Consider the following 54,751-nt stretch of genomic DNA (forward strand, 5'->3'; position numbering starts at 1 on the left):
ATGCCATGGCTTACGTCGCCGGCGGCGGTCTCAACCTGCGCTGGTTCCGCGATGCGGTCTGTCATGCCGAGAAGGCCGGTTGGGAAAGGGAGGGGCGCAATCCCTATGACGAGCTTGGGCGCCTTGCCGAGGCCGCGCCGCCCGGCGCGGACAAGCTGATTTTCCTGCCGCATCTCGGCGGGCGCAACACACCCAACAACACCGACATGCGGGGAGCCTTCATCGGCCTGACCTGGCGCCACGAGAAATCCCACATGGTTCGGGCGATCATGGAGAGCATCGGGTATGAATATCTCCTCTATCTGCGCTCGGTGAAGACACTCGCTCCCGATCTCGTCCCAACCCGTATTACGGGCATCGGCGGCGGAGCCCGCAGCCAGACTTTCCGCCAAATCAAGGCGGACATATTGGGACTCGACTATGGCCAGCTCGACCGCGACGAGTTCGGCACGCTCGGCAGTGCCATCGTTGCCGGAAAAGCGGTGGGCCTGTTCGAGGACATCGCGGCAACGGCGCGCAGCTTCGTGAAGACGGTGGGCGAGCCTGTGGAGGCCGACGGCGCGAACACGGCCTTCTATCGCGATTATGCCGCCTATTACGCGGACATGCTGGAGGAGTCGGCAGGTTTCTTCGCCAGGCTCTCGGCCCTGGGCAGACCCCTTTCCGCATGAGCCGGAAGCGAAATGCCGGCGGCCGGGAAGAAGGACCGAAAAACGGCCGGGGAGGGAGGTCGCCTGCGGTTCGCTCGCGAGCGTGTCGAACTCAAATGTCTTCGTTCAGGAAGGACTGGAGGCGGGGCACAATGAAATCAAGGAAGACGCGCACACGCTGAGGAAGGCGGGCGCCACCGAGAAAGACAGCGTGAATCTCTTCCTCATCGCCCGCAACCGTGTCGGCAAGCACCTCGACGAGGTTGCCCGAAGCGAGATCGGCTCGTGCGTGGTAATTGCCCAGCCGCGCAAGTCCGACGCCGGCAAGTGCCATGCGCCGAACGGTTTCGCCATTATTGGCGAGCAAGGAGCCGTTGACGGCACGATCGACGATGCGTCCGCTCTCCTTGAGCGGCCAAACCGGCGCGGCCCGGCGGAAATTGAAGCCGAGGCAATTGTGCCGCGCCAGATCCTCGGCGGTTCTCGGCGTTCCATTCCGCTCGAGATAGGCCGGGGAGGCGACGATCTTGCGGCGGGCGACACCGATGCGGCGGGCCATCATGCCAGAGTCAGGAAGCCGCCCGACACGAAACGCGACATCGGTGCGGTCGAGATAGAGATCGACGATCTCGTCGGAGAGGGAGAGGTCGACCACGATATTCGGATAGGCCTGCCAGAAGGCGGGCAGTTGCGGTTCGACGGCAAGCACGCCGAAGGCGACCGAGGTATTCACGCGCACGGTGCCGCCCGTGCTCGACGCCCCTTGAGACAGCTCGCGCTCGACCTCGTCGAGTTCGCCGAGCAGCGCCAGGCTGCGTTCATAGTATATCTGCCCTTCCGCGGTAAGCGAGAGCCGCCGGGTCGAGCGCTCGAGCAGCCGCACGCCGAGCCGGGCCTCGATCCGTGCCACGAGCTTGCTGACGGTTGAGGGCGTCATGCGCAGGAGCCGCGCCGCTTCCGAGAAATTGCCTGCCTCGACGACGCGCAGGAACACCTGCATCTCACCGGCGCGATTATCCATGCGGCGACCCCGTCTATGATTTCGTTTCACAGATAATGTGGCACGTCGACGGATTATCAAGCCGTCTGCTGTGCCTATCTCATTGCCATGTCAAAGAATTCAGCTCTCGATCTGGTGCGCAAGCCAGGTTGCCTCACGCTCGGCATTGAGTTGCCGCTCGATAACGACTGGTCATCAGCCGGCGAAGCTCGGCGAGTGGCGGCGGGACGTCCGCGCGGCGTTCCCGATCTTTCCGCCCAGACGCATCTCGTCCGCCGGGCCGATGCGCTCGGCTTCGCGGCTGTATGGATGCGCGATGTGCCGGTGTTCGATGCCGTCAACATGGGCGATGCGGGTTCGGTCTACGATGTCTTCACGCTGCTTGGTTATTTCGCCGGCGTGACGCGCAACGTGGCGCTCGGCACGGCAGCCGTGGTGCTGCCGATTCGCCACCCGCTCATGACGGCGAAAGCAGCGGCGTCGGTGGATGCGCTTTCGGGAGGACGGCTGATCCTGGGTGTCGCCTCCGGCGACCGGCCGGTGGAATATCCGTTGCTCGGCCTCGATTTCGAGGCGCGCGGCGAACTTTTCCGAGAAGCGGTCAGCTATCTCAGGGCGGCCTGGCAGCCCGGCGGGCTGCCGGTGAACGGTGAGCGCATATCCAACCTCGACCTCCTGCCGCGTCCAGCCCAGCAGACCATTCCCCTGGTGGTGGCCGGGCAGGCGCGCCAGGACGATGAGTGGCTCGCCGCCACTATGGACGGGCGCTTCGTCTATCCCGGCAGCATCGAGAAGATGGCGGCGCAGGCTGCACGCTGGCGCCAGGCCACGTCCGGTCATGGCGCCTTCATCAGCGCCTTCCATCTCGACCTTCTGGAGGATGCCGATGCCCCGGCGGAGCCGATCCGTTTCGGTGCGCGCGTGGGCCGGAAGGGCTTCATCGCGCATCTCGATGCGCTGGCCACCGCCGGCGTCGATCACCTCGCCATCAATCTGCGGCAGTCGGCGCGTTCGCCGGCCGAGATCATCGAAGAACTGGCGTCGGATGTCATGCCGGCGCTCGTCAGCAAATCCGAGGCGCAAGCCGCCTGAACAACAAGGATTGACATCATGGATATCGTGAAGGCGCATGGAGCGCAGATCCCGGCGCTCGGCTTCGGCGTGTTCCGCATGTCGGACGCCGAGGTCGAGGCGGTCGTGCCCGCTGCGCTCGAGGCGGGCTTCCGTCATTTCGACACCGCGCAAATCTACGGCAATGAGGCGGCTTTGGGTCATGCGCTCGCTGCCGCGGGCGCGCGCCGGGAAGATCTGTTCCTCACCACCAAGGTATGGGTCGACAATTACAGCCAGGACAAGTTCGCCGCTTCGGTGGACGAGAGCCTCGACAAGCTGAAGGTCGATCAGGTCGATCTGCTTTTGCTGCACTGGCCGGGCGACAAGGTGGCGATCGCAGACCAGGTGGCGATGCTGAACGCGGTCCAGGCCGCCGGCAAGACGCGCTTCATTGGCGTCAGCAACCAGAACGTCGCTCAGATGAAGGAATCGATCGCGCTGAGCAAGGCGCCGATCGTTACCAATCAGGTCGAAGCCCATCCCTATCTCGACCAGACGGCCGTTGCGGTTGCGGCCAAGGCGGCTGGCGTCGCCATCACCGCCTATTTCGGCATGGCCGACGGTGCGGTGCCGCGAGATCCAGTGCTGCAGACGATCGGTTCCCGCTACGGCAAGAGTGCCGCGCAGGTCGGGCTGCGCTGGCTGATCCAGCAAGGCCACATCGCGCTGTCCAAGACCGCCAGGCCGGAGCGAGTCGCCGAGAATTTTGCGGTCTTCGATTTTGCGCTGAGCGACGCGGACATGGCGGCGATTGCCAAACTCGCGCGGCCAGATGGCCGGCTGGTAAGCCCGCCCGGCCTGGCTCCGGCCTGGGACTGAGGAGGACTGTGCGATGAACGGATCTGTCTCCCATGCTCGGCCCGGTGACGATGCCGGGCGGTTCAACTGGCCGCTGCTGGCGCTGGCCGTCGGCGCCTTCGGTATCGGCACCACAGAGTTCACCCCGATGGGGCTGCTTCCCGTCATCGCGCAGGGAGTGGACGTGTCCATCCCCTCAGCCGGCCTCCTGATCAGCGCCTACGCCATCGGTGTCATGGTCGGCGCACCCGTGATGACGCTTCTGTTCAGCCGCTTCGGCAAGCGCACGGCGCTGATGCTGCTGATGGCGATCTTCACGGTCGGCAATCTGCTCTCGGCTCTGGCGCCAGGCTACACGACGCTGCTGCTGGCCCGCCTCGTCACCAGCCTCAGCCATGGCGCCTTCTTCGGCCTCGGCTCCATCGTGGCGGCAAGCGTGGTGCCGAGGGAGAAGCAGGCGAGTGCGGTCGCCACCATGTTCATGGGGCTCACCATCGCGAATATCGGCGGCGTTCCCGCGGCCACCTGGATCGGTCAGCAGATCGGCTGGCGGATGGCCTTCGCAGGCACGGCCGTTCTCGGCGTCATCGCGATCGCCTCGCTCTGGCTGGCGTTGCCGAGAGGAGAAACGGGCAAGGTCCCTGATCTGCGGCGCGAACTCGGCGTGCTGACGCACCCGACAGTGCTGCTCGCCATGGCGACGACGGTAATGGGCGCCGGCGCGATGTTTACGCTCTACACCTATGTTGCCCCGGTTCTCGCGGACCTGACGGGGGCCTCCGACACCTTCGTGACGATAGGCCTGGTGCTGATCGGTGTCGGCTTCACCATCGGCAACGGTCTTGGCGGCCGGCTTGCCGACTGGTCGCTCGACGGCGCGACGAAGATCTTTCTGGCAGCATTGGCCGTGATCATGATGGCGCTGCCCCTGGTCCTCGCCAGTCATGTCGGTGCGGCGATCGGCCTGCTCCTGTGGGGCGCTGCGACCTTCGCCATCGTGCCGCCCGTCCAGATGCGCGTGATGCAGGCGGCAGCGCAGGCGCCCGGCCTCGCATCGTCGATCAATGTGGGCGCCTTCAATCTCGGCAACGCGCTGGGCGCCGCCGTCGGCGGCGGCGTCATCAGCCTCGGCCTCGGCTACGCCGCTGTTCCGGTGGCGGGCGGTGTGCTGGCTGCCGCGGGCCTGCTGCTCGTCATGCTCGGCCGGACACGCGCCTCGCTGCAGTCGTGTGAAGCCTGACATCCCAGGGAAAACACATATGAGCACCAGATCATTCCGTATGGGCGGACAATGCGTCGAGGTCGACGACGGCGACCTCGTTGCGACCAATGCCTACACACTGGACGGGCGCTCACTGACCGGCGAAATCACCAAGGGCGCGCTCACGGGCAGCACCGCGACGGTCGCGGGCGGCTCGTTCGCCTTGTTCACGACGCCGGGCCTGCCCGCTTCATCCAGACATCGTTGCAGCGCAGGCCTCGGCGAGGCGGCAGCGCTGGGTCGCGACCGCCTAACCAGTGGTTTGGGGGCTTTACAAGGGGAGCTTGCCCCAGGATCGCCTTATCTGCAGGTGTAGCCGCCATCGATTGGAAGCGAGACGCCGGTGATCATCGATGCCGCATCGCTCAGCAGGAACACGATGGGAGCGGCAATCTCGTCCTCCGTTGCCCAGCGGCCCAGCGGCATGTTCTTCAGAAAAGGCTCGGCGACGTGGGGCTGGCTCCAATGTCCGGATGATATCGGCGTCATGACCACGGTTGGGTTCACACTGTTGACGCGAATATTGTATTTGCCGAGCTCGAGGGCCGAGACCCGCGTGATATTGTCGAGCGCGGCCTTGGACGACCCATAGGAGATGTGACCGTCGAGAGCCACCAGGGCCGCTTGGCTGGAGACATTGACGATCGCGCCGCCTTTGCCAAGCCGGACCATCGACTGGGTGGCATATTTGGTGACGATCAGAGCCCCGCGGGCGTTGATGCTGATCACCTTGTCGAAAATGGCGATGTCGGTGTCCATCGGGGTGGCGATCTCCCCGCCAAAGCCACCGCAATTGACGACCCCCCATAGATCGAGCCCTTCCAGCGCGCCGCGGATCTCCTCTTCCGATGCAAGATCGAACGCCAGGGTGCGGCAGCCTGTTTCCTTGGCGATCGCATCCAGCGCAGTTTGCGAACGGCCGCTCGCGATGACCTTGGCATTGGCCTTGACGAGATGGCGCACGGTGGCCCCTCCGATCCCGCCGCTACCGCCCGTGACCAGAATGGTGCGCCCGTTAAAGTCCGTCATTCACATGTCTCCTTCTGCAGATCTTTCTCGTGTCGAGTGCCTTCGCGCTGCGTCGATGGCGGCGCGAAACAGCTTGGTCAGTGCGCGTGCGAAACGCGCAGGCCGGCTGCGTTGAACACGTGGCAGGACGCTATGGGGAAGGACACGGCGATCCTGTCGCCCGCATGGGCGCGACGGCCCGCATTGTCGCGGATGACCAAGGCTTCGTCATTGCAACGCAGGTGAATGAACGTGTCGCTGCCCAGCATTTCGACCATATGGGCTTGGCCGACATAGTCGGTGGGGCCTCCCTCGAGGGAGTAGGACACATGCTCCGGCCTGATTCCCAAGGTTACCCGGTCGCCGGGCTTCAAGCCTGCGGTCGAGGGGGCGACCACATGGGCCCCGATCTCCAGCGCAATCGATGTCTGTCCGTCGGCAAGGGCTTCGACTCTGCCTTTCAGCAGGTTCATGGCGGGCGAGCCGATGAAACCGGCAACGAAGAGATTGGCCGGCCGCTCATAGAGTTCCAGCGGCGGGCCGACCTGTTCGACGCGGCCGGCATTCATCACCACGATGCGGTCGGCCAGCGTCATGGCTTCGACCTGGTCATGGGTGACGTAGATCATGGTCGATGCGAGTTCGGCCTTGAGGCGGGCGATTTCGAGCCGCATGCCGACACGCAAAGCCGCATCGAGGTTGGACAGGGGTTCATCCAGAAGGAAGAGCTTGGGCTTGCGGGTAATAGCGCGCCCTATTGCCACGCGCTGGCGCTGGCCGCCGGACAGTTCGCGCGGCCTGCGGCGAAGATAGGCGGACAGGCGCAGTTTGTCCGCTACCTTCCCGACCCGCTCCGCGATCTCGCTACGCGGTGTGCGGGCAATTTCCAGCCCGAAGCCGATGTTGCGCCTGACATCCATGTGCGGGTAGAGCGCATAGGATTGGAAGACCATCGCCACGCCGCGCTCCGTCGGCTCGGCCGTACTCATATCGGCGCCATCGATGAGGATCCGGCCCGATGAAATCGGCTCGAGGCCGGCGATGATCCGCAGCAGCGTGGACTTCCCGCAACCCGAAGGACCGACGAGCACGCAAAATTCCCCGTCGGGGATGGTCAGCGAGAGCTCCGGTATGACCGAATAACTTCCGAACCGCTTTGTAATGTTGTCGATCGATAGCGTGGCCATGTCTCAGCCTTTCACCGCACCAGCCAGCAGGCCCCGAACGAAGGCTCTCTGCACCAGCACGTAGAGGAAGATCAGGGGGAGCGCGATCAAGGTGAGGATCGCGAACAAGGCGCCCGGATTGGCCATGTAGAGTCCTGAATACTGCATCGGAACAATGGTGAGCGTTTTCATCTCGGCCTTGGTCAAGACGATCAGCGCCAGGAAGAACTCGTTCCAGGTCACGATGAACTGCCAGATCGTCACGAAGACCAGGGCGGGGCGCACCAATGGCAATGCGACGTGCCAATAGGTCTGCCAGGGGGTGCACCCATCGACGCGTGCTGATTCGAAGAGCTCCTGCGGCGAGTCCTCCATGAAGGCCTTGAGGATCACCATGGCAAAGGGCACGCCAAGCGCGGCATAGGGCATGATCAAGCCGATATAGGTGTTGATCCAGCCGAAATTCTTCAGAAGGATTGCAAGCGGCAGCACCAGCGAGGCGAGCGGCACCATCAGCGTGGTCAAAAGGGCCGTATAGATGAAAAGAGTCCCCCTCAGGCGCAGCACGGCACAGGCGAAGGCAAAGAGCGAGGAAACCGCCACGACGATCGCCACGGTCGCGACTGTGACGATAAGGCTGTTCAGGAAGATCCTGCTGAGAGGATTGTCCCGGATCACGGTCACGAAATTGTCGAAGGTGACGGGCCAGGTGACGAGAGATGCGTCGAAGGCCTGGGCCGGGGTCCGCAAACCGATCGAGAGCATGTAGATCTGCGGAACCATCCAGAGCGCAAGCACGATGAACAGCACGAGGTGGATGGTGAGGGAGCGGATCTGGCTTCGCGTGAGGCTGGTCACGGTCGATCCTTCGATGCAGGCGTGAGGCGGGTGCCGAGGAGGACGATCTGGACCAGCGAAAGCGCCAAGGCGAGGAGCAGGACGATAACCGAGAGAGCCGCCCCGCCTCCGCTGTCGTTGAGGACGAAGCTCTGCTTGAAAATGTAGGTACCGAATACTTCGCTGGCATGGTTGGGGCCGCCGCCTGTCATCAGATGGACGATCGGGAAGGTTTGCAGCGTGCCGATGATGCCGAGCAACAACAGCGACTTGGTCGCCGGAGCCAGCATCGGTATCACGACATTCACGGCAAGGCGCCAGCCGGTGGCGCCGTCGATACGGGCCGCATCGAGGACTTCGCTCGGCATGTTCGCGATGCCCGCGATGTACATCAGCATCGAAAAGCCGGTCCACTGCCAGATATTCACGATGATGAGGGCGTATATCGCCGTCTTGGCGTCACCAATGGGCGAAGTCGACATCACGATGCCGACATGCTTCAGATATTCCTGGGCAATGCCGTAATAGGGCGCGTAGATCTGGACCCAGACCAGGCTGACGACGGAAACCGAGGTCACCACGGGCAGGAAGAACATCGTGCGGAAAAAGCCGCGCAAACGATGTGTATGCCGTTCGATGAAATAGGCGAGCAAGCCGCCGATCAGCATCTGTACCGGGATGGTGATCAAGGCCCAAAGCGCCATGTTGCGGACCACGACCCAAAATGTCGGGTCGCGGAATACGGCGATGTAGTTTGCCGACAGGCTCAGCGAAGCTACGCCGGTTGCGTCCTTGACATAAATGCTTTGGCCCAGAACCCAGAGGATCGGATAGGCGATGAAGACCACGAACAACGCCACCGCCGGGATCACGAAACTGTAGAGGCGCAATAGTCGCGCCGAAGCCGAAGGCTTTGTCGTCGCGATCATATATCCCGCCATCCCGGTTCTCACTGCCATGTCTTCCTCTCCGGGGAGGACCGGGAGCGCCGCACCCAGCCCCAGGCTTTTCGTTTGCAGGGTTACTTGCCGAGAGCCTTGTCGGTCGCAGCCTGCACGGAGGCCAATGCCGCCTCTGGCTGGACGCTGCCATCCGCGACGCCCGCAAGGGCGTTATCCAACGCCTCGGCAACGGCAGGCGAGGCAAAACGCTGGTTCTCGGCCTTCGGTAGATCGGCCATGAACCGGGCCGACATTTGCTTGACGTGATCGGTGATGTCGCCCTTGGGTTCATGCCCCTCGAAGGCCGGAAGATCGTTGAGGTCGTTCAACGCCTCCTGCAGGCCGACCCCATTGGTCAGCTCGGAGAGGAAGGTCCAGGCCTCCGGGTTCTTCGCGCCGTTCTTCGTCAGGCCATAGCCGATGTCGATGCCGCCGATCGGCGGGCTCGCGGCTCCGCCGTCCTTGACAGGGGGAAGATAGAAAAAGTCGAAGCCATCCATGTTCTGGACATATTCGGAAAGCGGCGGTGGAAATTTGCTTTCCTGCATCCACCACGAGCCCAGCGCCATCATCCCGACGCGGCCCTGTGCGAACAGCTGGGCACCCGTGGGATAGGCATGCGCGCCAAGGGCGCCCTGCTGGAAGATCCCATCGTCGAACAGGCCTTTCCAGGCCTTCATCGCCGAGACCAGTTCAGGGGCCGCCCAGGGGACCTGGCCGGCCTGAGCCTTGTCGACGATGCCCGGTGAAAATTGATTGGCGAGCATCAGGAACACGTTCTCGTTTTGCCAGCCGTCGGCGGCGCCCTGGAACATCGGGATGTAGCCGCCATCGGTGAGGGCCTTGGAAGCTGCCTTCAGGTCGGCATATGTCTTGGGAACGGAGATCTGGAGTTTTTCGAAGATTTTTCTGTTGTACCAAATGCAAAGAACCTGAGATTCCTGCGGAACGATATAGTTGTTGTTGTCTCCGGCCGGGTTGCCCATCTGCATTTGCTTGCGATTGACGACAAACACCTTGTCCTTCCAGTCCTTGCCCCATGTCTTCGCGGCGAGCTCGTCGATCGGGACCAGGCTGTCTCGGTATTGTTGCGTCAGCGAACCCGGCTGCAGGCCGATGACGTCAGGCAGGCTGTTCGAGGCCGCTGCTGCCTTCAGTGCCGTTATGTATTCTGGCGAATAATTATAGTAGGTGTAGGTTACCTTGACGCCCGGATGCGCCTTCTCGAAGGCATCGATGGACTTTTGCATGGTGCTCTGGATGAACCAGGACCACACCGTGACTTCCTTTTGCTGCGCAAATGCCGACATGGTCGACAAGGCAAACACAAGCATGCTTGTACCAAGAAATGCTCTGCGTCGCATAACGTTCCCTCCTCCTGGATTTTTTTATGTTTGGACGTGCGCACGTTGCCGAAACTGCGCGTAGATCTCCCTCGCTATATGCGTGTTGAAACAAGGCCGCGACGACGTCGTGGTCGAGAGACCGGCATACTGCCGACGATGTTTCGCCAAGACGGCGGCCCATGGAGCCCGTCGAAGCCGACGTCGCCTGCGCTCGCACTGAGTTCGCGGGCTTCGTCGCAGGGAAGAACGATTTCTGAGCGCCCGTAGCAGCCGGGGGCGGTGTTTGCCGGTTTCTGATCGCGTCTGGCTGACACCGGGTGGTCCTCGTTAAGGCCGCTGCTTTGGCTCCCTCGTCATAAAAGCAAAATTCCAAATTCTGTCAATCTCTATCTAATTAGCGCAGCTAAATTGAGGGAGTTGCCACGCCCAAGCTTTCGACGCGCCGCCGCATCTTCTTTTTTTGGGCATTGATGCCGAAATTGAATAAGTTGAAAGGCGATCTTGTCCCTTCAGGGCCGGCTCGGCTTGGATGCCGTCTCCGGTGTCCAATCCTTGTTTCTGACCGTTTCTGCAAAATTTTGAGCAAAAGAGAAGAAAATGTGAGCGGCTGATGATACAGAATCCATCATTCCTGGCGGAAGGGTGGCGTGGTTGCCGCCGCCACGGTTGATTGGTTGATCGATAATGGTAGAAATTGAAGGAACAAGCGCCATCATCCTGTCTTGCCCGGTCATGGATTGCGGGGGGACGATCTGGTAGTGGCAGCTGGCAGTGCGCAGACCCGCGCGCTTGGCGGAAAGCTGCGGCGGTAACCAAGGTAGAACCATGGAAACAACGACCAAACGGGTAGACATGGTTCCTGCAAAGCGCAGGGCGATCATTCTGGAGCATCTGCGCGCGAATGGCGCAGCCAGCGTCCAGGAACTGGCGGATGCGACAGGCGGGTCTCAATCCACTGCGCGGCGCGACCTCGAATATCTGATGGAGAAGGGTTATCTGGAGAGAACCCATGGCGGCGCTCATCTGGTTCAGCCCGCGCGGGCGACCTTCGAGCGCGAGAATTCGCTCAACGCCCAGCTGCAACGCGCCGAGAAGCTGGCAATCGGGCGGGAGGCCGCGTCTCGATTAAGTGCTGGGCACAGCGTCATTTTGGACAGTTCCTCGACAGTGATGGAGGCTGTGCGGGCTGCGGCCGAGCGGGACCTTCCTCTTACAATCGTGACGAATAGCCTCGAAATCGCGGATTTCGCCGCGGATATCAGGTCCTGGCGGACAATCATGCCTGGTGGAAGCATTCGCGCCGGCTATAGGCATCTTGCTGGAGAACCCGGCGAGAGCTTTATTCGCACGCTGCACGCCGATCTTTGTCTCATGGGGGCATCGGCCGTTACCGGCACCCTCTTGACCGAGGCGTCACTGGAAGTGGCCTCGCTGAAGCGCGCCATGATCGCATCGGCGGGACGCAAGATCCTGCTGGTGGACAGCTCCAAATTCAGGTCGCCGAGCTTCTGCACCCTCTGCGAAGTTTCGGAGATCGACGAGATCATCACCGACGACGCGGCGGCCGACGAAGCCCTGGCGCCTCTGCGTGCAGCCGAGAGACCTGTGACGCTGGTACCGGTGCAACGCTCGGAAGGCAGGCCCTTTCGTCACACCGGTGGGCGGGGGAGCGAAGCGGTTGGGTCGCAAACCCTTCGGTAGAGAGCGTCTGGGAGAAGCTTCCTTCTATTTTCCGGAAAATCGCGTCGCGTTCAGGGGAGGATGGTCCCTTACCTGCGGTTTGAACCCGAGCGGTGGAAAGCCGCCACATAGTCCGTGTCTGCCCTGCAAGCTCTATGACGCGCCGGTATCGGATCCCGAATGCGAAATCTGGCCTCGTCACGCGACGGGCCAGATCTCCTGGAGCTTTTCGCCAGCCAGAATTCGCCGACGAGCCTCGGCCTCGTTTCGCCCCAGTGCGTCGGCAGCGTCGGCCACCTCGCGTAGACGTTCCCTGGGGATGGCCACGACCCCGTCGATGTCGCCGAAGATCACGTCGCCGGGCCTGACGGTGACGCGTCCGATCCTCACGGGGACCTGGGACTGTTTCGGCTCCTTCTTTCCGGTGACACCGACGGGGCTGGCCGCCGTGCCGAACAGGGGGTAGCCGAGTGCTCTCACCTGGGCGAGATCGCGGACCGTGCCGTTGACGATCGTGGCGGCGGCGCCGTGAGCCTTGGCTCCCGAACTCATCAGTTCCCCTGAGCAGGAGCCCCCGGCGCAGGACGCCTCGCAGACCAGGATGCCCCCTTCCGGAACATTGTCGATGGCCTTGTGATAAACGTCCTGCGGCTCGCCCTTGCGGTCGGAGGGCTCGAACTGCACCGTCACCGCGGGACCGCACACCACTTCGCCCGCCTGCAGACTGCCAAGCAGGGAAATGCCTTCGAGGTGGCCCCACAGGCCTAGATGTTCCATCGAATCGTGCACGTCGCCGGAGTACCACTTGCGCAGGCGGGCGATCGAATCCCAGTCGGTGTCAGAATAGTCGAAGTCAGGCATCGTTTTCTTCTTTGCGGTTGGCGTTTTCTATGGCGACGCGGAGATAAGCGGCGCTGTTGTCGATCTGGGCGCGCAGCAGCGCCGTGGCGCCGGCTTCGTCGCGGTTGCAGATCATGGTGTAGATGTCTTCGTGTTCCGCATAGGCCGCCTCCAGCGACTTGGTCGGCACACGGCTGGAAACCGCGATGGCATCCGTGATGAGGCCGTAGAGATTATCGTAGAACAGCGACAGGATCTTGTTTCCGGCCGAATGGACGAGAGCGAGGTGAAAGGCCGCGTCCTGCACCGTGAAGCCGGTGAAATCGCCTGCATCACGGGCGCGGCGCATGCCGTCGAGTGCCGCCGTCACTTCCTCGTTCACGGGAGTTTCCCGGGCCGTCAGGATGCCCAGCACCTCCGTCTCGATCATGCGGCGCGCGACCATCAACTGCAGGAGATAGTCGGGATCGCTGGACAGGAGCTGGCGGACGGTGACGGCCAGCGTTCCCATGAATTCGCCGACGTCGGCCCGCACCACGCTGGTGCGTCCGCCATGCCGGCGCCGCACCAGGCCCTTGGTCTCGAGGATCTGCATCGCTTCGCGCACCGAACGCGTCGATACGCCGAATTCGCGGGCGATGTCGCCTTCCGAGGGAAGATGTTCGCCGATCGGCAGTTCGCCGGAGAGGATCTGCGCCTCGAAGGCAGCGGCGACCGAAGAGTGCAGCTTGTCGCGACTTTTATTGTTGTTCGTGGACATCCAGGCCTTCTTCATTGGGCGAGATATCGCTCGCACGTCAAGCGGGGAGCGATCCGGCGCTCATCCGTCTGCGGCCTCAGGCAACAGCGGCTGCGGCGATCGAGAAGCGCAGGCTTCGTCGCCTGGTCGAAATTGATTCTGCGTCCTGCAAACCTGCCTCCCTGTCCGGCTGCGCTACATGCCGGTGCGCCGCCTTGCCGCGGGCGGCTTTCTGGAAGCCGCGCGCTTAAGTTGATTGACAATAACTCATGACATAAGTCATATGTCAAGAGTGGGCGGCCCAAGCAGCCGCCCCGAAAACAACCGCGCCGGGTCTGCGATCCCGGACGCCGGAGAGCGAGCAGCCAGCATTTGGACCAAACAGTCCGGAAAGCGCGCCGCGAAGAGAGGGAGGAAGGATCGATGATTGGACGGCTCTTGCGCCGCGCCGTGGCCACGCTTGGATTGGCGTGCCTGCTCACGGCTCCGGCTGCATTTTCCCACGCACAGACCACGGCCGATCTCGTGAAGAAAGGCAAGGTCACCATCGGTGTGCTGACGGGCATCCCGCCCTACGACACCGTCGATTCCTCGGGAAATACCGACGGGTTCCTGGTGGACCTTGCCCGCGAGGTCGCCAAGAATCTCGGGACCACGCTCGAAATCGTTCCCGTCAACAACGCTTCCCGCGCTGCCGCACTGGAATCGGGGCGGGTCGACCTGCTGATCGCCCATATGACGGCCACCCCCGAACGGGCCAAGACATTCCTGATGACCAATCCCTATGGTGCCTACGAAATGCGTTTCGTGGCGGCCAAGGACATGCCCCTCAAGTCACTCGACGATCTCAAGGGCAAACGTATCTCCGTGCCCAAGGGCAGTACGCAGGATGCCGCCGTCAGCGGTTACAACATCGAGGGCGCGGAGGTGGTGCGCTTCGACGACGACGCGCTCGCCATGCAGGCCCTGATCTCCGGCCAGGTCGACGCGACCGCTGCGGTGGCGACCGTCGCCAACGACGTGATCGCCAAGCGAAACCTCACCAATCTCGAGGTCAAGGCGGAGGTGCCGATCTTCACGCTCTACTGGTCCATGGCCGTGCGCAAGGATGCCGGCGAACTGCATCAGTGGCTGAACAACTTCATCTACTACGAAGAGATCACCGGCCGTCTCAACGGGCTGCACAAGAAATGGGTCGGCGTCCCCATCCCCGGCGGCAAGTTGCCGACCTTCTGACCTTCTCCGGGATGCATCCAGGCGTGCCGGGGGATTGACCCGGCACCGCCAGGGAGAGCCTGCAATGGCCTATGAGATGAATTTCGCGCCGGTGTTCACCCGGGCGCCCGATCTCGTGCACGGAACGATCAACACGATCGTCCTGTCGGCGGAATCGATCGCCATCGGGCTTGCCATTGGACTTGGCGTTGCGCTGACGCGGGTGAATGGGCCGCGGTGGGGCGCTGCCGCCGCAGCCACCTATGTCGAAGCCTTCCGCAACACGCCGTTGCTGGTCCAGCTCTTCCTGCTGTTCTTCGGCATGCCCTATGTCGGCTTTCGCCTCAGTGCCGATCATGCCGCCATCGTGGCGATCTCGCTCAATCTCGGCGCCTATTCGGCGGAAATCTTCCGCGCCGGCCTTCTCGCAATCCCCCGCACGCAGATCGAGGCCGGCTTCGCCCTTGGCCTCTCGCGCCTGCAGGTGATGCGCTACATCATCATCATACCGGCCCTTCGAGTGATCTACCCGGCTCTCACCGGCCAGCTCACTCTCACGCTGCTTGGCACGTCGATCGCCTCCTCGATATCCGCGACAGAACTCACGCTCGCCGGCTCGAAGATCGAATCCCAATCCTTCCGCAGCCTCGAGACCTTCCTGGTGGTCGCGGCGATCTACATCTGCATCACCTTCTGCTTTCGCCTGGTCTACTGGCTGATCGGCTTGTGGCTCTTCCGGCGTCGCGATCCGCAGACGGGCCTCGCCGGCGCGGTGCTCAAGCTCGAGACGAGGGAGGGCGGCGCATGATCCAGACCTTCGGATGGCCCAGCGTCGTCTTCCTCCTCCATGGCCTGACATGGACGGCCGGCCTGTCGGTCCTGACCTTTGTATGTGGCGGCGTCTTCGGCCTCGTCTTTGCTCTCGGCCGCGCACTCGGGCCGCGGTGGCTCAAGGCGATCGTCGCCGCCTATATCCAGCTCGTACAGGCAACCCCGCTCCTGATCGTGGTATTCCTCGTCTTTTACGGGCTGAGCTTCCTCGGTCTCTATTTTCCGCCCTTCGCGGCGGCGGCCATCTCGCTTACCATGTATGCCACGGCCTATCTGGCAGATATCTGGCGCGGCTGCATCGAGGCCATTCCACGCACCCAGTGGGAGGCAGCCGACTCGCTGGCGCTGACGCCGGTGCAGAAGCTTCGCTACGTCATCCTGCCCCAGGCGATGCGCATCGCGCTCGGGCCGACGGCCGGCTTCATGGTGCAGATCGTCAAGAACACCTCGGTGACGGCCCTGATCGGCTTCGTGGAACTGACCCGGGCAGGCCAGCTCCTCAACAACATGACCTTCCAGCCCTTCCACGTCTTCCTGACCGTGGCGGTCATGTATTTCGCCGTCTGCTACCCGCTGTCCTGGTGGAGCGAAGCCTTGAAGGAGAGGAAGCATGCTGGCGCTACGCATTGAGAATCTTCGCAAGTCCTATGGCGCCCTGACCGTCCTGAAAGGCATCGACCTTACCGTGGCCAATGGCGACGTGGTCGCCGTCATTGGCCGCTCCGGCTCCGGCAAGAGCACGATGCTGCGGTGCATCAACGGGCTCGAACAGTTCCAGGAGGGCGCCATCGAGGTCGCCGGCCACAAGGTCGATCGCTCCGGCGCCAATCTGCGCGCGCTGCGGCGGGAGGTCGGCATGGTCTTCCAGAGCTACAACCTCTTTCCGCATCTCAATGTCGCCGAGAACATCACACTGGCCCCCCGGGTGGTGAAAGGCCTTCCGCGCGAACAGTGTGCCGCGCTGGTGCACGAGGTCCTCGCCCGCGTCGGCCTCGCCGACAAGGCCGGCGCCTATCCGGACCAGCTGTCCGGCGGCCAGCAGCAGCGTGTCGCCATCGCCCGCTCGCTCGCGATGAAACCCAAGGTGATGCTGTTCGACGAGGTGACTTCGGCACTCGACCCCGAACTCACCGGCGAAGTGCTCAAGACCATCTCCGAACTCGCCAGGGCCGGCATGACCATGCTGCTGGTGACCCATGAGATGGGCTTTGCCCGCCGCGTCGCGAACCGCACCGTCTTCATGCATCAGGGCACCGTCTGGGAAGAGGGACGGTCGGAAGACATCTTCGCCAATCCACGCACACCCGAGCTCCGCTGCTTCATCGCTCCGGACCTCAAGTGATTTCCAGCCTTTGCAAATCAGGAGAAGACCTTTGGCACCGCCCGAAAATACCGATCTAGCCGCCAAGATGAAGCGCGGGGAGCCCGTGTTCGGCGCCACCATGTATACCGGTTCGACCACGGCCGTCGAAGTCGCCGCCAATTGGGGGCTCGATTTCGCCTTCATCGATGCCGAGCACACGCCGGTCAATGTGGACGGTCAGATGGAAAAGCTCGTGCTCGCCGCCCTGCTTTCCGGCATCGCGCCGCTGGTGCGCGTGCGTGGCACCAATGAATGGGACATCCGCAAGTCGCTGGAGTTCGGCGCCACCGGCGTGATCGTGCCGCAGGTGAACAACGCCGACCAGGCACGCGCCATCGTGAAGGCGGCCAAGTTCCCGCCGATCGGGCGGCGCGGAGGCGATGCGTCATGCCGCGCCGCCGGCTTCGCCGGGCCGGGCTTCCAATGGTCGAAATATATGGAGCACGAGAACGCGACGCGCCTCGTGATACCGATGGCCGAGAGCTACGAGTTCTTCGACAACATGGATGAGATCCTCGAGGTCGAGGGCATCGACGTCATCAATTTCGGGCCGGCCGACTACTCCATCTCCCGCCAGATCTCGATCGATTATTCCATGTCGCATCCGGAGGTGGAGGAAAAGCTCGCGGAACTGGTCGAGAGATGCCATGCCCGCGGCATCAAGGTGATGGCACCCTGCATTCCGCCCGTCGCCGAGAATGTGATCGCCCTGCGGAAGAAGGGCGTCGATATGATCATCATGGGCAACGACGTGATGTTCCTCAATGCAGGCTGCCGCGGCGCCCGCGAGGCGATCGACACTGCCGCCAAGACGGCCTGAAGCCACAGACATCCGGAGTATGAGATCATGAGCGATCCTTTCAGCGTGGACGGCCGTGTCGTTGTCGTCACCGGCGGCCTTGGTCAGCTCGGCACCCAATTCAGCAGATCCCTGGCGCAAGCCGGCGCCAGGGTGGCGATTTTCAGCCGCCGCCCCTTCGCGAGTGACAAGCTGGCGGAAAAGTTTCCCGGTCTGACCGACCGTATCCGCGTCTACGAGGCGAGTGTCCGCGACAAGGCGGCCCTTCAGGAAGCAACAGACAGGCTGATTGCCGATTGGGGAGTGCCGCATGTCCTCGTCAACAATGCCGGCATCGACTCTAAGCCGGATGGCTCCGCCGAGCAGAACGCGCCTTTCGAGGACTATCCGCAGAAATACTGGGACGAGATCATCGATACCAATCTCACCGGCGTGATGCTGACGAGCCAGGTCGTCGGCAGCCGCATGGCAGGCGAACGACGCGGCTCGATCATCAATGTGGGCTCGATCTACGGTATCGTCTCGCCCAACCAGGCTCTCTACGCCTATCGGGAGAAGCGGGACGGCGTGCCCTTCGTCAAGGCGGTGTCCTATGCTGCCTCGAAATCGGGCCTGGTCAATCTCACACGCTACCTCGCCACCTACTGGGCGCCCAAAAAGGTGCGCGTCAACCTGATCTCCTTCGGCGGCGTCAAGACCGCGAGCTTCGACAAGGAATTCATCGATGCCTTCCTCGAACGTGTACCGATGGGACGCCAGGCCGAGATCGACGAATATAATGGCGTCATCCGCTTCCTCGCCTCGGACGCCTCGTCCTACATGACAGGGTCCAACGTCGTGGTCGACGGCGGCTTCACCGCCTGGTGAGCCCGGCCGGGCTGAAGAACAGGAGTGGCCTCACCACAGGAGCGATGCTTCTTCCAGCACGCGCAGGAGATATTTGCCGTAAGCGCTGTTTTCGACCTTTCTGGCGAGATGGCGCAGTTGATCGGCGTCGATCCAGCCGCTGGAAAAGGCGATCTCCTCCGGGCAGGCCAGCCGCACGCCCTGGCGGTGCTCGAGCACGCGCACGAACTCGGCGGCCTGCAGCAGGCTGTCGGGCGTGCCGGTGTCGAGCCAGGCATAGCCGCGCCGCATGCGTTCCACATGCAGGCTGCCCCGCTCCATATAGATGCGGTTGACGTCGGTGATCTCATATTCGCCGCGCGCCGAGGGCTTGATGGCCCTGGCGATGTCGACCACCTCGGCATCGTAGAAATACAGCCCCGTCACCGCCCAGTTGGATTTGGGCTGCCTGGGCTTTTCCTCGATCGAGGTCGCCACCGCATTCTCGTCGAAGCCGACCACGCCGTAGCGCTCCGGATCGGTGACGTGATAGGCGAACACCGTCGCCCCCTCCCGGCGGGAGACGGCCGAGCGCATCAGCCCGGGCAGGCCCGCCCCGTAGAACAGATTGTCGCCCAGGATCAGCGCCGAGGGCTCGCCGCCCACGAAGTCAGCCCCGATCACGAAGGCCTGGGCCAGGCCGTCCGGGCGCGGCTGCTCGGCATAGCTCAGCTTCAGGCCCCATTGCGAACCGTCACCCAGCATCTTGCGGAACAGCGGCAGGTCGTGCGGCGTCGAGATCAGCAGGATTTCGCGAATGCCCGCCTGCATGAACGTGCTCAGCGGGTAATAGATCATCGGCTTGTCGTAGATCGGCAGCAATTGCTTCGACACGATGCTCGTCATCGGATAGAGCCGCGTGCCGCTCCCGCCGGCAAGAATGATACCGCGCATACTTAAATACTTCCCGATACGAGATCTATGTTTGGCTATTGCCGGTCACGCAGGCAGCCGTGGCTTGGAGGCCGAACGCGACCCGTTCGCCAAATCCCGCTCACATCTCCAACACCACCAACGAGCGGCAAAGTTGGGCATGACACACAAGTGGATCTTGGGAGGGGCATTCGCCAAATCGGCACCTGAGAGTTACGACGACACGATATGACTGCCCCGAGCCATGACAGCTATGAAGACAACAATAGTGACGGTAGCTCGATTCAGTCAACAATATCTATCCAATATAAAGATAGCCTTTTCTGGCTACAGAATTTATTAAATACACGTTGAGTTATTTATTCCATGTAAATTTACATAAATTTTATAAATAGTCTGCAGTGTTGAGCGCCTATGAACTTCGCGCGCAGGCCTGGGTTACCTGTTCCTCGGCCCGTTTCTTTTGGATCTGAGGGTCAAAGAGCTAATTGAGCCGCTTTTCTACCAAATAAGCCAAATAAACCTCGATAGCTTCCCGGATCAGGTCTTCTCTCGTGAGCGAGCAGTCTCTCTGCGCGGAAAGATATGAATCCAATACAAACACAGAATCCTTTGAAAGTACTATTTCGAGTACGCAATCATTTGAGTCTTTAGTCATTGCATTTTCCGCGGGTTGTAACGATTTTTTACTTACATTAGCACCCAATATACTAAATATCCACTTCCCCTATCGGGGAGACAAGTCTCAATCCTGTACATCGATATACCCATTGTGTAGCCGATAGTGGGGCACTCCGCGGACAATCGCGGCGCGGGACCGTTACTCCAACGGCTTGGAAACTGTATCAGCCAAAGCGTATTATAATCCCAACGGGATAGGCGGAATCGTTGGTTGAGCCCGTCACCGGTGTGGAAGCCTGCAACATGTCGTGGAATGCCCCCGCAGAAGAGGAACCGGTGTCGCGCCGGCTGAATCATGGGGAGGTCCGAATGCAGGACTTTCAGCCTTTTGACCTATCGCGCCATGTCTGCTGCATTCAACCAAGCTGGCGTGGATACCAACCGCTGTGGCCGGATCAGGTTCGCTGGCGGCTATAGTGATGCATGAGTGCCATGCGTTCACACGACTTTGCGTCTTGTAAAACCGCCACGGGATATTTTGTGGCCTCGTCGACGATGTAGAAAATCGAGAAAATCCCATCGCCTGCATAGATGACCTCATAAGGCGCTTGTGCACCCTCGTGCTCGATAAACCACTTGTTATCTTGCCCGCGCTTGATCACCATCTGGCATGCCCCGACCGGATTATCGCTTCCTCGACGATGGATCGAATGGCGCTATCGCAATCTCTCATTCGAGGATGTTTTTCTCGACAGGCTATTGCGGCGCTGGAGGCATGCGGCATAGGTCACGCATCTTCGGAAAACGAATGCTGCAGCGTGGTCGCGCCGCCAAAAAAGCTCCCCTCCCAGGATTTCGGATCCGACGGCAAGAGCCTGCCGGACACGATCGATCACCTGGGCTGCGGTATTATATTGAAGAGGACGATAAGCTCCCAGCCCAAATATGCGGCATGATTTGTTAAATTTATAAAGTTATCAGTCATTAATTGTCTTGAATAATCAATACGGGAGAGGCCGGCGCGGCGTAATGCGGGCTTCCGAATGTTTTAAGTTAAGCTATCATATTACCTTGTTTTAGTGCTTGAAGGATTGGTATCCCGCTTCCCGCCCTGAGACGTTTCGCAATCAGGGGAAGCGCCAAGAATCGCAAAGATCTGTCAAAACGAAGAGCCATGCGGAAATAGCCGTTTACGCCGGTGCGCGGTTTTGCTCCGGTTCCAAACGTCAACTGAGTCCCGGCTGGTGCTCGACGCGGATTTGCGAGGGAGTCATACCCCAGGTGCGCTTCATCAGCGCGGTCATGTGGCTGTTGTTCGAAAAACCAGTGACTTCGGCGATCTGGCTGAGTGGGGCCCTGGTCGTGACAACGAGATTTCGAGCATGTTCGAGCCGAGCCGCGATCACGAACTGATGCGGCGATTGTCCGGTGGTCTGCCTGAAGGCCCGGTTGAAGTGACTCGGAGAGAGCTGCGCGACCGCCGCCAACTGCTCGATGGTCAACGTCGTCGCGATATTGCCGTAGATGAAGTCCTTCACCCGGTTCCATATCGTTGGAGGCAAGCCGCCTGTTATCGATGGAGATGGGTATTTTTGAAGAGATGAATACGTCCTAAGCACGTGAATGGCATAGATCGTGACAAAGGCATCAAGGGTTTCCAGATTGCAGCCGCCTTCGGTTTCGAATTCGCGCTGCATCCATAGCGACAGCGTATGGGCTTTCTTATCGATGAAGCCGAACTTCGGGGGCTGCAATTCAAATGTGTCGCCGTCAAACTCCATGGATGCCAGCCGTTTGAGGCGGGCGGGATCTATATCCAGTCGCATGCTGCGCTTTTGTCGGGTCCAGCGGGCAAAGACCTCGCTGGCCGCCGGAGCGATGTCAATTGCACCGAGCGGTGCCATGCCTATGGTCCTGCGATCCGAATTCAGCGCAACCTCCCAATGAGGCTCTGCGGCCAGATGGACGTGTATCGTATGCGCTTGCTGAACATAGTAGATCGAGTTTGACGCGGTTTGCGTATAAGCAACGGCTGCGTCCTTCATAAAGATCTGTGGACCCCAGCTTTCAGATCTTCCGCACAGCATCATAGTCCCCCGTCATTCGAATGCTCGCAGTCAGCGGCTCATCGCTCGATATACGAAAGTATCGAGAAACGAGGTCTGTGGCCCGAGTGTGAAGAGGCCGACTGCAGCCTGGTGGCGTCACCGGCAAGGTTCCCTTCAGCGGTTCACGGCCGGCTTGCGACTCTTGATAGAATTCTATGAATTCGATACGTTCTTGCAATTTCCGATTGTCGAGCATGTCGCTGCCAAATCGGCACCAGTGGAACGGGGTGGGTGCTAAATGTCCAAGAGCGAGCCGCGCTCCCGCACCGCTGCCGGCGCCTCAGGAACCCGGCCGCGCAATCACGCGATGTCGCCCGCAAATCTTGCGCGAATTTTCTATCAGCCATCGGTCATCTACTTCAATGCAGCGGCTGAATGCCTGTCCATCCGCGGCGCTGGACGTCGGCTCAACATTGCCTCGTCCGCGGTAACACGGCAGATCGCCCAGCTCGAGGATGCCCTGGGCCTGGAGTTGTTCGAGCGCGACAGGCGCGAACTCAAGCTCACGCCGGCGGGCCAGGTGCTCCATCGCCATATACGCCGATTGAGCATACCGCTGGAGACCGCCGTATCCGAGCTCGACATGCTGCGGGGACTGAAGACGGGCACGGTGCATGTGGTGACCGTTGAAAGCGTCGGCATATCCTTCCTGCCGCAACTCATCACGGATTTCAGGCAGCTTTATCCGCGCCTGCAGGTCGACGTGTCCGTGGTCAGTTCGGCCGAAGTGATCGCGCGGCTTGCCGACGAGCGGGCCGATGTGGGTTTCGGCTTCGTTGCCCGTCCCTCCGAACATGTCGAGATTGCCGCTCGCCGCGATGTCAGGATCGGCGTGGTCATGAGCCCCGATCACCCTCTTATGAAGGTCCCAACGCTCACCTTGGCCGATTGCATCGCCTTTCCGATGGCGGTTGCCAAGCCGGAGATCTCCATCAGAGATGTCATCGAACCTTTCCTGCAGAGGTCGGCGCTCAATCTGCCCTCTCTGGTCGAGGTCGATTCCATTCGCATGCTGGTCGAGCTCGCGCTGATCGGAGGCTATGCCTCGGTTATGACGCCGATTGGCGCACAGAATGAGCTCAGAAGCGGCGCCCTGCGGTTCCGGGCGCTGGAGGATCCGGATCTACCAACCAATCGCTTCGGTTTGATGGTGCGGGCACGATCGACCCAGCAGTTTGCGGCAGCGGTCTTCTACGATCACGCCATGCAGCATTTTGGCTCGCTTGAACTGCCGGGCGAAATTCAGCCGGAGTAATTTCCGGTAATGAAGCCTGCGGCAATTTTGGTATATTATAGAAATATTGCGCTCTGGGGCGGTGCACGTCGATGGATCAGGAGAGAGTCCTAGCCGCAGTCCTCTTGGTCGATGTCGTGGGGAGCACGCCGCTCTACGAGAGCATCGGCGATGTTGGTGCTCTGCAGCAAATCTCGGAATGCCTGGATGAGGTGCGCGGGATCACCGGCCGATACGGCGGTGATTTCATTCACTCCAAAGGCGACGACGTGCTCAGCCTGTTCACAAGGCCGGAGGCGGCGTTGAAGGCTGTCCGCCAGATCAGCAGCCAACTGAGGGGCGGCTTGTTGAAGGCCAGGATCGGATTGCATTTCGGAACGGTCATTCGAATGCGCGGCGACATTTTCGGCGATGTCGTCAACGTCACCGCGAGATTGTCGACCACGGCAAATCCCGGGGAGGTGCTGGTCAGCCAGAGCTTCTTCGAAGCCCTTTCCTCGGACAGCCGCAGTGCCTTGCGGCTTCTCGACAGAATGGCTTTCAAGGGCAAGCAGGAGCCGTTTGACGTCTATACCCTGCAGGACGACGACGGTGTTCCCAATACGCAGCTTGGCCGCCAGAGCACCGTCTTCGATAGGGTTGCCGGCTCGACACGGCACGTCAATCTCGTGATCAGATATGGCGATCAGCTGCGATCCTGCCGCAACAACGAATTGGTGACCATCGGGCGGTCTCCGGAATGCAATATCGTCGTGCCGCGGCCCTGGGTCTCGAGGCATCACGCGACCTTCACCATTTCGAACGGCAGAGCCAGGCTCATCGAACGAAGCTCGTCGGGCACCTTCGTCTCGACCCGACCTGACCATGAAGTCTTCGTGCGCCGCGAAGACGTCCTGCTCTTCGGGTCCGGCTTGATATCGCCCGGCTTGCAATCATCCCTCGGCGAGGCTCAGATCCTTTATTACGAAATCATCTCGGGCTGACCGGCGACGTATTCCCGGCGTGGCCCACCGGTCGGGGCGCGAGAAATGCAACGGGCGAAGGGCGGCCATGGAAGAGCTCCACCACCCGTGCGCCAGGCAGACGCTGACTGCCCAGGCCTTCACTCGATCGCGAACCGGCCTTTCGTTGAGGGAAAAACCAAAGTCTGTCGATAAAACAGAGGGATGGTCAGGATGGGTTCACTGTCCCGATACCCTTGGATGGGGGGGCCGATCACGGCAGCGTGGCGCCTCAGATAGGTCTCCCATATCGTGGGGAAATCCAACCCTTCCGCGATCATCTCGTTACATCTTCGCACCAAATTATCGGTTTTTTCCATGTGCCGCGTCGTCATCCCGTTCCTGCATAGAGGGCATGAACTCGGTCCCTCGGCATTGATCTGGATCAAGCCGCTGCATGCCGACGCGAGATCGGCATCGCGACGATGGCCTCCTTCCAGCCCGGCTGTTGACATTGGGATGCGGCTGCCCTCGGGAGGACGCCGCGGGCCGTCAACGCTTGCGCACGAATTCCGTGCGTAGGACCAGACCCTTGATCCCTTCATAGCGGCAGTCGATCTCCTCATCATTGTCGGTGAGGCGGATCGATCTGATCACGGTCCCCTGCTTCAGGGTGAGGCTGGTTCCCTTGACCTTGAGGTCCTTGATGAGGGTAACCGCGTCGCCGTCGGCAAGGATATTGCCGGCCGAATCTCGAACCATTTTTTGGTCGGCATCGGCGGTGGCCTTTACTTGCGAGGCTGGCAGCCATTCGCCGGTCGCCTCGTCATAGATATAGTCTTCATCGGTGTTGGTCATGATCACTCCATCAAATATCGGTCGAGCAACCTCGATCGTGACGAAGAGGCTGTTCATTCGGTGTGCTGGCGAGGGCGCGCAACGCCCCTCGCGTGACTGTGCCGGCTACATCTGCGTTCGGCTCAAAAGTGCCAGAAGGCCTTTGAGCAGTGCGGTGGGGCTGGGCGGACAGCCGGGAATATGGAGATCGACGGGTATGATGTCGGATACCCCCTTCGCGCAGGCATAGCTGCCCGCGAACAGGCCGCCGTCGAGCGCGCATCCGCCGGCAGCGACGACCCATTTCGGCGAGGGCATTGCCTCATAGGTCCTCTGCAACGCCTGGCGCATGTTCAGCGTCACAGGCCCTGTAACCAGGAGCACGTCGGCATGGCGTGGGGAGGCCACGAGGTGCAAGCCGAACCGCTCGAAATCATAGAATGCGTTGCCGAGAGCGTTGATCTCGAGCTCGCAGCCATTGCAGGAGCCGGCATCGACCTCGCGGATGGCGAGGCTGCGGCCGAGCCGCGCCTGGGCGGACCGGCCCAGTTGAGCGATGAGGCCGGCGATTTCCGGATCGTGCGGTGAGGGCGGCGGCTCTGTGAGCGGGGCCTTGCGCAGCGTATCGAACAGCAGACGTCTCATGGCCGGAACCTCACAGGTCGTGTCCGGAATAGGAACAGTTGAAGGATTTGTTGCAGAGCGGAAAATCGGCCACGATATTGCCGTCGATCGCCGCTTCGAGCAGGGGCCACTGGAACCAGGACGGATCGCGCAGATGGCAGCGGCGGACCAGTCCTTGCCCGTCGAGACTGACCCAGACCAGAATGTCGCCGCGAAAGCCTTCCACCAAGGCGATCGCCTCGCCGGCTCTTGCCCGGGACGGCTCGACACGGACGGGGCCTGAGGGCAGGCGCTCGAGGATCTGGTCGATCAGCGACAGGCTCTGCTCGACCTCCCTGATCCGGATCCAGACCCGGGCGTTGACGTCGCCATCGGAAAGGACGGGTATTTCGAACCGCAGTTCGTCATAAGGTGGATAGGGCAGGACACGACGCGTATCGAAACTTCGCCCCGATGCCCGGCCGATGAAACCGCCGCATCCATATTGGCGCGCCAATGCCGGATCGACGATTCCGGTTCCCACCGTCCGGTCCTGCAGCGAGGCGGTGTTGTCATAGAGCTCCACCAGGGCTGGAAAGCCGCGGCGAATTTCGGCCAGGAGACCGCTCAGCGCGACCTCTCCATCGCCGCTGAGGTCGTTGGCGACGCCGCCGGGAATGATGCGGTCCATCATCAGGCGGTGTCCGAAGCAGTTCATCGCGGTACGCAGGACGCGTTCCCGCAGCACGCCGCAATGGGCGTGCATCAAGGCGAACGCTGCGTCGTTGCAGATGGCGCCGATGTCGCCGAAATGATTGGCGAGCCGTTCGAGTTCCGCCATCAGGGCCCGCAGCCACACGGCGCGAGCCGGCACCGTGACGTCATGGACCGCTTCGACAGCACGGGAGAAGGCCAGGGCATAGGCGACGGTGCTGTCGCCTGACACGCGACCAGCCAACTGGGCAGCGCGCTTGAGATCGGCGCCGATCATCAGCCCTTCCACGCCCTTGTGGGTGTAGCCGAGCCGTTCCTCGAGCCGGACGACCGTTTCGCCGCCGGCCGTGAACCGAAAATGACCCGGCTCGATCACGCCGGCATGGACCGGACCGACGGGGATCTGGTGCAGGCCTTCGCCCTGCGCGCCCAGGAATGGATAGGGCGGGGCCGACCCGGGGGACGGTGTCCGATCGCCGAGCGGGTGCCGCACCGGCCACATTCCGTGGTCGAGCCATGGCCTCGTATCCGGCAGTCCGATCGGCAACAGCCCGAAAAGATCGTGCACGGTGCGCTCGAGGCGCATCGCCGGCGGGTGAGCCTTGCTCAAGGCCGGGTATTGGCCACCGGGGCATTCGTGGGTGACCACCGCCCCGATCCGCCGCGCTTCATCGACCACCGCGACGCGAACGACCGCGCCACTTTCCCGATTGTCGCCCCAGAGGCCCAGGAGCGTGACGGCGCCTTCCCGCAGTTGTTCGGTCAGGTCCTGCCACAGGGTATCGTCAGCCGTGATATGGGGCCAGGAAAGACGCGCTTCAGGCGTGGAATTGCGGGTCAGCAGGTCTAAGAGCTTTGCCATGGCTTACGTCCTATCCAAGCATGTTCGCGACATGCTGGAACCAGGCGACCAGCGGGGCAGGCAGATAGAAGCCTGCGATCAGGACCAGGGCCAGATGGAGCGCCAGGGGGACATAGGATGCCTTGACCGGCGCCATCGTTCCTTTCGGGGCACCGAAGGCGAGCCCCTGCATGCGCAGGATCAGGGCACCGAAGGCGACCAGCAATCCGATCACCAGCGCCAGGGCCAGCAGAGGCTGCCGCCCGAACGTGGCGCTCACGATGAGGAATTCGCTCATGAAGACCCCAAAGGGCGGCAGGCCGGCGATGGCGAGCACGCCCAGGACCAGTCCCCAGCCGAGCGGCGGGTGGCTTTGGGTGAGGCCGCCGATTTCGGCCATCTTCTGGGTGCTCTTGGCCTGAGCGACATGGCCGACGGCAAAGAAGATCGCCGACTTGGTCAGGCTGTGCATGGTCATGTGCAGCAGGCCGGCAAAATTGGCGAGCGGGCCTCCCATGCCGAAGGCAAAGGCGATGATGCCCATGTGCTCGATGGAGGAGAAGGCGAACATGCGCTTCATGTCGCGGCGCCGATAGAGCATGAAGCCGGCGAAGACGAGCGAAACGAGGCCCATGGTCACGAGCATAGGCCCGGGCGCGATGGCCATGGGGTTGGCGGCGAGCAGGAGCTTGAAACGCAGCACCGCATAGAGGGCGACATTGAGCAGCAGGCCGGAGAGCACGGCCGAAATCGGCGTCGGCCCTTCGGCATGCGCGTCGGGCAGCCACGCATGCAGGGGCACCAGGCCCGCCTTGGTACCGTAGCCCAGCAGCAGGAAGATGAAGGCGAGATTGAGCAGGGCGGGATCGAAATCGGCGGCGTGCCGGAGCAGCACCGTCCAGACCATGCCGTCCACGCCTTCGCCGACGATGGGGCGGGCTGCCATATAGACCAGGATGGTGCCGAAGAGGGCCAGCGCAATACCGACGCTGCCGAGAATGAAATATTTCCAGGCGGCCTCGATCGCCTCCTGGGTCTGGTAGATCCCAACCATCAGGACGGTGGTCAGCGTGGCGACCTCGATGGCGACCCAGATGAGGCCGATATTGTTGGCCAGCAAAGCGAGGTTCATGGCAAACAGCAGGACCTGGTACATCGCGTGATAGAAGCGCAGATGCGAGGGAGTCAGCCTGCCGATTTCCAGCTCATGGCCGATATAGCTGGCGCTGAACACGCTGGTGGTGAAGGCCACGAAGGTGTTGAGGAGAAGGAAGACGATATTGAGATCGTCGACCACGATGAAGGAGCCTGGCTCCGGCCTGTAGAACAAGAGAGAGAAGGCGGCCGCCAGGGTCAGGAAAGCGGAAAGCGCATTCAGCCTGGCCGACAGCCGGAAATCCGGCAGGACCGCCATGAGCAGGGCGGCCAATATCGGAATGATCAGGATCGATGTCGAACCGTCCAGGGCAAGGCCGCTCATTGGCGTTCTCCCTGGAAGCGATCGAGAGCCTTGGAATCCACGGTGTCGAAGCGCTCGCTGATGCGAAACAGGAAGATGCCGATGACAAAAAGGGCGATCAGCACCGAAAAGGCGACGCTGATCTCCACCACCAGGGGCATGCCCTTTGCCCCTGTTCCTGCGAGGATCAGCCCGTTCTCGATCGACATGAAGCCCACCACCTGGCTGACGGCATTGCGGCGTGTCACCATCATGAGAAAGCCGAGCAGGACGACCGAAAGGGCGAAGGAAAGGTCCTCGCGCGCCAGAGGATCGGCGCCGGCCGTGACGCGCAGCATGATCACCATGGACAGGGCTACCAGGCCGATGCCGGCGAGCATGGTCAAACCCACGCCGACCACTGTCTCGACTTCCCGGTGAATCCCAAGGCGGCCGATGATGCGATGCAAGGCGACGGGAATGATGATCGCCTTGAAGACGAGGGCGATGACCGCGGTGACGTAAAGGTGCGTCGCGCCTTGAACCCAGGCTTGCCAGGCCACGGACAGGGACAGCACCACCGCCTGCAGTGCAAAGATGTTGAGCAGGGCGTAGAGGCGGTTCTGGTAGAGCATCATGAAGCTCACCAGCACCAGGCCGCCGGCCAGCACATGGGCTATGTCGAAGGCGAGCCCGTCCATGTCACAAACTCCTCGACACGAAGAGAAGAAGCGCGCCCAGCAGGCTGAGCATCAAGGCTGCGCCGAGAAAATCGGGGACGCGGAAGACCCGCATTTTGGCGACCATCGTCTCGAAAACGGCGAGGAGGGCGGCGGCGAGCAGGAGCTTGACGAAGTAAACGGCGGCGCCGATCAAATAGGCGCCGGCGGACGCGCCGGCGGGGGCCAGCCACCACGGGGCGAAGACGCAGCCGATCAGCGAGACATAGAGCACGAGCTTGAGCGAGGCCGACAGCTCGATCAGCGCAAGGTGGCGTCCGGAATATTCCAGCACCATCGCCTCATGCACCATTGTCAGTTCGAGATGGGTGGCAGGATTGTCGATGGGGATCCGCCCGTTCTCGGCAATGGCCACCATCACCAACGCGATCAGGGCGAGCGCAAGCGATACCCTCAGCCCGACCGAGACCATGAAGCCGGCGAGATAGGAAAGCTGGGTCGAGCCGGCCAGGAGGGCGACGGAGAAGACGATCATGATCATCGCCGGTTCGGCCAGCGTGGCGATCATCATTTCGCGGCTGGCACCGATGCCGCCGAAACTCGTGCCGATATCCATGCCGGCCAACGCCAGAAAGAAGCGGGCGCTGCCCAGAAGCGCGATCACGACGATGAGGTCGGCCGACCAGCTGAATTGCAATCCGGTGGCAAAGGTCGGCACGAGAGCGGCGGCTACCCATGTCGCGGCGAAGATCGCATAAGGCGTGACGCGAAAGAGCCAGGAGGCATTGTCGGCCAACACCACCTCCTTGCGCAGGAGGCGTAGAAGGTCGCGGTATGGCTGGAGCGGCGAAGGACCACGCCGGCGCAGCAGATGAGCCTTGATCCGCCGGACCAGGCCGGTCACCAGCGGTGCCAGGCAGAGCACGAGCAACATCTGCACGGCCTGGATGGCCAGGCTTTCGATCACGGCCATGACGCCAGCACCACGAGCAGGAAGACAAGCAGGAGGAAGACCAGGCTCAGATACTGCCGGATGGTGAGATATTGCAGGCGGTCGAGCCGATCCGCGGCAAGCAGGACGGCCCTGGCCAATGGTCCATAGATCCCATCCCAGACGAGATCCCGCAGACTCACCAGAAGACCGGCCGGCCGCTGGTCGCCGGGCCTGGGCATGTCCACGCTTTCGCGCGCGCGGAACAGCGTGGCGCCGTAGACGCGGCGGATCGGCTGGGAAAAGCTGGTGGCGCTGTACTGCGTGATCGGGCTGGCGTCGGGAAAGCCGCAATCCCAGGCGGGACCCCGCCTTACGGCCCGCGACGCCAGACGGTGGATGGCATAGGCCGACAATGACGCCGAAAAGGTGATGAAGACGAAGACGAGCAGGCCATTGTAGGAACTGCGGCTGGCGGCGACCGGTATGATGGTGAGCCAATCGACGCCGGCCTGTGCCGGCATGCGGGCCTGAACCGCATAGAAGACGGCCGGTGCGATACCATCGATGACGAGGCCCGGAAGAACTCCCGCAAGCAGGCACAGGCTGGCGAGCACGATCATCGCGCTTTGCGACCAGCGATCGATCTCGCGGGCTTCCTGTGCCGCGAGCGTGCGGGGGCGTCCCAGGAAAATCGTGCCGAAGGTGCGGACGAAGCAGGCAGCCGCCAGGGCTGCCGACAAGGCGAGCAGGGCTCCGACGGCCGGAACCAGCAGCTTGAGGCCCCATTGGGGGATCTGCGGGCTGAGCAGGATGGCCTGAAACGTCAGCCATTCGGAGGCAAAGCCGTTCAACGGAGGCAGGGCCGAGATGGCGACACAGGCGACCAGTACGACGACGCTTGTCACAGGCATACGGTGAATGAGCCCGCCCAATGCGTTGAGGTCGCGCTGCCCGGTTGCGGTCAGGACGGCGCCGGCGCCGAAGAACAGCACGCTCTTGAACAGCGTGTGGTTGAGGATGTGGAACAAGGCGGCCGTCATGGCCAATGCGGCGGCCGCATGAAGGCCATTGGCCTGAAAAGCCAGTGCCAGGCCGAGGCCGGCGAATATCAGCCCGACATTTTCGATCGTACTATAGGCGAGCAGCCGCTTGAGATCGGTCTGCATCAGGGCCTGGAGAATACCGAGGACCGCCGAGGCACCGGCAGCGGCCAGGATCGGGACGCTCCACCACCAATCCGGCGGGCCCAACAGGTCGAACACGATGCGGATGAAGGCATAGATCGCAACCTTGGTCATCACCCCGCTCATGAGGGCCGAGACATGGCTCGGCGCTGCCGGGTGGGCGAGGGGCAACCAGACATGGAGAGGTACCAGGCCGGCCTTCGAGCCGGCGCCGAGCGTCGCCAGAGCGAGCACCGTCGCGGTCACCGCCCCTGCCGGGACGTGATGGCGTATTTGGTCGAAAGCGTACCCCCCCTGGCTGCCGGCCAAGAGGCCGAAGGCCAGCAGCAGGACCAGCGAACCGAAACTCGCCATCACGATATAGACATAGCCGGCCTTGAGGTTGTCCTCCTCACGATGATGCGCGAGCACCAGCGCCCAGGAGGCCAGTGACATCATTTCCCAGGAAAACAGGAAGGCGAAGGCATCCGCCGCAAGGATGACGGCGTTCATGCCGGCCAGGAAAGCCGGGTAGAACGGCAATACGCGGGCCTGATCGTGCTCGTGCTTCCCATAGCCCAGCGCGTAGAGGCTTGCAGCGGCAGCACCGAGATTGACGATGGCAAGGAAGAAGGCACTCAGCGCGTCGAGGTGAAAATTCGCGCCGATCCAGGGCAGGCCGAGCGGCAACCGCAGATCCGCTGCGGGGAGGCGGCCGAGCAATTGGACCAAGGCTGTGGCGAGCAGCATCAGGGACGCGCCCAGGCTCGCAGCATAGGTAAGAGACGTTGCGCGCGAGAGTCGGATCGCCGCAAGCGCCGCGAGTGCAATGGCCAACAGGGCCGCGACACACCCCAAAGCGAGGGCAAGCATCATGGCTTCACCCCTCCATTCCGTTCGTGCCGGCGGCGTTCGGAACCTTGGGGGCGGATGGCTTCAGGCGCACGCCTCGTCCGCCTGCCGGACTGACGCTGTCCTCGCCGATCAGTTCGACACCGGCCGTCGACAGGGCCTCCACGAGCTTCATCAAGGAGTCGACATTGCCTCTGATGAGGCCCGAGCGCGCTTCCATGCGTTGGATCGTCGGCACGGAAAGGTCCGAGAGCGCGGCCAGCTTTCTCTGGTCGATGCCGAGAAGGGCACGGGCTGCCCGCAATTGCGCTGCAGTGATCATTACCTCAGGCTCACTGAGTGCCATAATTTATATATGATTTTCAGCTTAGTGCATATGTATGACTATATCAACAGTTATTGTTGATGTTTAATACATCAATCGAACGGGCGCGTCGGCCGGGAGGCGCCATGCCTGTATCTCCCGTGAATGCCGGCACTCCCCTCCTGGGGACTTCGTTCACCTTCGATGCGAAGCGGATGCAAAACTGGGCCGGGTCAATCCGATTCAGTGGCGTGTTGCGTCGTGAGGTGAACCGGCGAGCGAACGGATGTGCGCATCACTCGAACATGGCCGCATCGCCGCCTGGTGCAGGATCGAAGCGGCCACCGCCCGGTGGAGGTCATTCTCGACCAGACCTTTACGCGCAACGGTTTTCATCTATGACCGTTATGTGACAGGTCTGCAGCCGGAGTCGATGCATGCTCAGCTGGTTCAAGAAGCTTCTGCCGCGCGAAGACAAGTTCTTTCACTTGTTCGAGCGCCATTCGAAGACGGTCGTCGGCGCGGCGGAGGCGATGAAGGCAATGCTGGCAGGCGAGGGCGACATCGAAGCGCACTGCAGCCGCATCGTCGAACTCGAAGGCGAAGCTGACGAAATCACCCGCGAAGTGCTGCTAGCAACCCGCCGCAGTTTCATAACGCCGTTCGATCGCGGTGACATCAAGGACCTGATCCAGTCCATGGATGATGCGATCGATATGCTCAACAAGACGGTGAAGACCATTCGGCGCTTCGAACAGCACGCCTTCGAGCCTGGCATGCGGGAGATGGGTGTGCTGATCGCGGAGGCTGCGCATCTGGTGGCCGAAGCGATCCCGTTGCTCGCACAGATCGGGCCGAATTCGGCACGGCTCAGCGCGCTTGCCGAAGAGGTCACGCGGGTCGAGGACAAATCGGACGAGCTCTTCGAAGAGGGGCTGAAGAACCTTTTCCGCCTCAATGGCACCAACAATGCCATGGCCTATCTCATCGGCAGCGAAATCTATGGCGAACTGGAGAAGGTCGTCGACCGCTTCGAGGATGTTGCCAACGAGATCAGCGGCATCGTCATCGAGAACGTCTGATGGAAACAGCTCTCGCTCTGCCGCTCCTGGTCGGACTGATCGTCGTCGGGCTCATTTTCGATTTTCTCAATGGCCTGCACGATGCGGCCAATTCGATCGCCACCATCGTTTCGACACGCGTGCTGAGGCCGCAATATGCCGTGTTCTGGGCGGCATTCTTCAATTTCATCGCCTTCCTTTTCTTTGGCCTGCACGTGGCCGAGACGCTTGGTACCGGCATCATCGATCCCGGCATCGTGACGCCGGCGGTGATCTTTGCCGCGCTGATGGGTGCGATCGTGTGGAATGTGCTCACATGGCTGCTCGGTATTCCCTCGAGCTCCTCGCACGCCCTCGTCGGTGGCCTTGTAGGCGCAGGCCTCGCCAAGACGGGCGGAAGCGCCATCGTGTTCTCAGGCCTTGCCAAGACGGTCGCGGCCATCTTCCTGTCGCCGGCGATCGGCTTTTTCCTCGCTCTGGTGCTGATTCTGGCCGTGTCCTGGATCTTCGTCCGGCAAACGCCTTTCGCCGTCGATCGTACCTTCCGCGTCCTCCAATTCGTCTCCGCCTCGCTGTATTCGCTGGGGCATGGCGGCAATGACGCCCAGAAGACGATGGGCATCATCGCTGTGCTGCTGTTTTCGCAAGGCTATCTCGGTTCCAGCTTCTATGTGCCGTTCTGGGTCGTCTTATCCTGTCAGGCGGCGATGGCGCTCGGGACGTTGGCCGGCGGCTGGCGGATCGTGCACACGATGGGATCGAAGATCACCCGGCTCAATCCGATGCAGGGGTTCTGCGCGGAAACCGGCGGTGCCTTGACCCTTTTCGGCGCGACCTGGCTGGGCATTCCGGTGTCGACCACGCATACGATCACGGGCGCCATTGTCGGCGTCGGCGCGGCTCGCCGGGTCTCGGCCGTGCGCTGGGGGCTGGCCAGCAACATCGTCGTCGCCTGGGTGGTGACGCTTCCGGCCGCGGCCATCATTTCGGCGCTGGTTTACGTCCTGGCGTCACTGTTCGGCTAAGCACCCCCCAGCTCGGAGCCAGACGCGACGGCTCCCCCGGACCGCGCTTTAACGAGAAGAGCACGCCGAATTTGTCATAGCCAGGCCTGGGCCGGCTATCAAAGCCACCCCGCGCGCAAGGGGAGTCGAACGGGATGCCGGGTCAAGCCCGGCAATGACAAAAGTCACGTTCTTCAAGAAGGCCTTCGGCGTGTCGCCGACCAAATATCGCCTTGCATCGGCACGTCCATGACGGCTCTGCGATATCGCGGTCGCGCTGGGGCGATTATAGCCGCGCTGTGGAAGTCTCTTTTACCCGCAACAGGAGATGCCGGCTCATGGCGAATATACAGACGTTGAAGGCCCAGAGAGAGTCGGCCCTCCAGGCCACTCGGTCCGGGGTGCCAGCACGGACGTCCAATCCGTTTTTCGGCGTCGGGCCGATTACCGATGGCACTGCGGACGAGGCCGACGCGCGCCTGCTGCGCTTCGAGTTCGACAACTGGCTCGAGAAGAATTACCGCAAGCTCGACGACCGCGGTGCCGATCTCGGCCCCTTCACCACCGCCGAAGTCGGTCGGAGCATGCACCGGGGCTATCCGGCGGATAAATTCCTGCTCGACATGATGCGGGAGATCCACCGCTATTTCGAGTTCCCCAAGGCCAACAAGATGGCCGTGGGCCTGGGCGGGGGACATAGCGGCTTCACGGTTTGTGCCCTCCATCTCGTCACCGCCAACGACCCGACCCAGCATGTCTATGTCGACACGCTTCGGCCGGAATCGGAAGCCGCCAAGGCCGGGGGCTTCTTCCGCCAATCCTGGGGTGCGCAGCTCATCGAGATGCACCGCTATGCCCATAACGGCGATGAGAGCCGCGTGCATTTCGCCGAGGAGGAGGGAGCAATTCCCAGCGCCGATGCCCTCGAAGAGATGGGCGTCAAGCTCTTCATCGGCGTCGGCCACGAAACCACCGGCGCCACCACCTATACGGCTGGAGATATCGCCAATCTCCTCGAATGGCTCGACCGCAACCCGGCCGAACACCATGCCGTGCTCGATGCCACCTCCATGCTCGGCGCCATGCCCTGGGGCGAGGAGGCGGTGAAGAACGTCATTGCCAAATGCTGCATGTTCATGCCGTTTCAAAAGGCGATCGGCGGCATTTCGGGCTATTTCGTCGTTTCATTCACGCCGCAGGCGCTCGATCTCGTTGAAAGAAATCAGAAGTCGCCGTCCTGGGCGATCCCGCGCCAGCTCAAGATCGTCGCGCCCGTCGATCCCAAGCGCCCGCTTACCGGCGAGCGCACCGTCAATGTCGGGCCGATCTATGATCCGGCGCAGGACAAGATGCTGGGTGGCGTGATCAACACCTATTCCACCCTCGCCTTTGCCGAGACGACCTTCGGCCTCCTGCGGTCGGAGCGGCGGCTCGGTTCGGTTCAGGATCTCTACAAGCGCTCGGTGCGCAACCGCGCCGCCGTCGATGCATGGGTGGCACGCCATCCGATGTTCGAGCTCGGCGTCACCGATCCCGAGCGGCGTGGCGCGGCCGTGACGCTGCTGCGCGTCCGGGATGACGATGTCACCGACCCGGCCATTCATGCCCGCATCATCGCCCGCTCCAAGCAGTTGCTGGCCTATGAGGGCATCACCCATCCCAATGGCGAGCATGAGCCTGGCCTCGACGTTGCCCGTTATGTCAACGCCTTCCCGGGCACGCCGGGCGATTATCGCGCCTGGATCGGTGGTATCCGGCCGGTGGAGGACATCGATGCCCTGCTCGACAACCTCGAATATGCCTATCTGCGCGCCAAGATCGTGGTGCTGGAAGAAGAACTCGCCAAGCTTGGCGAAACTTTTCCGGTAAGCGCCGCTGCCGGCGGCGATCGCGTAAGGCGCGACGATCCCAACCGGGCCTACAAGGTGCTGGTGGCCGATCTCATCGGCATGCGCTTCGACGGCGACGGCGTGCCCGACCATCAGGAGGTGCGCCGCCATATCGAGGCCAAGGGCGGTGTCTTCCATCTCGGCGCCATCCAGGACGAGGCGGCCCTGGAAAGGGGACGCATCCATTTCTTCTACCAACCCGATCTCAGCACCGAGGCGGAGATCCTGCCGCAGACGGATCGGGGCCAGTATGATGCCGTCATCGCCGCCGCCACTTTCCTGCCGAAGAACTCGGTATTTCCGCTCGGTGGCGTGCGCATCGGAGCCGGCACCGGCAATATGGGCTCGGCTTCGTGGGGCGGCGGCAGTGGAGTCGGTGGCGAAGCGCCCCTGATGAACACGCCGAGCTTCAACAGCCGGGCCACCGCGCAGATGGCCTTCAAGGCGCTGCTCAAAGTGATGCCCGACCTCAAGGTGGAGGAACTGCACCGGCGTGTCGTTGCCGGCGCGTTCGACACCGGCAAGCATCTGCGCGACTTTCCGACCGAGAAGCTGGAGGGCCGTCGCGTCGCGGTCATCGGATACGGCAATATCGGCCGCGAGTTCGCCAAGCTGGCGAGCGCCTTCGGCATGCAGGTCGCCATTCATGCTCGCGAGCGCCACCGGGAGTGGATCGAATCGGAAGGGTTCGAATACGCCGCCACCGCTGAGGAGGCGGCGCAGGGCGCGCATGTCCTCACGGTACACACCGGCCTTGGTCCGGTCGATCCCGAGACCGGCCGCTTCGCCAACCAGTCGCTGATCGGCATCGATATCCTCGATCGCCTTGCCGACGGCGCCGTGCTGATCAATTACGACCGCGGCGAAGTCATCGATGCCGAGGCTCTCGATGCGGCTTTGGAAAGAGGCAAGGTCGCCTATGCCTGCATCGACGCCGACCTCTTCCGCGACCCGGAGAGTGGCGCATTGTCAGGCCCGATGGTGCCCTATCGCGCGCTGGAAAGCCGTCATCCGGGCAAGCTCGAGCTGCTGCCCCATGCCGCAGCCGATACGGACCATCCCTCCCGGGTGGAGGGCGCCAAGCAGGCGGTCGACCAGATCTTCGACGTCATCCAATACGGCGTCGTCACCAATCTGAAGGGTGACCTGCCGGCCGGCTACAGCAATGCGGGTGCCAGGACCGTCAACGGCATCGGTGCGGTGACGAGGGGGACGATCGCCCGCGCGGTTGCCGATGAAACGGCCTTGCGCCAGGCGCGCGAGGCCGTGGAATCCCTCGCCGCAATCTGGGGAGCGTTGTCGTCGACCACGGACCCCGACCGCCGTGAGACCCTGATGCAACGCTATGGCGCCACGCTCGTGCGGGAGAGCAATCGCTACGCCGCACTGACCGAAAAGCTCGGGCTCAGGGGACCCTATGCCGATGGGTGAGAAAATGAGGGAGCCAGGCCGCGCCTGAACCAAGTGCCGGAAGGGGAGGCGAAATCCTGCTCAACCCTTCCGGTACGAGGTTGAAATATGCGATCCAGGCAGAAGGACAGCCGGGATTCGCGCCTTCGGGCGCCATCCCTCCGGCCAGGGTTGTCAGGTGCTCTCGGACCCGGTCGGGTTTCGCTGGCTCCAAAGTTCCGTGAGCGACTGTCCCTTGCGGCCCCAATTGTCCGTATCCACCTCGTCGATGACCACGAAGATGTATTCAGGATCACGGCCAAGCTCTTTCACGAGCACGTCCGTCATGCCTTTGATTACGGCTTTCTTCTGCTCGACGGACGCGATACCCTTCGCAATCTCGACTTTGACATACGGCAACGGCAATCTCCATGGCTGGGTAGGTCTATAAAAGGTCGGCGCGACAGTCGGTCAACGGCTGATAAATGGCCAGTCATATTTCGATTGGAACCCTCCGATACGCTGGCGCAGGGCAGGAGATTTCGAACATGCCCGGAACCAAGCGAGATATGGGTAGTTCGAACCCATGAACCGCTCGAACACCGAGCAACTCAGCCGGCAGAGAAAGCCTCGGGCTCGCTAAGCCCGGCGAGCGGCAATGCTCGGATGCATCGTGATGATGCAACCGCCGAGGGAACGGGCGGTGTTTCCGTCGGCGGTCGTCAATTGCCTGGCCGTATGGAACGGGCCGTCAAGCTGGATACCGATGGAGGCAGAACCGACGATGCGACGCTCTGATATCGCGGCGTGGTCTGATTTCGTGGCTTGGACCGCTTTCCGGACCGCCTTCAGAACCGGGTTGTTATTGGCAGCATCGCTGTGCTGGATAGCGCTGTACAGTCCGGCTGTATCGCAGACGTCGGACCATGATCCCAACGCGAAAAGTTCTGCCGATCCCTGCCAGTCGAACCCCCGCGACCGGTCAAAAAGCGAGGACAAGTCGGAAAATGGCGCCAACGCAGAAGGCGGCGACAACCGCCGGCCAAAGACGGCATCGCCGGACATGGAACGCTGCAAAGGCGTGTTGACACCACCGAAGACCGGCGACGAGGAAATTGAAAAACCGGCGCCCGATACCGGAACCACCCCGGTCATTCCTCCCGGGAAGGTGCCGGAGCAGGCGCCCAAGTGAGGCCGGCACCCTTCCTCGGCTCGCGAGGAAGGTGATGCAAGGATGCCGAGAGCAAGCTTCGCCGGGCCTGTTGGCGATGATTGAGCTTGCAGAGGCAGGAGGAGCGCATGACCCGTACGGTTTCAGCCTTATACGATCGCTATGATGACGCCACGCGGGCCGTGCATGCCCTTGAGGACATCAACATTCCCGGTGCCGACATCAGCGTGGTTGCCTCCAATGCGGATAATTTCTACGAGGATGCGGTCGCCGATGACGCCGTAGCGGGGGCCGGCATGGGCGCGGCTGTCGGTGGCGTCGGCGGTCTGCTGGCAGGTCTGGGCATGCTGACCATTCCCGGCATAGGTCCTGCCGTCGCGGCCGGTTGGCTCGCTTCCACCGTCCTCGGCGCGACGGGTGGAGCGGTCGTCGGCGGTGCCGCAGGCAGTCTGGTCGGCGCGATGACGGATGCCGGCGTGGCCCCGGCCGACGCCAATGTCTACGCCGAAGGCGTTCGGCGCGGCCGGACTTTGGTGTCCGCGACAGTGCCCGACGAGAAAAGCGCCGAAACGGCCGAGACGCTGCGCAAAGGCGGAGCCCTCGATATCGATGAACTCAGGACGTCCTATCAAGCCGAGGGCTGGACCCAGTTCGATATTCACGCTCCGCCGCCCACGGCCGAAAGCCTGCGCAACTATCGCAACGGAACGGCACCGTGATGGACGCTCCAGGCTTGCCGGCGGCCGCAGCTCGGTTCAGGACCTTTGAACGAATTTGTTGAAGCGGCTCACTCCGCCCTCCTCGGTGCGTTCCTGATAGAGGAAGGCCAGGTCGCGATCCTCGAACACGGCAAAGAATGCAGGCCAGGGCAGAGGTTCCAGTTCCTCCTCGGGCTCGCCGAAGTCGATCCTGAGGAGGCCGCCATCCATCGTGCTTTTGACTTTCGACGGCACGCCGCCGCGCTCCTCGACCCAACGCCGAATGAGCGCATGGTCGGTGGTCATGTGGGAAATCGACATGGCGTGAACTCCAATTGGCGTGAACTCGATTTGCCGAACGCCTCGCCGAACCACCCGGCTCATCAGGTTGTTCCGGCACAGTTGCCGGAACAACCTCAACCGGGCTCGGTTATGCAGGGCCGGTCCGCATCGCCTCGGGTGCAGACCAGCGTGAGCCATCTCTGCCTCGGATGGCGACTGCAACCGCGAACAGGAGCGAAGCATGACCAGCAATGGCACCATCGAGCGTCAGCGACAGATCCAAAGACAGATCGCCAAGGCTGATTTGCGTCATGAGGAGGACGCCAAGGCTTCTGCCCCGCAGACCGGGGCTCGCGCCTATCCGGTTCCGCCCTTCGGACAGCAGCACCAGGCCAAACCAGGGCAGGAATCCGACCTCGACCCGGCGCCTCTCTATGACGCGCCGTTCTATCGCGGTTCGGGCAAGCTGGAGGGCGGAGTGGCCCTGATAACGGGAGGCGATTCAGGAATAGGCCGATCCGTCGCCGTGCTCTTCGCAAGGGAAGGGGCGGATGTCGCCATTGTTCATCTCGGCGAGCCGTCGGATGCGAATGTGACGCGCGAGGCCGTGCGTCGCGAAGGCCGGCAATGCCTGTTGATCGAGGGGGACGTCCGCTCGCATGCCTTCTGCAGGAGCGCTGTCGCAACCACGGTCGCGCACTTTGGGCGGCTCGATGTTCTCGTCAACAATGCCGCCTTCCAGGTCCATGCCAAGAGCATCGAGGATCTGACCGAGGATCACTTCGATCTGACCTTGAAGACCAATCTCTACGGCTATTTCTTCATGGCACAGGCGGCCGTACCGCATATGAAGGAGCGAGCCGCCATCATCAATACCGGCTCGGTTACCGGCATGTTCGGCTCCAAGGAACTTCTCGATTATTCCATGACCAAGGGAGGCATTCATGCCTTTACCCGAGCGCTCGCTGCAAATCTGATTTCAAAGGGAATCCGCGTGAATGCGGTGGCGCCTGGACCCGTATGGTCGCCTCTGAACCCGTCGGACAAGGCCGCGGAGGACATCGTCAAGTTCGGCAGCGATACGCCGATGCGCCGGCCCGCACAACCGGAGGAAATCGCGCCCGCCTATGTGTTCCTGGCCTCGCCTCAGTGTTCGAGCTTCATCACCGGTGAAATCCTGCCTATCGTCGGCGGCTATGGCGGGTGAAGGTCCACGAGGGACGGCTGTCTTGTTCCCCTTGGCGCGACCGATCTTGAAATCCCGAGCCGCAGATCCAAATCATTGTCTCGGCTTCGAACAGCCCATGTACGCTATTGGTCTATTTGAGGTGCTCAATGTCAACAATACCGTTCCACCACCCGGTTTCGTTCAGGCTCGGCAAAGGCCGGGTCGTCGTCGTCCGATCGGTCCAGGAGGCGCTGGATTTTCTCGACAATCGCTGGCCTGAAGTGGGTGACGATCTTTACATAGCCGCGCGCTCCGCTTGTCTGGAGGCTCTGATGGACCCCGGTAAAGCCAAAGCCGCCCGATATGCCTTCATCGATGCACTGGGCGAAGCGGGACTCGAGCCGGCTTTCGAATTCGGCTTCATGGCGGCGATGGCAAACAGTTCGCGGCACCGGATGTCTTCGTGAATCGGGGTGGCATCGGCATCGCCGCGGCGGTGACGCAGGAGCCTGCGCTCTGCCGGGAACATTGAAGCGAGAAATCAGTTGGCAGTGCGCGCAGCGATGAATGCGAAGCATTTGGCGTTGCCCCAGCCTGGAGCCGAGCCGATGACCGAAGTTCGATATCTTCGGGCAGACGAAAATCTGCCGACGCAGTGCGACTGGATTCTGATCGAAGCATCCGGCCCGGTCTGGGTGGTAAACAGCGCCACCTATTCGGACGACAACGTCCCTTCCGACCCGATTGGACCTTTCCATACGCGTAACGAGGCAATCGCGGCCGCGACCGATTTGGCCAGGGTAGACGGCATCGCGACGGTCTATGTCCGCAACGGTGACTGAACGTCGGGATGTCATGAGAAAGATGAAGGAAGCAGAACCGGCGGCGACCAACCCGACAAGCGGATTATCTCGTCCGCAGGCATCGACTTGCCGCAGGGGCAGCCTGGCTTTTTTACTCGGGAACCATGAGGCGGCGGCGAGGTTGGGAGGGTAGAAAGGACCCCGGCATGCCTGACCCGAACGAACCCAAACCCGCCGATCCCGCGCCGAAGGAAGATCCGCCGCTGGCTCCCGAGCCAAGCCCGCCTTCGCCCAACGAAATGCCGATTCCGCCGACGCTCCCGGCGCCGCCTGCACCGGTGGAAGTGCCACAGCCGCCGCCGGAACCCTCTCCGAAGCCCCCCGGAGAGGTGTAGGCCGCGCACCATTCCCCTGCGTGGCTTGGGGAGTTCCCCCTTTTTTCTGCTGCAAAACCTGAAGCCCGATCTGAAACAGTCTTCGGCCTGTTCGGATCCGAAGAGCGGAGGTAGGAGATGCATGTTCACATCTGGAGTAGCCCGGTTAGACTGAAAAACGGTGCGGGGCAGCCCCGCATCATTGCCACCACCGAGGAAGCAGCCAACTTCCTACTGTTGAATTGGCCCATCGAGACCGGCGAGAAATTCGTGGAAGCGCGTCGCGCCTGCCTCGATGTCGTGAACGGCATTCGTCCGCCCGATGACGCCCGTCAGGCCTTCATCGATGCCTGCGAGGAGGCGGGCCTGTCCGTCGTTTCATGAGACGGGGGCTGCGGCTTTCGCCCTCACGCATCGCGATCTCTCCCGGGGATTCCGGCGGTCACGGCCAGCGGGTCTTGACCGTGTCCGTCATCAGGACGAGCCAGCGGCGAAGCTGGGTGAAGATCAGGAAATTGTCGTGTACGCGTTGCTGGGCGCTCCGCCCGAGCATTTCGCGCTTCCAGGGATCGCGCAGCAGGTCGTCAAGTCCTGCCGTGATCTGGCGGTGGTCCTCCGGATCGGCCAGCAGACAGCCGTCCAGGCCGGGACGGATCTGCTGGCGCAAGCCGGCCGCATGCGAGCCCAAAACGGCAGCGCGTTTCCACATGGCCTCGGTCGCGGTCAATCCGAAGCTCTCCTGCACGGAATTCTGGGCAACGATGTCCGAGCAGCGCTGCAGCGCATTGACCAGCAGCGCGTTGTGCTTCTTCGAACGCATGGGCAGCACGACGATCGCGACGTCCGCCTGAAGTTCCGGTTCGAGGCCGACATAGGCCCGGGCAAGCTCCGTCAACACGGCCTTGCCTTCGGGATCGTCCTGGATCGAGGCCGGGTGAGGTCCCGCCAGGACCAGGCGCGACAATTGCAGGGAGCGCCGATGCCGCTCCTCCAGGTTCTCCCTGTTCGCCTGGCCGCGCTTGAGGGCGACGAAACCCTCCATCAGCGGGCGAAATCCCTTCAGCCGGTCCCAGCGCGAGACCTGCGTCACGATCGGCCGGTGGAGGAGGCCGATGTCCTCCGGCTCGGTCGCGGGTGCCCAGCTTCCGTCCCGTTGAAGTCGTTGTGCCTGGTCGGAAAATGGAGGTGTCAGTACGGGTCCGGGCGGACGGATCAGGGCGCCATTGGCGAGGATGCCGACCAATTTATGGACCGACAGATCCCTGTTCTTGTGGCTGAGTGGATCGATGGCTGGATGGATGATGCTCGCCCGCCCGGCCAGGCAGCCAGGAATATATTCGGGGGCTGTGAACACCGCGTGATCATAGGCCTTGGTGAAGTCTTCGAGAAATGCCCAGGCGGCGCGGGTCTTCGGAGTTTCGCGATCGAGCCCGATATGGCAGCGCCAGATCGTGGCAATGTCCGATTTCCGGCTTGCAAGCGCACCTGCTCCAAGAGGTTGCGGGTCGTGGATGACAAGTACGTCTCCCGGGGCGGCATGGTGGAGGATCGCTTCGCAGGTCTGGCGGCTGACTTCCTCGTAGAGCCGGCGCTCTTCGTTTCCGAGATCGGGATCGCCTTCGCCATGGATCAGATTATGCAGCCTTTTGGTCAGTTGAAAGAAGGCGGGATTCTCCGAATCCATCACCAACCAATTGGCTTCGACGCCGAGCTCGCGCAACAGCGCGAGCAATGGCGGCAGCACCTCGGCCACGCCGCCGCCACGGCTGGTGCTGTTCACCATCCATACGCGGCGTCCCTTCAGCGAGGGAAGCAGGCTCTCGGCCTCCTGCCGCATCTCACGCACGGCCGTGCTGAGGGAAGCAATGCCTTCATAGTCCCCGAGAGAAACATGGTGTCGGGGTTCGACGAGATGCGCCATGAACACACTCCCCTATCGGCGGCGCCGGCTTCGACGTGGTCATGGCCAGTGGTCACCGTCGAGGGCAGACATCAGGGCGGTGCCGGGTGAGGCCGAATCTTCTTCAGCTATGGTGGGCTCGCGTCTCCGCGGCTTTTCGGGCAGCTTCCTTTCTTCCGCGAGGCCCCTTCGTGCGGGCCGCCTTGCGGGCGGCGGCGGAGCGGCCCGAACCACCTTTCGTCTCCGCAGCCTTTTCGGCGGCCTTCGAGCGCTCTCCGGCCGTGCGGCGGGAAGCCGCTCGTTTGGCCTGCCGGGACAGTGCCTCATGGGAGGCACTGTCCTTAGGTTCGTGCTCGAGGACTTCGGAAACGGCTTTGGAGACACGCGGGCGGCGCCTGGGTACGCGTTCGCCTTGGCCGACCTCATAGGCATATTCGGCGCTCTTGCGCGTACTTTCCTTCACCTTGCCCTTCTTGGGCGGCGGCAGGTCGACGCCGGCGCGCCGCGCCTCGGACAATCCGATGGCGATGGCTTGTTTGGCCGAGCGCGCGCCGTGCTCGCCGGCCTGGGTGCTCGGTGACTTGCCTTCGCGTTCGTCCTTTCGGGCCTTCTCGATGGTTTTCCTGTTCGGCATTGCTCGTCTCCGGATTCGGGCTGCACGGCCTCCCGATCTTTTTCAGGATTTCCATGGGCCTGGCGTGTCCTCTCCGATGGCCTAACTCGGCAGCGGGGCAAAGGATCCCGCCGACCATCCGGGAGGAGGGGGACCAAGCGGTCGAGCGGGCCTCGAAGGGAACATCGCTTCCGCCCCTGGGTTGAGAATCCATATGTTCCGTGGAGGGCATTGAGATGATCAGGATTATCTCGGCTTTATTCGAGACCTATCAGGACGCGGAGCGAGCGGTATCCCAGCTCGAGGCTGCCAACATTCCAAATACGGATATTTCACTGGTGACCGGCGATGTGGAGGCCTCGAATAGTTTTCAGCGCGACGTGATTGCCGGTACGGGAGCGGGCGCGGCATTAGGGGGAGCGGGTGGCGTGCTGGCTGGTCTGGCGCTGCTGGCCGCTCCCGGTGTCGGGCAGGTTGTTGCCGCCGGCTGGATAGCCGCGGCGCTCGTCGGCGCGACCATGGTTGCCGGCGCCACGACCGGGGCCGTCGTCGGTGCGGGGGCGGGGAGCGCGATAGGCTCCCTTACCGAGGCCGGCTTTCCAAGGGCCGAGTCTCATTTATATGCCGAATCCCTGCGGCGCGGGCGCAGCCTGGTGGCGGCCAGAGTGGCCGATGACAGAGAAGGCGAGGTCAGGGCGATCTTTGCGAAATTTCCGTCGCTCGATCCTAGTACGGTACGGTCGGCCTACGAGGCGGAGGGATGGACGTCGAAATGATCGATCTCGTCGTCGATCCCGTCCAGGGTTACAGTTCGATCCGACGGCTGGTTCAGAAGAAGGCAGAAGCCCCCATTCCCATGGCACAGAGCGCCATGACGCCAGTGGAGAGCCAGCCCAGGCTGCGCAACCAGCCGCCAATCACCTGCTCGCCCATGATTTTTTTGTTCGTCGACATCAGCATCATGATGGCCATGATCGGGACTGCGACGACGCCGTTTACCACCGCGCTCCAAAAAAGCGCCTGGATCGGATTGATCGGAGCGAAATTCAAGGCCACGCCAAGCATGGTTGCGATCGCTATCGTGGCATAGAAGGCCTTGGCGTCCTTGGGCTTGCGGGCCAAGCCGGTGGGCCAGCGTAACGCTTCGCCAAGCCCATAGGCGGCCGATCCGGCAAGCACCGGCACTGCCAGCAGCCCCGTCCCGACAATGCCGATGACAAACAGAAACTGGGCAAATTTGCCTGCCACCGGCTCCAGCGCCTCCGCCGCCTGCGCCGAACTTCCAATGTTGGTGATATGGTGCACATTGAGCGTCGCAGCTGCCGTCACCATGATCGAAAGCGCGATGAAATTGGAAACGCCCATGCCGACCAGCGTGTCCAATTCGATGCGTTCATCAGCCTCCTTGGCTTGTTCCGGATTATCCTTCAAAGGCTTGCGCTTGGGCTTTTCCTTCAGATCTTCCACCTCCTGCGAGGCCTGCCAGAAGAAGAGATACGGACTGATGGTGGTGCCGAAGATCGCGACGATTGCCATCAGGTAGTCGGAGGAAAATTCGATACGCGGCATAAAAAGTCCTGACGCCAGGGCTAGCCAGTCAATCTTCACGATGAAAAGTGTAGCGACATAGCTCAGTAGGGCCAGGCTGAGCCATTTGAGAATGCGAACATATTTTTTGTATTGAAGGAAAACCTGCGCAACTGCGCACCCGATTCCGAAAAGCACGACATAGACGAGGGCCGGGCCGCCGATAACGAGTTTGACGGCGTCCCCCATCGCGCCGAGGTCGGCCCCGATATTGATGACGTTGGCGGTCACCAACAGGCAAACACCCGAATAGGCTAGCCAATTGGGGTAATATTTGCGCAGATTGCCGGCTATGCCCCGGCCTGTCGTTCTGCCGAGACGGGCACTGATCATCTGGATGGCGCTCATGAGAGGATAAGAAAACAGAAGAGTCCAGCTGGCACCATAAGCGTATTGGGCGCCGACCTGCGAATAAGTTGCAATTCCACTGGGATCATCGTCGGATGCGCCGGTGATTAGACCGGGACCGAGAACTTTGAGTATACGAGGCTTGCTTGGCTCGACGGCCGGGCTGCGTGCGACTCTCGGCTCGAGGTCTCCCTCACTTCCACTCATTTTTGTCCGCCTTGCTGCGAGATATTCTTATTGTTGATCCGGCTGTTTCGGGCGCCGACTCCGGAAGGCTGCAAATCAAGCTGCTCGCTCGATCGGTGTGGCGTCATTCCTGTCGGAATGCGAGCTTATGAACTCGTTCGGTCGCTTTCGGTTCCGCCACGGCCCACCGATGCTGAAGCTGATTGCAGCACTTTGTGTGGAACGCATCGCATGCAACGCAGTTCTAGCCGGTGCCGCATGATCGGCTTGGATTACTCAGGAGGAATCAATGGCAAAGGAATTGCAGGACCTGTTCGTGGAGACGCTGAAGGACATCTACTATGCTGAAAAGCAGATCTTGCGTGCCCTGCCCAAGATGGCGCGAGAGGCCCAGACGCCTGAGCTGAAGAAGGCCTTCGAGACGCATCGGGAGGAAACCGAGGGTCATGTCGACCGTCTGCAGGAGATTTTCGAGAAGCTCGGCAAGCCGGCCCGCGGAAAGACCTGCGATGCGATCCTCGGCATCATCGATGAAGGCAAGGAAGTGATGGAGGAGTTCAAGGGCGCGCCGGCGCTGGATGCCGGTCTCACCGCCGCCGCACAGGCCGTCGAGCACTACGAGATCTCGCGCTACGGCACGTTGAAGACCTGGGCCCAGCAACTGGGCAAGCCGGACATCGCAAAACTCCTCGACCAGACGCTTCAGGAGGAGATCAAGACCGACGAGCTTCTCACCAAGCTCGCAGTGGCAGGCGTCAACAAGAAGGCGGCCTGATCAGCGAGCCGGATGCGTTTGCGGTACCGCTTCGTTGGCTTCGGCGATAGGCCGGAGCCATTTTGCCGAGTCCGGCCATCGCTCTCGTTGCCGAGCCCGGTGATGTCGGCGGTGGCGGATCGGCTGTCCAGCTCGCGACAGCCTGTCGTTATGGCGTTCTTCGATTCGATGGAGACGCCAAGCATCGCGAAGACGCGTCGACGCAAAGAGCTAGAGCAAATAAGCGTTCACATTTGAACGTATTTCGCTCTGGCGCGCCGGCGGCACGCGAGGCGAACCTCAGGTTTCAAGAAGGCGCCGAATGCTTAAGCAAGGTCGGATGCTTGGGGAGTGCGAAGATTCAGCAACTGCGAAACCCGGGTCTCGATCTGGGCCCTGATCTGCTCGGGCTTGCCATGGACGACGACGAAGTGCTCCACGTCGAAGTACAATGTCGAACTATCGCAATCATTGCCTTCGATATAGCAGATGCGTGTCACATTCACTTCGATCGGATGTCGATCGAAACTTCGTTCGAATGCGCAGAATATCGGGATATTGGCCTTCGTTCTCGTCCCTTCCGGCTGGAACGTCGTCTTCTGCGCTTCCTGCATTCCTACCATCCCACACAAACGCGAGCGCAACGATGGCTCTTCCAGTGGCGGAATTTAGCGATGGCGTTTTCGGGTTCAATACCGCCTGAAACCTTACGGTTAAAAAATTTGCCCGCCGTGCACAGGAAGCAACGAGCGGGCAAATATGGAAGGCACTTGGGTGAACTCTTGACCGGCAGTATCGTGCGTTATCTTCAGGCCGCTACGTCCGCTGGCGGGGTTATCGACGCGCACGTTTCGATGTGGCCGCGGGTCTCGGCGAGGTTACCCCTGACGACCACGAATTCGTCCTTCGCGAAATACATCGTCGTCGTGCCGTCGTCATTGCCTTCCAGATAGAGGACAAGGTTCACGTTCACCTCGATCTGGTGACGATCGAAACTGCGTTCGAAACTGCAGAAAATCGGTTTCACCGGTCCTGCTCCTTTCGGGTTAGCAGGCCCTGTACTAGGACCGTGGACACCATGCCCACTGCGTGTCGTTTCTCGCGTTCGCGAGCGCCCTTTACGCCTTCTCCTCCCGGAAAAGAATAGCCCGCTTGCCTCTCAGGCAGCGGGCGAGTTGGGCTGTCTAAAATCGACGAAGACTCAACCGATGAGCGAAGGCTTAGTTCCACGCCGGCGTCTAACAGGATTGATGGAGGACCAGGCCAGGCCTGCTTCTCGGCCTGGGCGGTTTTCTCTGGCTTGCGTCCTGGATGCGCATGCAGACGCTGAGCGCGTTGCCGTAGACCACGATGTATTCGCCATCGTCGAAGTGGATGGACGTGGTGTGGCCTTTGCCTTCCAGATAGCGGATCCGATTTATGTTCACATCGACAGGATGAAAGTCGCGTCCCCGCTCGAAGCGGCAAAAAGCAGGCGTCATGGGCTTTTCCTTTCGCAATGCGCGTGCCCAGAAGCGAGGCAGAAGAGCACCCGAACGTCGCCGTGCGCGACCCGGCAGCTTGACCGGATAGGGACAGTAGCACCCTGCGGCTTGGCGTCTATGGTGACCAAACGGCACTTGCGGTGAAAAGAATTCCCGTCGGCCACGATGCCGAGCCTGGGCCTGCCATTGAGGAACAAAACATCCGGGCCTGAGTTCAGCCGGAGGGTCTGGGGCAGCGTGCAGTTCGAAGACGGGATGAGCACAATGGCCATATCACCGAAGGTGAGCAGTGAATTACCGATCTCTCGGGATCGTCTTGCGGAATTATTGAACGAGGATCTTTCCCGCGAATATCAGGCGATTATTGCTTATGTCGTGTACTCGCAGGTCATCAAGGGCGCCGAATATATGAGTATCGCCGCCCAGCTGGAAGCTCATGCCCATGACGAACTGAAGCATGCGCTCATCCTGTCCCGTCAAATCGATTATCTCGGCAAGGTGCCGACCGTCGTGCCGAAGCCAGTGAAGACGTCCGAGGTGGCCCGGGAATTGCTGCGATACGACCTGGATAATGAGAATGAGACAGTACGCAATTATCGGGAACGCGTGCGTCAATGCGAGGCCTTGGGTGAGTTTGCCCTCGCCGAACAGGTTCGTCAGATCCTCGTGGATGAACAGGACCACCAGATCGATCTTGCCACCGCCCTTGGGGAGGAGGTTCCTGATATGAGCAATCCCGTGAAGAAGTAATGTTCTGCTCGCGCTCGTGATCGTTCTCTGCAGAATAGACGGCAGTCCCGAGAAATCTCAGGACGATGGAAATTCTCGATTTCGAGCCATATCGACTTCTCGCCCGCGATGATATTGTGGAACATGTGGCGAACTCAGCTGTTATATACCATCAAACCTTACAGGAGGACCGGCCATGGACCACAGCTCCCATATCAGGCTTGCCGCCAGCGAACTGACGCCCGAATTTCTGGAAGGCGCGACGATATACGGACCGGGAGACGAGAATATCGGCAGTGTTTCCCATGTCCACGGTGTGGGCACGGACACGATTGTCGTTATCGATGTGGGTGGCTTCCTCGGCATCGGCGCCAAGCCCGTGGCCGTGAGGGTTGCCGACCTCGATTTCATGCGGGACGAGAATGGTCAGATACACGCGGTGACGTCGTGGACGAAGGATCAGCTCAAGGCCATGCCCGAGCATCAAGACTGAGGGCCGGCTTGCCCTGGGCCGAGCAGCTCTATCTGGCGCCTGTCGATCAGGCCTGACCGTTGTGCCACTTCTCCGCCTGCAGTGCGGTTCTGCCGGCCTCGGTAATCTCCCAGTAATTGGCCGATGGCCGAGGCTTGATCGCCACGAAGCCGAGGAAGCGCAGGCGCCAAAAGGTTCGCTGCGATCGAACGCCGTCGGGCATCTCTCCGATGGGCACGCCTCCGGGCGTCATCATGACTTCGGCCCCCGCCTCGAGCGCGGTCAGTGCACGGATCTGGGCGGGGGATAGCTTCGCCATCTCAGCATCGCCGTCCTGGCATGTGAGCGCCGATTCAAGCCTTGGGATGCGGCCTCGATACGCTCGCGACATTCATTCTACATGAGATCGGGCCGAAGCAGAGAGGAATTGCCTCTGGCTGCGCCGGCGGGTTGCTTGCGCTTTCCTGACACGTCACGTGGAAGATCCTCTCGGTGTTTCCATCGTCCAAACAGCGGTCCAGGCGCCAAGGACTGTGCCCTCCCATTGCCCTTCCGTCCAGATAGGGTCGCCATCCGGCGGCTTTTTCATCGGCTTCGGCGCATCGCTGAGGTTGAGAACGAGGCGAAGCATCGTTTCGCTCGTGCTCCGCCAATCAACGCAGACGATCCCGTCCTGGCCGATCCTGTACCGGCCGGCCTTCGGAAGCATCGGCATGAGCGGCATGATCCTGGCGGCCCGCACTGCCAGGATCCGCCGGTACCAATCCAGCATTTCGGCATGCAGGGGGCTCTCGCGTTCCTGCCACAGCAACTTGGCCGAGAGGAAGGTCTGTTCGCTGACGGGATCGGGAATGGCGTCGCGCGCTTGCGGTTCGGCATATTCGGGAAAACGCGAGAATTCTTCGCGCCGGCCCTTGCGCACGGCATCGGCCAGTTCACCCTCGACATCGCAGAAGAAGGTAAAAGGCGTGGAGGCCGCCCACTCCTCGCCCTGGAACAGCATGGGGATCTGCGGTGCCAGGAGATAGGCGGCCGCGGCAGCCTTCACGGCCTGGAGCGGATGGCGGTGGTGAATGCGATCGCCGAGGGCGCGATTGCCGATCTGGTCGTGATTTTGCAGGAAGGCGACGAAGGCATGTGGTGGCAAATGGGCCGAGGGTTGCCCGCGGATGCTGCCGCGATAGGGCATCGTCTCGCCCTGGAAGGCGAAGCCCTGCGCCAAGGCGCGGCCGAGCAATTCGGGCCGACGGGCATAGTCGCCATAATAGCCGGCATCCTCGCCGGTCACCGCCACATGCAGGGCGTGATGGACGTCGTCATTCCACTGCGCGGTGAAAGTGGGTGTTCCATCCGGTTGCCGGGCGAGCCATTCGGCGCTGTTTTCCTCATTCTCCAGCACGAGATGAACAGGGCGATCGTCTATGACGGCGCCGACTGCGGCGCGGATCTCGGCAAGCAGATGGCGTTCACCCGCGTCCCGTATCTCGTGCACGGCATCGAAACGCAATCCGTCGAGGCGGAACTCCTTCAGCCAGTAGAGCACGTTCTCGATGGTGAAGGCCCGGATCTCCGCGGACCCTTCGTCGTCATAGTTGACGGCCGGGCCCCAGGGGGTCCGGTGGCGTTCGGTAAAGACGGGAGCATAGAGCGGCAGATAGTTACCCTCGGCGCCGTAGTGGTTGTAGACGACGTCGAGCAGCACCGAGAGGCCGAGGCCATGGGCTTCGTCGATGAAGGCCTTCAGGTGCTCCGGCCGGCCATAGGCGGCGTCCGGGGCGAAGGGAAGGACGCCGTCATACCCCCAGTTGCGTTGCCCCGGAAAATCCGCGACCGGCATGAGCTGAATGGCGGTCACTCCCAGTTCCTTGAGTCGGCCGAGCTGCTGCGCGGCGCTGGCGAAGGTGCCCTCCGGCGTGAAGGTACCGATATGAAGTTCGTAAAGCACCGTTTCATGCCAGGCGCGTCCCCGCCAGTTCGTGTTGCGCCAGCGATAGGCCGTCGGGTCGACCAGCTCGCTCGGCCCATGGACGTCCTCGGGCTGGAAGCGGCTGGCCGGATCAGGCACCGTCATGCCGTCTTCCAACACGAAGCGGTAGCGGGCACCGAAGTCGGCGGCCACCGGCAGGCAATGCCAACCGCCATGGTTTTGCATCGAGTAGGTCTTCTGGCCCAGTTGCAGGCCGATCCGGCGCTGCTTGGGTGCCCAGAGGCGAAACAATACCTTGCCGTCGCACAGGGCGGGGCCGAAGCGTGGTTCGTAACGGCCTGGGAACGTGGTCATGGCTGGGAATGCCGGATTGCGGGCGGTGTCTGCGGCACCAGCACGGCGGCGGGCAGCTCCGCCAGCAGCATCGCAAGATCGATGCCTTCCTTGCCGGGGGTGATCTGGCGTCCGGAGAGGATATCGCCATAGACCGGGTCATGATGGGGAAGGGGCAGGAACCCATCGATGGGACCCCGGCCCGGAAACCGGGCAGCCACGACGATGAGGGCGCAATCGCCGTGCTGGCGCGAAAAGGCGATGAAGCGATCGCCTGCCATCTCGATGGGCCGATAGTCCCCTTCGGCAAACAAGGCCTCATGCCGGCGGCGCAGCGCGAGCAGATTGGCGATGACGGCCAATTTGGCGCTTCCGTCGAGCAGATCGTCTCGCGCGATCGGCCGAAGCTTCTCCAGGCCGTCCTTGCGCCAGGCCCAGTCGACCGGGCGGCGATTGTCCGGATCGACCAGGCTGAAATCATAGGCCTCGGCGCCCTGGTAGATATCGGGAATGCCGGGCACGGTGAATTTCAACACGGTTTGCGTGAGGCTGTTGGCGGCACCGAGTTCGATGACGCGCTTTTCGAAGCCGATGAAATCGGCAAGAAAATCCTGATTTGCGAAAGCGGCTGCAACATAGTCGTGCAGGGACTTTTCATAGGCCTCGTCGGGTGCGGCCCAATTGGTATGAATCTTGGCCTCGCGCGCCGATTTCAGCATGGCGAGCTGGAGGCGCTCCTGGAAACGCTGCAGCGCCCCGGGGTCGGCAGGGACGAGGCCCGGGGGCCAGGCGCCGACGAGCAATTGGAAGAACAGGAAGATGTCGTTGCCATCAGGCCCGGCCTCAGTTCCGCCGAGCATGGTGCGCCAGCGGGCGGCGGCCTCGGCGAAGTCCACGGGAATCTCGCTGAGAACGGCCAGGCGCGCCCGGCAATCTTCGCCTCGTTTGGTGTCATGTGTCGAAGTCGCCAGCATGGCACCCGCATGGCGGGCGAGATTGGCGGCATGGAAAGCCTCGACGCTGGCGCCAAGGTGGCCGGGATGGCCTCCCACCTCGTTGGCCGCAATAAAGCGGTTGTAGCGATAGAAGGCGGTGTCCTCGACCCCCTTGGCCATGATCGGCCCGGTATATTGCTGGAACCGCATGGCAAAACCCAGAACGTCCTGTCTGCTGAAGCCGCTGCCGGGCCTTGCAACGGCCTCGCCGCTGAGCAGCGCGAACAGGAAGTCGAACACCGAACGATCGATGCCGCCTCCTGAGCGCCGTGCGTGGGCGAAGGCGGTTTCGAGCTCCTTGAGATCGGCCGCCGTGGCGTCATCCATGTCGACATAAGTGCGATAGACCCGAAACCCGGCGACGATTTCCCTGAGGGCGCGCTGCAGCACATTGCGGGTAAAATCGGCGGTACGCGGATTGGAACGAGCGATGCGGGCCGCTTCGCGAGCCAGGCCGCCGAGTTCGCCGGCCATCTCGTCTTCCATGATGGCCAGCTTGCACTCGCGGCTGATGGCCTTGAAGCTGCGCCGCTCGCCGCTGAAGCGGCGATAGAGTTCGTCGAGCCTCGCCTGGCCGTTCGGGTCGATCAGGAGATTGGTGAGAAGGTTGGCGAATTCGTAGCCGGTGGTGCCATCGGCCTGCCAATCCTCGCGCAGTTCCTCGCTCTCTCCGAGGATCTTCTCGACGACCAGGTAGACTGGCCGGGGCGTTTTCTCGCGCAAGCGTCGGCAATAGGTCTTGGGGTCGAGCAGGCCGTCGATATGGTCGATGCGCAGCCCGTCCAGCACGCCCTTGGCAATCAATTCGAAGACAAAGCGATGGGCGTGCTCGAACAACTCCTCATGCTCGATGCGCAATCCGGCCAGATCGCTGATATTGAAGAAGCGGCGATAGTTGATATCGTCGGCCGCCACGCGAAAATGGGCCACGCGCCAGTGCTGGTCGGCTATCAGACGGTCGAGCCGTTT

General features: G+C 62.0%; 58 protein-coding genes (2 of these 58 running past the window's edge). 27 read left to right on the forward strand and 31 right to left on the reverse strand.

Going from position 1 to position 54,751, the window contains the following annotated elements; all coding sequences use genetic code 11:
* A protein-coding gene (locus tag C5L14_RS00510; RefSeq protein WP_105860078.1) for an FGGY-family carbohydrate kinase crosses the window boundary here: on the forward strand, positions 1-671 show its 3' portion. It extends 886 nt beyond the left edge of the window; the window shows 671 of its 1,557 coding nt (coding positions 887-1,557); its start codon lies off the left edge, out of view; it ends in the stop codon at positions 669-671.
* A gap of 91 nt (positions 672-762) precedes the next feature.
* Here the strand turns inward: C5L14_RS00510 and C5L14_RS00515 are convergent, their stop codons facing one another.
* Positions 763-1,671, reverse strand: coding sequence for a LysR family transcriptional regulator (locus C5L14_RS00515; RefSeq protein ID WP_105860079.1), 909 nt, complete (start codon positions 1,669-1,671; stop codon positions 763-765).
* An 87-nt stretch (positions 1,672-1,758) separates the two neighbouring features.
* Between C5L14_RS00515 and C5L14_RS00520 the strand changes: the two genes are divergently transcribed.
* From C5L14_RS00520 to C5L14_RS00535, 4 genes are read left to right on the forward strand one after another with little or no spacing between them, the layout of a single operon-like run.
* Positions 1,759-2,742, forward strand: a complete 984-nt coding sequence (locus tag C5L14_RS00520; RefSeq protein WP_105860080.1) for a TIGR03571 family LLM class oxidoreductase — start codon at positions 1,759-1,761, stop codon at positions 2,740-2,742.
* A gap of 18 nt (positions 2,743-2,760) precedes the next feature.
* Entirely contained in the window at positions 2,761-3,582 is an 822-nt protein-coding gene (locus tag C5L14_RS00525; protein WP_105860081.1) for an aldo/keto reductase, read from the forward strand.
* Positions 3,583-3,595: 13 nt separating this feature from the next.
* Complete coding sequence (locus C5L14_RS00530) at positions 3,596-4,801, forward strand: MFS transporter (protein ID WP_105860082.1); 1,206 nt, start codon at positions 3,596-3,598, stop codon at positions 4,799-4,801.
* A 19-nt stretch (positions 4,802-4,820) separates the two neighbouring features.
* Complete coding sequence (locus C5L14_RS00535; RefSeq protein WP_105860083.1) at positions 4,821-5,138, forward strand: hypothetical protein; 318 nt, start codon at positions 4,821-4,823, stop codon at positions 5,136-5,138.
* Here the strand turns inward: C5L14_RS00535 and C5L14_RS00540 are convergent.
* The 6 genes from C5L14_RS00540 to C5L14_RS29865 all read right to left on the reverse strand — a co-directional run bounded on the left by C5L14_RS00540 (position 5,123) and on the right by C5L14_RS29865 (position 11,001).
* Positions 5,123-5,851, reverse strand: a complete 729-nt coding sequence (locus tag C5L14_RS00540; protein ID WP_105860084.1) for an SDR family oxidoreductase — start codon at positions 5,849-5,851, stop codon at positions 5,123-5,125. The two genes, C5L14_RS00535 and C5L14_RS00540, sit on opposite strands and share 16 nt — an antisense overlap.
* A 77-nt stretch (positions 5,852-5,928) precedes the next feature.
* Complete coding sequence (locus C5L14_RS00545; RefSeq protein WP_105860085.1) at positions 5,929-7,017, reverse strand: ABC transporter ATP-binding protein; 1,089 nt, start codon at positions 7,015-7,017, stop codon at positions 5,929-5,931.
* Between the two features lie 3 nt (positions 7,018-7,020).
* On the reverse strand, positions 7,021-7,854 hold the full coding sequence (locus C5L14_RS00550; RefSeq protein ID WP_105860086.1) for a carbohydrate ABC transporter permease: 834 nt from the start codon (positions 7,852-7,854) through the stop codon (positions 7,021-7,023).
* Entirely contained in the window at positions 7,851-8,762 is a 912-nt protein-coding gene (locus C5L14_RS00555; protein ID WP_105860626.1) for a carbohydrate ABC transporter permease, read from the reverse strand. Before C5L14_RS00555 ends, C5L14_RS00550 begins: the two co-directional genes overlap by 4 nt.
* 92 nt (positions 8,763-8,854) lie before the next feature.
* A complete protein-coding gene (locus C5L14_RS00560) occupies positions 8,855-10,138 on the reverse strand; it encodes an ABC transporter substrate-binding protein (protein WP_105860087.1) in 1,284 nt (427 codons plus the stop codon).
* Between the two features lie 491 nt (positions 10,139-10,629).
* A complete protein-coding gene (locus tag C5L14_RS29865) occupies positions 10,630-11,001 on the reverse strand; it encodes a hypothetical protein (protein ID WP_181161010.1) in 372 nt (123 codons plus the stop codon).
* Here C5L14_RS29865 and C5L14_RS00565 point away from each other — a divergent pair.
* Positions 10,946-11,821 (forward strand): DeoR/GlpR family DNA-binding transcription regulator, encoded by an 876-nt coding sequence (locus C5L14_RS00565; RefSeq protein ID WP_105860088.1) that lies wholly within the window; start codon positions 10,946-10,948, stop codon positions 11,819-11,821. The genes C5L14_RS29865 and C5L14_RS00565 overlap by 56 nt on opposite strands.
* A 177-nt stretch (positions 11,822-11,998) precedes the next feature.
* On the opposite strand, the gene C5L14_RS00570 is transcribed toward C5L14_RS00565, so the two are convergent.
* The gene (locus C5L14_RS00570; RefSeq protein WP_105860089.1) at positions 11,999-12,661 is read right to left on the reverse strand and encodes an RraA family protein; all 663 of its coding nucleotides are present in this window, start codon (positions 12,659-12,661) and stop codon (positions 11,999-12,001) included.
* Complete coding sequence (locus tag C5L14_RS00575) at positions 12,654-13,400, reverse strand: FadR/GntR family transcriptional regulator (RefSeq protein ID WP_181160945.1); 747 nt, start codon at positions 13,398-13,400, stop codon at positions 12,654-12,656. The genes C5L14_RS00570 and C5L14_RS00575 overlap by 8 nt, the downstream gene beginning before the upstream one ends.
* A 402-nt stretch (positions 13,401-13,802) precedes the next feature.
* Between C5L14_RS00575 and C5L14_RS00580 the strand changes: the two genes are divergently transcribed.
* The 6 genes from C5L14_RS00580 to C5L14_RS00605 all read left to right on the forward strand — a co-directional run bounded on the left by C5L14_RS00580 (position 13,803) and on the right by C5L14_RS00605 (position 18,454).
* Positions 13,803-14,615, forward strand: coding sequence for a transporter substrate-binding domain-containing protein (locus tag C5L14_RS00580; RefSeq protein ID WP_105860091.1), 813 nt, complete (start codon positions 13,803-13,805; stop codon positions 14,613-14,615).
* Positions 14,616-14,679: 64 nt separating this feature from the next.
* Positions 14,680-15,402 carry an amino acid ABC transporter permease gene (locus C5L14_RS00585; protein ID WP_105860092.1) on the forward strand — a complete coding sequence of 241 codons (723 nt, stop codon included), beginning with the start codon at positions 14,680-14,682 and terminating at the stop codon, positions 15,400-15,402.
* Positions 15,399-16,055 (forward strand): amino acid ABC transporter permease, encoded by a 657-nt coding sequence (locus C5L14_RS00590; protein ID WP_105860093.1) that lies wholly within the window; start codon positions 15,399-15,401, stop codon positions 16,053-16,055. The genes C5L14_RS00585 and C5L14_RS00590 overlap by 4 nt, the downstream gene beginning before the upstream one ends.
* Positions 16,036-16,767: an amino acid ABC transporter ATP-binding protein gene (locus tag C5L14_RS00595; protein ID WP_105860094.1), complete on the forward strand. Its 732-nt coding sequence runs from the start codon at positions 16,036-16,038 to the stop codon at positions 16,765-16,767. The genes C5L14_RS00590 and C5L14_RS00595 overlap by 20 nt, the downstream gene beginning before the upstream one ends.
* Before the next feature lie 31 nt (positions 16,768-16,798).
* Entirely contained in the window at positions 16,799-17,608 is an 810-nt protein-coding gene (locus tag C5L14_RS00600) for an HpcH/HpaI aldolase family protein (protein ID WP_105860095.1), read from the forward strand.
* A gap of 27 nt (positions 17,609-17,635) precedes the next feature.
* Positions 17,636-18,454 (forward strand): SDR family oxidoreductase, encoded by an 819-nt coding sequence (locus tag C5L14_RS00605; protein WP_105860096.1) that lies wholly within the window; start codon positions 17,636-17,638, stop codon positions 18,452-18,454.
* A 30-nt stretch (positions 18,455-18,484) separates the two neighbouring features.
* Here the strand turns inward: C5L14_RS00605 and rfbA are convergent, their stop codons facing one another.
* The 3 genes from rfbA to C5L14_RS00620 all read right to left on the reverse strand — a co-directional run bounded on the left by rfbA (position 18,485) and on the right by C5L14_RS00620 (position 22,011).
* The gene (gene rfbA, locus C5L14_RS00610; RefSeq protein WP_105860097.1) at positions 18,485-19,366 is read right to left on the reverse strand and encodes a glucose-1-phosphate thymidylyltransferase RfbA; all 882 of its coding nucleotides are present in this window, start codon (positions 19,364-19,366) and stop codon (positions 18,485-18,487) included.
* Between the two features lie 1,055 nt (positions 19,367-20,421).
* The gene (locus tag C5L14_RS00615) at positions 20,422-20,631 is read right to left on the reverse strand and encodes a hypothetical protein (RefSeq protein ID WP_105860098.1); all 210 of its coding nucleotides are present in this window, start codon (positions 20,629-20,631) and stop codon (positions 20,422-20,424) included.
* A gap of 561 nt (positions 20,632-21,192) precedes the next feature.
* Positions 21,193-22,011, reverse strand: a complete 819-nt coding sequence (locus C5L14_RS00620; RefSeq protein ID WP_181160946.1) for a helix-turn-helix domain-containing protein — start codon at positions 22,009-22,011, stop codon at positions 21,193-21,195.
* Between the two features lie 301 nt (positions 22,012-22,312).
* On the opposite strand from C5L14_RS00620, the gene C5L14_RS00625 reads away from it, so the two are divergent.
* Complete coding sequence (locus tag C5L14_RS00625) at positions 22,313-23,329, forward strand: LysR family transcriptional regulator (RefSeq protein WP_105860100.1); 1,017 nt, start codon at positions 22,313-22,315, stop codon at positions 23,327-23,329.
* Positions 23,330-23,400: 71 nt separating this feature from the next.
* Entirely contained in the window at positions 23,401-24,291 is an 891-nt protein-coding gene (locus tag C5L14_RS00630) for an adenylate/guanylate cyclase domain-containing protein (RefSeq protein ID WP_105860101.1), read from the forward strand.
* A 510-nt stretch (positions 24,292-24,801) separates the two neighbouring features.
* On the opposite strand, the gene C5L14_RS00640 is transcribed toward C5L14_RS00630, so the two are convergent.
* From C5L14_RS00640 to C5L14_RS00675, 8 genes are all read right to left on the reverse strand, one after another.
* Complete coding sequence (locus C5L14_RS00640; protein ID WP_105860627.1) at positions 24,802-25,107, reverse strand: zinc ribbon domain-containing protein YjdM; 306 nt, start codon at positions 25,105-25,107, stop codon at positions 24,802-24,804.
* 105 nt (positions 25,108-25,212) lie between these two features.
* On the reverse strand, positions 25,213-25,731 hold the full coding sequence (locus C5L14_RS00645) for an NADH-quinone oxidoreductase subunit B family protein (protein WP_105860103.1): 519 nt from the start codon (positions 25,729-25,731) through the stop codon (positions 25,213-25,215).
* Between the two features lie 10 nt (positions 25,732-25,741).
* Positions 25,742-27,265 carry an NADH-quinone oxidoreductase subunit C gene (locus C5L14_RS00650; RefSeq protein WP_105860104.1) on the reverse strand — a complete coding sequence of 508 codons (1,524 nt, stop codon included), beginning with the start codon at positions 27,263-27,265 and terminating at the stop codon, positions 25,742-25,744.
* Positions 27,266-27,275: 10 nt separating this feature from the next.
* Positions 27,276-28,724: a hydrogenase 4 subunit F gene (locus C5L14_RS00655; RefSeq protein WP_105860105.1), complete on the reverse strand. Its 1,449-nt coding sequence runs from the start codon at positions 28,722-28,724 to the stop codon at positions 27,276-27,278.
* Entirely contained in the window at positions 28,721-29,383 is a 663-nt protein-coding gene (locus C5L14_RS00660; RefSeq protein WP_105860106.1) for a hydrogenase-4 component E, read from the reverse strand. Before C5L14_RS00660 ends, C5L14_RS00655 begins: the two co-directional genes overlap by 4 nt.
* A gap of 1 nt (position 29,384) precedes the next feature.
* Positions 29,385-30,335 carry a respiratory chain complex I subunit 1 family protein gene (locus C5L14_RS00665; RefSeq protein WP_105860107.1) on the reverse strand — a complete coding sequence of 317 codons (951 nt, stop codon included), beginning with the start codon at positions 30,333-30,335 and terminating at the stop codon, positions 29,385-29,387.
* On the reverse strand, positions 30,326-32,335 hold the full coding sequence (hyfB, locus tag C5L14_RS00670) for a hydrogenase 4 subunit B (RefSeq protein WP_105860108.1): 2,010 nt from the start codon (positions 32,333-32,335) through the stop codon (positions 30,326-30,328). The genes C5L14_RS00665 and hyfB overlap by 10 nt, the downstream gene beginning before the upstream one ends.
* 4 nt (positions 32,336-32,339) lie before the next feature.
* On the reverse strand, positions 32,340-32,633 hold the full coding sequence (locus C5L14_RS00675) for a helix-turn-helix domain-containing protein (protein ID WP_105860109.1): 294 nt from the start codon (positions 32,631-32,633) through the stop codon (positions 32,340-32,342).
* A 419-nt stretch (positions 32,634-33,052) separates the two neighbouring features.
* On the opposite strand from C5L14_RS00675, the gene C5L14_RS00680 reads away from it, so the two are divergent.
* From C5L14_RS00680 to C5L14_RS00690, 3 genes are all read left to right on the forward strand, one after another.
* Positions 33,053-33,697 (forward strand): DUF47 family protein, encoded by a 645-nt coding sequence (locus tag C5L14_RS00680; protein WP_105860110.1) that lies wholly within the window; start codon positions 33,053-33,055, stop codon positions 33,695-33,697.
* Positions 33,697-34,701 (forward strand): inorganic phosphate transporter, encoded by a 1,005-nt coding sequence (locus C5L14_RS00685; RefSeq protein ID WP_105860111.1) that lies wholly within the window; start codon positions 33,697-33,699, stop codon positions 34,699-34,701. Before C5L14_RS00680 ends, C5L14_RS00685 begins: the two co-directional genes overlap by 1 nt.
* Before the next feature lie 317 nt (positions 34,702-35,018).
* The gene (locus tag C5L14_RS00690; RefSeq protein ID WP_105860112.1) at positions 35,019-38,000 is read left to right on the forward strand and encodes an NAD(P)-dependent oxidoreductase; all 2,982 of its coding nucleotides are present in this window, start codon (positions 35,019-35,021) and stop codon (positions 37,998-38,000) included.
* A gap of 153 nt (positions 38,001-38,153) precedes the next feature.
* Here C5L14_RS00690 and C5L14_RS00695 read toward each other — a convergent pair whose 3' ends face one another.
* Positions 38,154-38,378, reverse strand: a complete 225-nt coding sequence (locus C5L14_RS00695) for a tautomerase family protein (protein ID WP_105860113.1) — start codon at positions 38,376-38,378, stop codon at positions 38,154-38,156.
* 256 nt (positions 38,379-38,634) lie between these two features.
* Here C5L14_RS00695 and C5L14_RS29870 point away from each other — a divergent pair, with 256 nt between their 5' ends.
* Both C5L14_RS29870 and C5L14_RS00705 read left to right on the forward strand, forming a co-directional pair.
* Entirely contained in the window at positions 38,635-39,150 is a 516-nt protein-coding gene (locus tag C5L14_RS29870; protein WP_146126799.1) for a hypothetical protein, read from the forward strand.
* Positions 39,151-39,257: 107 nt separating this feature from the next.
* Positions 39,258-39,848 carry a general stress protein gene (locus C5L14_RS00705; RefSeq protein WP_181160947.1) on the forward strand — a complete coding sequence of 197 codons (591 nt, stop codon included), beginning with the start codon at positions 39,258-39,260 and terminating at the stop codon, positions 39,846-39,848.
* 36 nt (positions 39,849-39,884) lie between these two features.
* Here the strand turns inward: C5L14_RS00705 and C5L14_RS00710 are convergent, their stop codons facing one another.
* A complete protein-coding gene (locus C5L14_RS00710) occupies positions 39,885-40,148 on the reverse strand; it encodes a hypothetical protein (protein WP_105860115.1) in 264 nt (87 codons plus the stop codon).
* A 202-nt stretch (positions 40,149-40,350) separates the two neighbouring features.
* On the opposite strand from C5L14_RS00710, the gene C5L14_RS00715 reads away from it, so the two are divergent.
* The 4 genes from C5L14_RS00715 (at position 40,351) to C5L14_RS00735 (ending at position 42,838) form a co-directional block, all read left to right on the forward strand.
* Positions 40,351-41,316 (forward strand): SDR family oxidoreductase, encoded by a 966-nt coding sequence (locus C5L14_RS00715; RefSeq protein ID WP_105860116.1) that lies wholly within the window; start codon positions 40,351-40,353, stop codon positions 41,314-41,316.
* A 128-nt stretch (positions 41,317-41,444) separates the two neighbouring features.
* Entirely contained in the window at positions 41,445-41,744 is a 300-nt protein-coding gene (locus C5L14_RS00720) for a DUF982 domain-containing protein (protein ID WP_105860117.1), read from the forward strand.
* 141 nt (positions 41,745-41,885) lie between these two features.
* Positions 41,886-42,119: a DUF2188 domain-containing protein gene (locus tag C5L14_RS00725; RefSeq protein ID WP_146126800.1), complete on the forward strand. Its 234-nt coding sequence runs from the start codon at positions 41,886-41,888 to the stop codon at positions 42,117-42,119.
* A gap of 473 nt (positions 42,120-42,592) precedes the next feature.
* Positions 42,593-42,838 carry a DUF982 domain-containing protein gene (locus C5L14_RS00735; protein WP_105860119.1) on the forward strand — a complete coding sequence of 82 codons (246 nt, stop codon included), beginning with the start codon at positions 42,593-42,595 and terminating at the stop codon, positions 42,836-42,838.
* A 58-nt stretch (positions 42,839-42,896) separates the two neighbouring features.
* Here C5L14_RS00735 and C5L14_RS00740 read toward each other — a convergent pair whose 3' ends face one another.
* A complete protein-coding gene (locus C5L14_RS00740) occupies positions 42,897-44,375 on the reverse strand; it encodes a glycosyltransferase (protein WP_105860120.1) in 1,479 nt (492 codons plus the stop codon).
* Positions 44,376-44,478: 103 nt separating this feature from the next.
* Positions 44,479-44,988: a DUF6496 domain-containing protein gene (locus C5L14_RS00745; protein WP_105860121.1), complete on the reverse strand. Its 510-nt coding sequence runs from the start codon at positions 44,986-44,988 to the stop codon at positions 44,479-44,481.
* Between the two features lie 215 nt (positions 44,989-45,203).
* On the opposite strand from C5L14_RS00745, the gene C5L14_RS00750 reads away from it, so the two are divergent.
* Positions 45,204-45,743 (forward strand): general stress protein, encoded by a 540-nt coding sequence (locus tag C5L14_RS00750; RefSeq protein ID WP_105860122.1) that lies wholly within the window; start codon positions 45,204-45,206, stop codon positions 45,741-45,743.
* A gap of 52 nt (positions 45,744-45,795) precedes the next feature.
* On the opposite strand, the gene C5L14_RS00755 is transcribed toward C5L14_RS00750, so the two are convergent.
* Positions 45,796-47,109: an Nramp family divalent metal transporter gene (locus C5L14_RS00755; protein WP_105860123.1), complete on the reverse strand. Its 1,314-nt coding sequence runs from the start codon at positions 47,107-47,109 to the stop codon at positions 45,796-45,798.
* Positions 47,110-47,377: 268 nt separating this feature from the next.
* On the opposite strand from C5L14_RS00755, the gene C5L14_RS00760 reads away from it, so the two are divergent.
* Positions 47,378-47,863, forward strand: a complete 486-nt coding sequence (locus tag C5L14_RS00760; protein WP_105860056.1) for a ferritin-like domain-containing protein — start codon at positions 47,378-47,380, stop codon at positions 47,861-47,863.
* 305 nt (positions 47,864-48,168) lie between these two features.
* Here C5L14_RS00760 and C5L14_RS00765 read toward each other — a convergent pair whose 3' ends face one another.
* The 3 genes from C5L14_RS00765 to C5L14_RS00775 form a co-directional block, all read right to left on the reverse strand.
* A complete protein-coding gene (locus C5L14_RS00765) occupies positions 48,169-48,456 on the reverse strand; it encodes a hypothetical protein (RefSeq protein ID WP_105860124.1) in 288 nt (95 codons plus the stop codon).
* Positions 48,457-48,650: 194 nt separating this feature from the next.
* A complete protein-coding gene (locus tag C5L14_RS00770) occupies positions 48,651-48,869 on the reverse strand; it encodes a hypothetical protein (protein WP_105860125.1) in 219 nt (72 codons plus the stop codon).
* 211 nt (positions 48,870-49,080) lie between these two features.
* The gene (locus C5L14_RS00775; RefSeq protein WP_105860126.1) at positions 49,081-49,323 is read right to left on the reverse strand and encodes a hypothetical protein; all 243 of its coding nucleotides are present in this window, start codon (positions 49,321-49,323) and stop codon (positions 49,081-49,083) included.
* A 267-nt stretch (positions 49,324-49,590) separates the two neighbouring features.
* Between C5L14_RS00775 and C5L14_RS00780 the strand changes: the two genes are divergently transcribed.
* Positions 49,591-50,076, forward strand: a complete 486-nt coding sequence (locus C5L14_RS00780; RefSeq protein ID WP_105860628.1) for a ferritin-like domain-containing protein — start codon at positions 49,591-49,593, stop codon at positions 50,074-50,076.
* A gap of 175 nt (positions 50,077-50,251) precedes the next feature.
* Positions 50,252-50,548: a photosystem reaction center subunit H gene (locus tag C5L14_RS00785; RefSeq protein WP_105860127.1), complete on the forward strand. Its 297-nt coding sequence runs from the start codon at positions 50,252-50,254 to the stop codon at positions 50,546-50,548.
* A 46-nt stretch (positions 50,549-50,594) separates the two neighbouring features.
* On the opposite strand, the gene C5L14_RS00790 is transcribed toward C5L14_RS00785, so the two are convergent.
* The 3 genes from C5L14_RS00790 to treY all read right to left on the reverse strand — a co-directional run.
* Positions 50,595-50,846, reverse strand: coding sequence for a hypothetical protein (locus tag C5L14_RS00790; RefSeq protein ID WP_105860128.1), 252 nt, complete (start codon positions 50,844-50,846; stop codon positions 50,595-50,597).
* 153 nt (positions 50,847-50,999) lie between these two features.
* Positions 51,000-52,808 (reverse strand): malto-oligosyltrehalose trehalohydrolase, encoded by a 1,809-nt coding sequence (gene treZ, locus C5L14_RS00795; RefSeq protein ID WP_105860129.1) that lies wholly within the window; start codon positions 52,806-52,808, stop codon positions 51,000-51,002.
* Positions 52,805-54,751 carry the 3' portion of a malto-oligosyltrehalose synthase gene (gene treY / locus C5L14_RS00800; RefSeq protein ID WP_105860130.1) on the reverse strand. Its footprint extends 768 nt past the window's final position, so 1,947 of the gene's 2,715 nt are visible here — the last part of the coding sequence; the start codon falls outside the window, past its right edge; the stop codon is at positions 52,805-52,807. The genes treZ and treY overlap by 4 nt, the downstream gene beginning before the upstream one ends.

It is taken from the genome of Labrys okinawensis (assembly GCF_002982075.1).
Taxonomy (GTDB): domain Bacteria; phylum Pseudomonadota; class Alphaproteobacteria; order Rhizobiales; family Labraceae; genus Labrys; species Labrys okinawensis_A.

Coding starts and splice junctions, on each gene's coding strand:
- C5L14_RS00615 (WP_105860098.1), bottom strand. CDS start 20,631: ATGGTGATCAAGCGCGGGCAAGATAACAAGTGGTTTATCGAGCACGAG.
- C5L14_RS00725 (WP_146126800.1), top strand. CDS start 41,886: ATGACCGAAGTTCGATATCTTCGGGCAGACGAAAATCTGCCGACGCAG.
- C5L14_RS00690 (WP_105860112.1), top strand. CDS start 35,019: ATGGCGAATATACAGACGTTGAAGGCCCAGAGAGAGTCGGCCCTCCAG.
- C5L14_RS00655 (WP_105860105.1), bottom strand. CDS start 28,724: ATGAGCGGCCTTGCCCTGGACGGTTCGACATCGATCCTGATCATTCCG.
- C5L14_RS00560 (WP_105860087.1), bottom strand. CDS start 10,138: ATGCGACGCAGAGCATTTCTTGGTACAAGCATGCTTGTGTTTGCCTTG.
- C5L14_RS00540 (WP_105860084.1), bottom strand. CDS start 5,851: ATGACGGACTTTAACGGGCGCACCATTCTGGTCACGGGCGGTAGCGGC.
- C5L14_RS00625 (WP_105860100.1), top strand. CDS start 22,313: ATGTCCAAGAGCGAGCCGCGCTCCCGCACCGCTGCCGGCGCCTCAGGA.
- C5L14_RS00590 (WP_105860093.1), top strand. CDS start 15,399: ATGATCCAGACCTTCGGATGGCCCAGCGTCGTCTTCCTCCTCCATGGC.
- C5L14_RS00620 (WP_181160946.1), bottom strand. CDS start 22,011: ATGAAGGACGCAGCCGTTGCTTATACGCAAACCGCGTCAAACTCGATC.
- C5L14_RS29870 (WP_146126799.1), top strand. CDS start 38,635: ATGATGCAACCGCCGAGGGAACGGGCGGTGTTTCCGTCGGCGGTCGTC.
- C5L14_RS00755 (WP_105860123.1), bottom strand. CDS start 47,109: ATGAGTGGAAGTGAGGGAGACCTCGAGCCGAGAGTCGCACGCAGCCCG.
- C5L14_RS00715 (WP_105860116.1), top strand. CDS start 40,351: ATGACCAGCAATGGCACCATCGAGCGTCAGCGACAGATCCAAAGACAG.
- C5L14_RS00570 (WP_105860089.1), bottom strand. CDS start 12,661: ATGCCTGACTTCGACTATTCTGACACCGACTGGGATTCGATCGCCCGC.
- C5L14_RS00565 (WP_105860088.1), top strand. CDS start 10,946: ATGGAAACAACGACCAAACGGGTAGACATGGTTCCTGCAAAGCGCAGG.
- C5L14_RS00685 (WP_105860111.1), top strand. CDS start 33,697: ATGGAAACAGCTCTCGCTCTGCCGCTCCTGGTCGGACTGATCGTCGTC.
- C5L14_RS00720 (WP_105860117.1), top strand. CDS start 41,445: ATGTCAACAATACCGTTCCACCACCCGGTTTCGTTCAGGCTCGGCAAA.
- C5L14_RS00645 (WP_105860103.1), bottom strand. CDS start 25,731: ATGAGACGTCTGCTGTTCGATACGCTGCGCAAGGCCCCGCTCACAGAG.
- C5L14_RS00745 (WP_105860121.1), bottom strand. CDS start 44,988: ATGCCGAACAGGAAAACCATCGAGAAGGCCCGAAAGGACGAACGCGAA.
- C5L14_RS00650 (WP_105860104.1), bottom strand. CDS start 27,265: ATGGCAAAGCTCTTAGACCTGCTGACCCGCAATTCCACGCCTGAAGCG.
- C5L14_RS00735 (WP_105860119.1), top strand. CDS start 42,593: ATGCATGTTCACATCTGGAGTAGCCCGGTTAGACTGAAAAACGGTGCG.
- C5L14_RS00630 (WP_105860101.1), top strand. CDS start 23,401: ATGGATCAGGAGAGAGTCCTAGCCGCAGTCCTCTTGGTCGATGTCGTG.
- C5L14_RS00575 (WP_181160945.1), bottom strand. CDS start 13,400: ATGTCCACGAACAACAATAAAAGTCGCGACAAGCTGCACTCTTCGGTC.
- C5L14_RS00785 (WP_105860127.1), top strand. CDS start 50,252: ATGGACCACAGCTCCCATATCAGGCTTGCCGCCAGCGAACTGACGCCC.
- C5L14_RS00665 (WP_105860107.1), bottom strand. CDS start 30,335: ATGGCCGTGATCGAAAGCCTGGCCATCCAGGCCGTGCAGATGTTGCTC.
- C5L14_RS00535 (WP_105860083.1), top strand. CDS start 4,821: ATGAGCACCAGATCATTCCGTATGGGCGGACAATGCGTCGAGGTCGAC.
- C5L14_RS00760 (WP_105860056.1), top strand. CDS start 47,378: ATGGCAAAGGAATTGCAGGACCTGTTCGTGGAGACGCTGAAGGACATC.
- C5L14_RS29865 (WP_181161010.1), bottom strand. CDS start 11,001: ATGATCGCCCTGCGCTTTGCAGGAACCATGTCTACCCGTTTGGTCGTT.
- C5L14_RS00750 (WP_105860122.1), top strand. CDS start 45,204: ATGATCAGGATTATCTCGGCTTTATTCGAGACCTATCAGGACGCGGAG.
- C5L14_RS00675 (WP_105860109.1), bottom strand. CDS start 32,633: ATGATCACTGCAGCGCAATTGCGGGCAGCCCGTGCCCTTCTCGGCATC.
- hyfB (WP_105860108.1), bottom strand. CDS start 32,335: ATGATGCTTGCCCTCGCTTTGGGGTGTGTCGCGGCCCTGTTGGCCATT.
- C5L14_RS00790 (WP_105860128.1), bottom strand. CDS start 50,846: ATGGCGAAGCTATCCCCCGCCCAGATCCGTGCACTGACCGCGCTCGAG.
- C5L14_RS00775 (WP_105860126.1), bottom strand. CDS start 49,323: ATGACGCCTGCTTTTTGCCGCTTCGAGCGGGGACGCGACTTTCATCCT.
- treZ (WP_105860129.1), bottom strand. CDS start 52,808: ATGACCACGTTCCCAGGCCGTTACGAACCACGCTTCGGCCCCGCCCTG.
- C5L14_RS00545 (WP_105860085.1), bottom strand. CDS start 7,017: ATGGCCACGCTATCGATCGACAACATTACAAAGCGGTTCGGAAGTTAT.
- C5L14_RS00555 (WP_105860626.1), bottom strand. CDS start 8,762: ATGATCGCGACGACAAAGCCTTCGGCTTCGGCGCGACTATTGCGCCTC.
- C5L14_RS00515 (WP_105860079.1), bottom strand. CDS start 1,671: ATGGATAATCGCGCCGGTGAGATGCAGGTGTTCCTGCGCGTCGTCGAG.
- C5L14_RS00710 (WP_105860115.1), bottom strand. CDS start 40,148: ATGTCGATTTCCCACATGACCACCGACCATGCGCTCATTCGGCGTTGG.
- C5L14_RS00525 (WP_105860081.1), top strand. CDS start 2,761: ATGGATATCGTGAAGGCGCATGGAGCGCAGATCCCGGCGCTCGGCTTC.
- C5L14_RS00580 (WP_105860091.1), top strand. CDS start 13,803: ATGATTGGACGGCTCTTGCGCCGCGCCGTGGCCACGCTTGGATTGGCG.
- rfbA (WP_105860097.1), bottom strand. CDS start 19,366: ATGCGCGGTATCATTCTTGCCGGCGGGAGCGGCACGCGGCTCTATCCG.
- C5L14_RS00740 (WP_105860120.1), bottom strand. CDS start 44,375: ATGGCGCATCTCGTCGAACCCCGACACCATGTTTCTCTCGGGGACTAT.
- C5L14_RS00605 (WP_105860096.1), top strand. CDS start 17,636: ATGAGCGATCCTTTCAGCGTGGACGGCCGTGTCGTTGTCGTCACCGGC.
- C5L14_RS00660 (WP_105860106.1), bottom strand. CDS start 29,383: ATGGACGGGCTCGCCTTCGACATAGCCCATGTGCTGGCCGGCGGCCTG.
- C5L14_RS00680 (WP_105860110.1), top strand. CDS start 33,053: ATGCTCAGCTGGTTCAAGAAGCTTCTGCCGCGCGAAGACAAGTTCTTT.
- C5L14_RS00705 (WP_181160947.1), top strand. CDS start 39,258: ATGACCCGTACGGTTTCAGCCTTATACGATCGCTATGATGACGCCACG.
- C5L14_RS00595 (WP_105860094.1), top strand. CDS start 16,036: ATGCTGGCGCTACGCATTGAGAATCTTCGCAAGTCCTATGGCGCCCTG.
- C5L14_RS00520 (WP_105860080.1), top strand. CDS start 1,759: ATGTCAAAGAATTCAGCTCTCGATCTGGTGCGCAAGCCAGGTTGCCTC.
- C5L14_RS00765 (WP_105860124.1), bottom strand. CDS start 48,456: ATGCAGGAAGCGCAGAAGACGACGTTCCAGCCGGAAGGGACGAGAACG.
- C5L14_RS00640 (WP_105860627.1), bottom strand. CDS start 25,107: ATGACCAACACCGATGAAGACTATATCTATGACGAGGCGACCGGCGAA.
- C5L14_RS00780 (WP_105860628.1), top strand. CDS start 49,591: ATGGCCATATCACCGAAGGTGAGCAGTGAATTACCGATCTCTCGGGAT.
- C5L14_RS00530 (WP_105860082.1), top strand. CDS start 3,596: ATGAACGGATCTGTCTCCCATGCTCGGCCCGGTGACGATGCCGGGCGG.
- C5L14_RS00585 (WP_105860092.1), top strand. CDS start 14,680: ATGGCCTATGAGATGAATTTCGCGCCGGTGTTCACCCGGGCGCCCGAT.